Origin of the sequence: Providencia sp. PROV004 (genome assembly GCF_011045615.1) — a bacterium.
GTDB lineage: Bacteria > Pseudomonadota > Gammaproteobacteria > Enterobacterales > Enterobacteriaceae > Providencia > Providencia rettgeri.
Genome location: NZ_CP042859.1, coordinates 4,489,566 through 4,547,236 on the forward strand (window position 1 = coordinate 4,489,566; position 57,671 = coordinate 4,547,236).

Below are 57,671 nucleotides of genomic sequence, written 5' to 3' on the forward strand. Positions count from 1 at the left end.
CACAACTCTATGCCACAGGGCTTTGCCCAGAGTGAATATAGTGATATTCGCTATACCGTTTCAGGTAACTACAGCACTGACGACGTAGACTTAAACCTCACTGCAAATGGCGAACGTGCTTTACGCGTTGAAAATGGTTCTGACTACAACCTCAATGGCTCATATGGTGGTGTCAAAATTTGGAACCAGTGGGTATCCTTTGGTGAAATTCCACAATGGTGGGGACCGGGCCACGATGGTAGCTTAATTCGTACCGATGCGGCTCGCCCTGTTACTGGCTTCTTAATTCAACGTGCTGACCAAAGCCCATTTGAAACTCCATGGCTTTCTTGGATTGGTTCGTGGCAATACCAGCTCACCGCAGGGCAAATCAAACAATATTCTTCCCAACCCAACACTAAACTGATTGGTTTACGCATGACCATGAACCCAACTGACTTCTTCGAGCTCGGTGGTTCTCGTGTAGTCATGTGGGGAGGCGATGGCCGCCCTAATAACTGGAACTCTTTCTGGAACGCGATGGGCGGTAGGGATAATACTGGTGACTATAACGATGACCCAGGCAACCAACTGGCAGGTTTAGACTTTAAACTGAAACTTTACCCGTTAATCGACCTACCTGTCAGCCTATATGGCCAAATGGTCGGTGAAGATGAAGCCAACCTTTTCCCATCGAAAAACGCCTTTATGGGTGGTATCGAAGGTTATCACACACTATGGGGCCAACCATTAAATTGGTATATTGAAGGCGCGAACACCCATACTGAGTGGGACAAAGACGGCGTAATGTATCGCCACTTTATCTACAAAAATGGTTATTACCAACAAGGTGCATCACTAGGCCACGCGATGGGCGGCGACGGGCGCATGCTCACCACCAAAGTGGAATACACTCTCGATGATGACAACCGCGTCAGTTCTCGCTTGATGTACGCGAAAGTGAATAAATCTAACTTTGAAGGCAACAAGTTGTTCCCTAAATCAGAAACCATCAAAGGCGTTGATTTAGGTTGGTGGCATAACTTTGACAATGACGTCAGCACTGATGCGAAAGTTTGGGTATCTAAAACTGATTACGAAACACGCAATGATTTAGGAGCTGCCGTTACGGTAAACGTGCCGTTTAAGTGGTAGTTGCTGCAAATAAATAATGCATCAAATTCAGAGACTAGAGCGTTATTATATCTAGTCTCTGCGCTCTCTCCCATACAAAAGAACATTTCTCACAAACTCCCTTATTATTCAAAAATAATTATTTGATAAAAATCAAATAATTAAAGAAAATCAAACCCATAACTCATCATAGTCAGAGTTACCTATTAGTGCTAATATTATTTTATTGAGAATAAGCAGTTTAGAGTATTGAGAGATATGGCCCCAAAATATGCCATTAGGCGCTTCAATAGAGCGTCATTGCGGTAGCTATATCTAAAATTTTTATCAGAATTAAATATCAAGCATCTAGCTTTGGTTGGCTAATAATATCAGTTTGATTTACTCAAAACCTTGAGAAAACCAAAAATAGCTGCAAATATTTTAACAAATAAATGAGAGTCAATTTATGAATCAAATACTTCCATTAATTGGAAGAGACAAAGCATTATTACTTCAAGATGTAAATAATAATAGCGCTGAACTTTCTCACATTGTGTCTCAGTCCCGGTTTCTGGTTTTAGGTGGTGCTGGCTCAATTGGCCAAGCAGTGACAAAAGAAATTTTCAAACGTAACCCTAAAAAACTTCATGTTGTTGATATTAGTGAAAACAACATGGTTGAATTAGTGAGAGATATTCGCAGCTCCTTTGGTTATATCAATGGCGATTTCCAAACCTTTGCTTTAGATATTGGCTCCATCGAATATGATGCGTTTATTAAAGCTGATGGGCAGTACGATTATGTTTTAAATTTATCAGCACTAAAACATGTTCGTAGTGAGAAAGATCCATTTACCCTAATGCGCATGATTGACGTCAATATTTTTAATACTGATAAAACAATTCAACAATCAATTAATTCCGGTGTTAAAAAATATTTTTGTGTATCTACTGATAAGGCCGCTAACCCAGTCAATATGATGGGAGCATCAAAGCGTATTATGGAAATGTTCTTAATGCGTCGCAGCAAAGAAATAGAAATATCAACAGCCCGCTTTGCGAATGTCGCCTTTTCTGACGGCTCTCTCCTCCATGGGTTTGACCAAAGACTGAAAAAACAACAACCTATCGTTGCACCTAATGATATCAAACGCTACTTCGTGACACCTCAAGAATCGGGAGAGTTATGTTTAATGTCATGTATTTTTGGTGAAAATAGGGATATTTTCTTCCCTAAACTGAGTGAAACCCTTCACCTTATTACCTTTGCTGATATTGCAATTAAATACCTCAAACAACGTGGCTATGAACCGCATTTATGTAAAAATGAGGACGAAGCTAGAGAACTCGCTAAAACACTACCAGCCCAAGGGAAGTGGCCTTGCCTCTTTACATCAAGCGATACAACTGGGGAAAAAGATTTCGAAGAATTTTTCACAGATAAAGAAACACTGGACATAGCGCGTTTTGAAAATCTCGGCATCATTAAAAATAAAGCGAATTACCAGCCAGAACTATTATCGTTATTTGAAACTGAAGTCGCACAAATGAAAGCGCAAAAAGCGTGGGATAAAGAACAAATTGTTGCGCTATTTTTTAAAATGATCCCCGATTTCGGCCACCAAGAAACCGGCAAATATCTCGATAGTAAAATGTAAGGCCAGCCAATGAAACCACAAGCACTGATAGAATTTATTCGAGACACATACAAAACGAATGATTTCATTCCGCTACATGCCCCAACATTTACGGGTAATGAAAAAAATTATGTTGTAGAAACCATTGATAGTACTTTCGTCTCTAGTGTTGGAAAATTTGTCGACGAATTTGAACGAAAAATGGAAGAGTTTACGGGTAGCACTCGCGCTGTTGCCACTGTTAATGGGACTGCAGCATTGCATACCGCGCTTTATATGGCGGGCGTTCGAGCTAATGATTTAGTTATTACACAAGCATTAACCTTTGTTGCTACTTGTAATGCTCTCTATCATATGGGAGCTCAGCCTATTTTTGTTGATGTTTCCCCTATCAGTTTAAGTTTATGCCCTAAAGCCGTAGAACAATACCTCGAAGAACATGCAGAACTCACTGAGAGCGGCTGCTTTCATAAACAAACAAAGCAAGCAATTAAAGCCGTCGTCCCAATGCATACATTCGGCCACCCTGCAGAATTAGACGAATTACTTTCCGTATGTCAAAAATGGCAGCTTGCTTTAGTTGAAGACGCAGCAGAAAGCTTAGGGTCTTTTTATAAAGGCAAACACACTGGCACTATCGGTGAATTCTCTGCATTAAGCTTTAATGGTAATAAAATCATTACCACTGGCGGTGGTGGAATGGTTCTCTGCGCCACAGAAGAAACAGGTAAACACACAAAACATGTCACAACAACGGCAAAAATTCCTCACCCATATGAATTTTTCCACGATGAACCGGGCTTTAATTACCGTTTACCCAATTTAAATGCCGCGTTAGGCTGCGCCCAAATGGAACATTTACCCTTATTTTTAGAGCAAAAACGCAGACTCGCAAATCAATACCAAGATTTCTTCGCTGGTAGCGATTATCAATTTGTTGTTGAGCCATCTTATGCGAAATCTAATTATTGGCTAAATGCCGTCATCTGTTCCGATGCAAAATCACGAAATGAGCTGTTAAAACAGACGAATGAAGCAGGTGTAATGACTCGCCCTATTTGGAAACTGATGCACCGTTTACCAATGTTCAAAGACGCTTTATGTGGTGAACTTAATCAATCCGAGTTTATTGAAGCACACCTCATTAATCTACCTAGCACACCATTATGATTAGTTTTAATACAAATGACTTACTTTCAGATAGTTACTATCAGCGGGAATACAGTACGCTATATGAGAATGACTGTGAGTATTTTGAATTTCGCTATACTGAGCATCAACATTTTGTCTTATTTAGTGCGTTGAAAAGAAAAATTGAAGCTGTTGGCCAAACTAACATTGATGAAGAATTGTATGATTTAGAAACCGCATATGGTTATGGCGGGCCACTGAGTAACTCAGATGAACCTGAATTTCTCAAACGAGCTTTTTCTGCGTATCGAGAGTATTGTGTCAAACACAAAATTGTCTGTGAATTCATTCGTTTTCATCCATTTAATCCATTAAGTTCACAAAGCACATTGTTCGATATGCATTTTCAAGAGAGGCAAGTTGTTATTGTTGATCTTGAAAAGACGAGTGATGAGCGAAGAAGCAAGTATTCAAAAACTACACGAAATATCATCAAAAAAGCGCAAAACAAATTAACCTCTGATTTCAGTAATGTCGACTTATCATCATTTATCGAGCTTTACTACGAAACAATGCAGAAGAATTCAGCTAGTGATTTTTTTTACTTTCCAGCAGAATACTTCAAAGAATTGATGCAAATGAAAAATGTACATTTAATTGGTATTAAATCAAATGACCAATACGCATCAATAGGTTTCTTTATGATAGGAAATAAATTAGCGCACTACCATTTATCTGCAAATAACCAAGGTTTAAGTAAAGAGAATGGTAATTACCTTCTACTCGATTCTGCGTTCGAATTCGCAAAAGAAAAGGGTTGCCGTTATATGATGTTAGGTGGTGGAAGAACAGCTTCACCAGACGACAGCTTGTTTAAATTCAAACAAAAATTTTCGCCTATCACACTCCCTTTCTATATTGCAGGTATTGATTTCTTGCCTGAAAAAAGAAAATGGCTAAATTGTTTATGGCGTAAACAACAAGAAAACCCGCAAACTCCTTCATTATTTCAGTTATATCGAGCGAGCCTAAAATAAGATGAATGACAACGTATTTATTATTGCCGAAGCTGGCGTTAATCATAATGGTAATTTTGAACTTGCTAAAAAATTGATTGATGCAGCTGTTGATGCAGGTGTTGATGCCGTAAAGTTTCAAACTTGGAAAACTGAGCTTTTAGTAACAGAAGATGCTCAAATGGCTGAGTATCAGATAGAAAATACCAAGGTAAAAGAAACACAATTTGAAATGCTCAAGCGTTTAGAACTCAGTTACGAAGATTTTACTGAATTAAAAGAATACTGCGTAGAAAAAAACATCATATTTATGTCAACGCCTGATGAAGAGCAAAGTGCTAATTTTTTAAATAATTTACAAGATATTTTCAAAATTGGTTCTGGTGAATTAACCAATACCCCTTTCTTACGTCATATTGCTAATTTTGGTAAACCTGTCATTTTATCTACTGGGATGGGATATTTATCTGAAGTTGAACATGCTATTTTTACGCTACTAGATGCCGGTTTATTAATTCAACAAATCACAGTTCTTCACGCTACAACAGATTACCCAACCTCACCTGAAGATGTGAACTTACTAGCAATGACAACAATTAAAAATGCATTTCCAGGCATTACTGTTGGCTATTCAGACCATACTTTAGGCATTGAAATTCCTATTGCAGCGGTTGCATTGGGTGCTAAGGTCATTGAGAAACATTTTACGCTAGATAAAAATATGGATGGCCCAGACCATAAAGCCAGTTTAGAACCGACAGAGCTCTCAAATATGGTTAAAGCGATTCGCAATATTGAACAAGCTCTTGGGACGGGTTGGAAAGTACCCACAAAAACTGAAAAACTAAATCGTGATGTTGTCAGAAAAAGTATTATCGCGAAAAAAGCCATTCCTCTTGGAACTCCTATAACGGAAGATATGCTTGAAATAAAGCGGCCGGGCAATGGTATTCCTCCGACTCGATGGGATGAAGTGGTTGGTTCTATAGCTAAAAAAGATTATCAAACAGGAGAGTTAATTTAGTGCGTAAAATTTGTGTAGTAACTGCAACTCGAGCTGAATACGGGCTATTGCGATGCCTACTAGAAGATATACAGCATGATCCTCAGCTAGAACTGCAACTTATATCGACAGGCACGCATTTATCTCCTGAATTTGATTATACGCACCAACAAATTTTAGATGATGGGTTTACTGTTAATAAAAAAATTGAAATTTTACTATCATCAGACTCAGCTGTGGGCGTCAGTAAAAGTATGGGGCTAGCTCAGATTAGCTTTGCGGAAGCTTTTGATGAGCTAAAACCTGATATTGTTGTGGTACTCGGCGATAGATATGAATTAATCCCCATCGTTTCTGCTGCAAATATGGCAAAAATACCCATCGCTCACCTCAGCGGTGGTGAAATAACAGAAGGTGCCATTGATGAACTAGTCCGCCACGCAATAACTAAGTTATCACAATTGCATTTCACTGCGATGGAAGAATATACCAACCGTGTTATACAGATGGGAGAACCACCTGAACGAGTATTTACAGTGGGTGAAATAGGTTTAGATAACTTACTGCGCATGAAGTTAATGTCACGAGAAGAATTTGAATCTGCAATAAACTGCCAACTACAAGAAAAAAATATTCTTTTCACTTATCACCCAGAGACGACTCAGGATATAGAAGAAATAAAAGGGGACTTTACAGAGATCCTAAAAGGGTTAAGTCAATTAAATAATACGCTGATTATTTTTACAAAGGCAAATGCGGATGTAGGAGGACGGCTAATAAATAAAATGATTGATGAATTTGTTGTTGAAAACTCCAATAAGGCAATTGCATTCACTTCATTAGGGCAATTAAGATATTTATCAGCACTACAATATGTTGATGCCGTTATCGGTAACTCTTCAAGTGGCATAGTTGAAGCCCCTTCATTTAAATTAGCAACAATAAATATAGGTAATCGACAGAGAGGAAGAGTCAGGGCAAACAGTGTTATTGATATAAGTGCAGATACAGAACAGCTTCTCTTAGCAATAAATAAAGTGTATTCACCGGAATTCAAATCAATTTTGAATAGTACTCTTAATCCTTATGGACAGGGGAATAGCTCTAAACAAGTCGTTGAAATACTTAAACAGGCCAACTTAGAGTCATTAAAGACGAAACCATTCTATGACATCCCATTCTGCAAAAAATAAACCAATTGGTGGTGAACAAGAAATTTTTCATGATGGCTATTTTTATGGCACCACCAATAGTGGCCGCTCATCATTACGGTGGATAATCCAATCCATGCAACTGCAAGAAAAACGGATTCTTGTTCCTGATTTCATCTGCCAAGTAGTGATTGATGTCCTACATGAGTACAACATAGAAATCGCCTTCTACAAAATAAATGATAATTTTGAATTCATACTACCCTCAATATCAACACAAGTTGACGCCTTTTATCTTATTAGATATTTTGGGCACACCTCGGATTCCTTTAAATCAGCACTCGCGAGTTTGACTGTTCCCATCATTATTGATGATGTATTTGGTACCGAATTACCGCAATTCAAAAATTCAGTTAAATGGAGTTATTTTAATAGTTTACGAAAAATATCTTCTATTTCAGACTTTAGCCAGGTAATTTCAAATACTCCTTTAATTGAGATAAAAAAAGAACCGCTTCCCATATTTTCAAATTTAAAATATCAAGCCAAAGAAGCAAAAGCAAAATTCATTGAATCATCTGAAGGTGAAGAAAGTCATTACCTAACACTATTTTCAAAAGCAGAAAAATTATTAGATAATTCAAATGGAATATTTTCCGCTGACGATAAGAGCATTAACTTAACTAACCAGTTTTATCGTAAGTTAGATCAGACTAAAGCCATACATAAAAAAAATCTAATCACTGCGAAGCAACACTTAAATAGTCATCAATTTATTGATATCTCACCTGAATACCCCAGCTTTTTACCTTTAACGTTAAAAAATCGTGATAACGTTCGACTGACACTCATGGAACACTCCATTTTTTTAGCTGTTCATTGGCCTGAAATACAAGAAGCTTCAAATGAATTATCTCCAAAAATACTATCTTTGCCGTTAGATTCTCGTTACACCACTGAAGATATTCAACATATGTGTGAGTTAATTAAAAAACTTGACCGATAGCCAGAAAGAAACACCTAACTAATCAAATAGTTAAATATAAAAATTAGGGTAAAAAGAATGAGTTCTAAATGGAAAAATGTATTACTTCCTTCTTCTGCAACAATATTAGATGCATTAGATGTCATTAATAGAGAAGGCTTACGCATTGCATTAGTCACTGATAAAAATGATTATTTAATCGGGGTAGTCGCAGATGGCGATATCCGCAGAGGACTATTAAACAACCTTTCACTCTCTGATCCCATAACAATGGTGATGAATACCAATCCTACGACAGCGGAAATTGACACTCCGAAAGAAGAATTGGTCGAATTAATGAGAGTAAAAGAAATTCTTTCCATTCCTTTACTTCAGAATGGAAAAATTGCTGGTTTGGAAATATTACAAAACGTATTAAGCAAACCCAAATATCAAAATCCAGTTTTCATCATGGCGGGCGGCTTTGGTACTCGGTTAAAGCCATTAACCGACTCTTGCCCTAAACCTATGTTAAAAATTGGCAATAAGCCAATGCTAGAAACCATTATTCGCCATTTTATCAAAGCTGGCTTTTCAAATTTTTATATTTCAACGCATTACATGCCCGAAGTTATTCAGAATTACTTTGGTAATGGTGAAAAATTAGGTGTGAACATTCAATATGTTTATGAAGATAAACCATTAGGAACTGGCGGAGCACTGGGGCTATTACCTGCAGATCTTTCCCAAGAACATCCACTCATTATGATTAATGGCGATATTTTAACCACTATAGATTATCATAAACTACTAAAATTTCATAATGATAATCGGGCCGATGCCACTATGTGTGTAAGAGAATACTCATATCAAATACCTTATGGCGTGGTTAATAGCGAAGGACAAAAAATTACCTCAATGGTAGAAAAACCAAGTTATCAATATCATGTCAATGCAGGTATCTATGTTGTATCTCCACAAATGATTAATTCTGTAGTAAAAAATAGTTATATCGACATGCCTACATTATTAAGCCATCACATTGAAAATAATAAAAATATTCTTATGTATCCCATTTATGAGTATTGGCTCGATATAGGCCGTTTAGATGATTTCAATAAGGCACAAATTGATATCTATAATTTAGGTATAGAATCATGATAGATAATAAAAAAGTTATGGCGTTTATTCCTGCAAGAGGGGGAAGCAAACGCCTACCGCATAAAAACATATTGCCTTTAGCAGGGCAGCCTTTAATTTCATGGTCAATAGAAGCGGCACAAAATAGCCAATATATTGATGATATATTTGTTAGTACAGATGATGCAGATATTGCAGAAGTTAGTACTAGCTATGGTGTAAAAGTACCTGAATTAAGGCCTTCACATTTAGCCACTGACGAAGCATCAACAGAAAGTGTACTTACATATACTTTAGATAAATTCGGTAAAGATGTTGATATTATCGTCTTATTACAACCAACCTCTCCGCTTAGAAATGCACAACACATTGATAATGCCTTAGAAATGTACATAGAAAAAAATGCATTTTCTATTGTTTCAGTAACACCTTGCGAACACTCACCATTGTGGGCAAATACACTGCCAAAAAACCATTCAATGGGTGATTTTATTCGCCCAGAATCATTAAAGCGCTCACAAGATTTAAGCACTTTTTACCGCATCAACGGTGCCATCTACATTTTCGATGCCAAAAAACTAATGGAATATGGTGAAATACGTTATACCCCTGAGTCATATGCCTTTATTATGGACCCAATCCACTCAGTCGATATCGATCAATCAATTGATTTTAGTTTTGCTGAGCTATTGATGCATCAAGTTAAGAATTTAACTGAATAATACCGCGCAACAAGTTCGCTTCGAGCCCCTTCATCATGGACTGTTAAGTTTGACAGCATATTTTATCAAAAACGGGTTATGTTTTTAGCATAATCCGTTTTTTTATCCCTCAAACATTATTATTCTAGTCAAAAATACACCATTCATATAATCCCTTATGACAACCAAGTTAATTAATATAATCAATTAAGCATTTTATTAATCTATTCCTACACGGAATTCGGATAAATATAGAAATATTAGGATCTGGCTTTTATTGAACCCACACTAAAAGCAATGATATACAAGGAATAACTTAACTTAAATATTTAATCGCGTACAAAGCGTAAGAATAGGATTATAACCTAATAATTTAAAATAACTTATTCTATTGGTGATTGTGTTAGGACTATTCTCTAACGCTATCGCAGTGATAGTCAGTAACTAGCTTTAATGGTATTATTAATCGCTTTTTACTTGACCAAATAAATGCTGAGGCATACCCTTTGGCGGTAAAAAAACAATAAGCTTTGCTTATCAATTGAGCAAATTAGCAAAAAATGCAATGTTTTCAATTGATAAGTATGCATTTACAAATTCAATGGTGCTCTGGGACCCGACAACCCAGTGCGGTAGCTATGGTTGCTTTCAATTTTCAAGGCTATCTTCTTTAATTTTAGCTCTACGATACATTAATAGTATAGAACCTAAATAATTTATAAACTGGCATGAATTAATTATAAAATTTTAACTTAATATTAATAAAATATTTTAAATATAGATATTGTATTTACATATGGAAACTTTTCTTAAAAATGACATATAATACAAAATTATCTTTCTGTAATTATGGTAAATTTAAATATGAAAAAAATACTAACGTATGGCACTTTTGATTTATTTCATGTCGGTCATGTTAGACTGTTGAAAAGGTTAAGTGAAATGGGAGAGCAATTGATTGTAGGGATATCTACTGATGAATTTAATAAAATAAAAGGCAAAGAATCAATTTTTTCATATGAAGAACGCAGTGAAATAGTTAGTGCTTGTAAATATGTAGATCTAGTAATACCTGAGCATAATTGGGAACAGAAGGTAAATGATATACAAAAATATGATATCACAACATTTGCTATTGGAAATGATTGGGAAGGAAAATTTGATTTTTTATCCGATTATTGTAATGTAAAATATTTAGAAAGAACAGAAAACATTTCAACAACCGACATAAAAAAATCAATTACTAAAATTAGAAATGAAGGTTTAGTCAAATTAGAAGAAACCGTATCAGAAATTAAAAACATACTTGATGCTTTAAAGTACTAATAGAGAATATTTTGGTAAAGAAAAACACTCTTATAAACAATATAATTTTATTGTTTATATTACAATTTTTTAATTATTTAGCACCATTTCTAGTTCTTCCTTACCTCACTAGAATTTTATCTAGCGATAGTTTTGGTGAATATATATATTTTATTACTATCGGGCAATTACTTGTAATATTTTTAGGCCTAGGCTTTGATTTATCTGCTCCAAGAAAAATATCTCGGCGAACAGATAACAAATACAAAAATTACTTTACAAGCGTTTGTTTATTAAAGCTAATTTTTTTATCCCTTTCAATCATAGGACTTTTTTTCGCTTCGCTAGCTATACCAAATATAACTTTTTTTTCTATATTTTGTTTATTTTTTACTGGACTAGGCTTGATATTCACACCACAATGGTTTTTTGTAAGTATACAAAAAATGAAAATGGTTACTTTTTCAGGCATTATAACAAAAGTTATTTTCATTGTTTTCATCTTGGTTTTTATTAAAAATGATAATGATTTAAATTATATATATTTTCTCTATGCCATATCTTATGCTATTCCTGCGATTATCTGCATGTATGTCTTAAACAAGAGTTACAGTTTATTCACTGTTCCTTCAAAAAAATACACTTGGCTTGTATTTCTCGATACACTACCGTTTTTCATATCAAGAGTGGCAGTTTCAACATATACAGTAAGCTGTGGGCTAGTAGTTGGAACTGTATTAGGAGCAGTTGCTTTATCCACCTATGCTATATCTGAAAAACTGTATGTTGCAGCTCAATCTTTAATCTACCCTATAACAAATGCCTTGTACCCATACATGGCAAAAGAAAGAAATCTATCGATTGCTAAAAAAATATTGTTAATTTCTTTTATAATATCAATTATAGGTGTAATTATCGGTTATAATATATCAGAAGCATTAATCATTCTTATATTTGGTGATTTTTATAGTACAAGCTATACTGTATTAAATATATTTATAATAACACTTGGATTTGTATTTCCATCAATTATCATTGGTTATCCAATACTTTCATCTTTTGGAAAATCTAATATCACAAACCGCAGCGTATTTTGTGGAGTTATAGTTTTTACAGTATTAACACCTATTATTATTATTACTGGTAACTTAACACCAAAATCAATGGCTATTATTGTATTGCTATCAGAAATATCTGTTTTTCTAATTCGTTTTATATTTTTTATAAAGTATTTTATACTAGGTAAACATGAAAAATCTTATTAAAATATTAATCCTCTGGCCATTATATTATATAAGTGGTTTTTTTTCTCGTGATAATAAAATATGGCTATTCGGTAGTTACAGAAATAAATTTAATGATAATGCAAAGTACTCTTATCTGAAATGTCATCATACATATAAAAACATTAAATGTTATTGGATAAGCGATGATGAAAACATAATAGCTGAACTTAAAAACAAAGGATATCATGCAGTAAAAAGAAGAAGTATAAAAGGCATGATAATTATGCTTAAAGCAGGCGTATACTTCGTATCTTCCTATACGACAGATATTTGTTTTTGGACATCCAGAAATGTGTTTTATGTAAACTTATGGCATGGGCTACCGTTAAAAAAAATAGAATATGATATACGGACTGGCCCTTTATTTAAAAAATATAATAGTGAAAACTTATTTGACAAAATAAAATATAGAACTTTAGAACCTGAGTGTTTCAAAAAACCAAATCTAATGTTTGCTCCTAGTGATTTTTGGTGCTCAATACTTAGTAGTGCTTTCAAAGTTCATAAAGAAAATTTTATTATTTGTAGCTTTCCACGAACTGATATTTTCTTTGATAAAATCGGTCTTCAAAAGATATATTTAGAGTTTGAGAAAGAAGCACAAAAAATTATATTTAAACCAACTAAAAGAAAAAAAATACTATTAATGCCCACATTTAGAGATAATGGTACAGACTACTTTAAAGCATCCGGAATTCAGTTAGATGACTTATCTAGATTTGCAGAGAGTAACAACCTATTATTTTATATAAAGTTACACCCTAGTGACCACTTTAGTTCAACAAAGTCTGATCTCAAAGGTGTAAAAATTATAACTAACGTTGTTTCTGATATCTATCCTTACTTAAATACTTTTGATTTATTAGTTACAGACTATTCATCTATTTACTTAGATTACGTACTCTTAAATAAGCCTCTACTATTTTATCCATTCGATATCATTGAATACAAGCAAGAATCCAGAGAAATGTATTTTGATTATGATGAGTTTACCCCCGGAGATAAAGCTTATACATACTCGGAACTAAAAAACATGATTATAAAAAACTTAGTTCACAGTGATAAAACACAAGTGCAACATAATTTTCTAAAGAAATATTATTCTAATGCAACTCTTAAAAACTCTGATGATATTTACAAGAGGATTATGGAAAGATTAAATATAGGTGATGATAATGTTATCTAGGTATTTTTTATTTTCATCTTCATTACTTTCATTTTCATATGCTTTTATCTCAGATTTGACTAGCCAATATGATTATAATTTAATTACTTTTTTTTTCCTACTTTCATTCTCTATTTTTTTAATCACTAATTTAAAAAAAGGGTTTAGCTGCCTATCAACCTTCTCATTTTGGTTCTTGTTCTTTAATTTTATGTATATGTTTATCGGTCCGATCTATATATATTATTTTTCTTATGACTTTTTCCCTAAAAACCATGATTATGATAGCGACATTTTTGTCTTTAATTCGGCACTAATATCATATTCATTATTAACACTCTTATTTTCTCTATTTATACATGAGCCTAAAAATAAACAATTTAATTTTTACTTCATAAGAAACGAATTACTATCTAATAATAAAATTATAAAATTATATATAATATCATCGGCTTTATTTTTATTTACTTTATTGTTGTTTTTCTCTAGTGGATTGTATCAACTCTCATTTAGTGGAGAAGATAGAGTAACTATAAAAGATTATATTGACGTTGATATTTGGTATCTATTAGGGAGTATTGTATCTGTATTTACATGTTTTATTTTCACTAATTATATCAATATAAAGAACAATAGATTTAATTTATTTATCATATTTTTATTATCATCTACATATTACTTTATTGACCTATCTATTGGAGGAAGGAAGTTTTTAATATACTTTTCGATAGTAGCACTCTTTACTCTAAGCAAAACAAATAAATTAAATGTAAAAAAAATGCTCATGATTATAATCCCTATTATATTGGCGATGCTATCAAGGGGCTTAATGGATAAGGTAAACTGGGGTGAACGTGATATCATTGATATTATTGTAGGATATGTTGGGGAATTTATTTTTACAAACCTTACATCCACTATTACAGTATATTCTAATTACGCTTCATGTGATATTTACCCTTCGCCAATTAATCCTTATCTATCTTGGATATTTTATTACATTCCACGAGCTTTTTTTGAACTAAAACCTTACTCTGTTGCTTATAATTTTTCAGCTTACATGGATGTAGGAATGGGTTTTGCTTTGACACCATTGACAGAGTCGTTATGCGCATTTAGAGGATTAGGTCCATATATATTCCCTTTGATATTTACAATTATAATTTATATTATATATAAATTATCAAAAAAATATCCATACATTTACATATTATTAATTAGTATGGTTATGGATATCAACCGTGGTGAAATATCATATTTCATTAATAATATCATATTTATGTTTTTTATCTGGTATTGTCTGGAAAGGGTTAATAAATCGAAATGAATTCTATAGTTAAAAATATTTTTATACTTACTAGTGATGGTACTAGAACAACTGATATGAATAAGTTAATATCTTCAATTGATAATATCAAAAATAAATTTATTGTTTTTGTGAATCAATCGCCTATTCCATCAAATTATTCAGGTTTATTTGAACAATATACTATCGACTATCATATAATTGATATTTGTCATATCGCTCCTTTAGCCGCAGTCCGTAATTTAGCTCTTGATTATATTGAAAATTATCTATCTCCCAGTGATATTGATCGTATAATATACTCAGATGACGATTGCTACTATAGTCAGGACTACTGTAATTTTTTAAATCATGAAAATAGTAATGATGTTATAAATGTTTTTCCTGTTGTCGATGAAAATAATAATTTTTTCACATCTAAAGGTGTACCCAAGATTAAGTCTATAAAAAAGATAAAAAAACAAGATATAATGTTTTATACCTGTTCGATCTCTTTTGTTTTGCCATATAAAATATCAAAAGGATATAGATTCAATGAAAAAATAGGATTAGGAAATGTAATTAATCAGGGTGAGGAAACTGACTATTTAGAAAGGTTAATATCTGGAAAAAAAATAAATTTTATATTTCAACCGAATATTAAAATTTTTCATCCAAGAAAAACTAATTACCCTAATAAAGTTTTTTATTCTTTAGCGTATTTTTTATCGTATAAGTGTGTATACTCATCAAACAAATCTCTGTATTTTAAGTACTCTATTCTCTTTTTCTCCAAATATATTTTATTCTCACTTTTTCTTGTTTGGAAAAAAAAATATAGAGGGCTACTTTTCCATACTCTACATGGAGTAAAGGATGGAATTAGAGATAAACATTTATGTTTTAACTAAGGAAAATAATGAAAGTTTTATTATTGACACCTAGATACCCTTATAAGGTTGATGGAGGAGGGTTACTGAAAACAAAGAAAATTATTGATTTTTTGTCTCGGTATGTTGATTTGAAGATTGTATCATTAAATACTGATTTAAATAATTTGGCCTGTTCCGATGCTCATGTAGAATATCCATTAAAAGAGCAAGTTTATAACCCCAACGCTTTAAATCTAATAAAAAGCTATTTTAAAAACACTCCATTATCAATAGCTAGGAATAATAGCCCTCCGTTATATAATGATATTAACTCATTAATAAATGATGCTGATGTTATATTTGTTGACCATTTTATCATGTATCAATACATTCCAAAGAGTACAAATAAGAAAATAATTCTTCATCAACATAATGCGGAATATAAAATATGGTCTCGAAGAGCTAATAATGAAGATAATATAATAAAAAGAATAATTTTGTCTTTTGAAGCATTACGAGTTAAAAAATTTGAAAAAAAAATATGTGGTAATGCTAATTTGATTTATTCCTCCCCTAATGATAAGGATGCATTAATTAATATAGGCATTCCTCCTGAAAAAATAAAAATAACTTACCATTTAGGTGATGATTCATTATTGCAATACCCTATATCAAAATTTGATGAATTAAATAATGACATTGTTTTCTTAGGTAATTTGTTTTGGGAACCTAATTTGGATGGCCTAACTTGGTTTTTAGCTCACATATGGCCCCTTATTTTAGATAAAACTGGAAATAGCAAAATTTATATTATTGGAAACATTTCAGATAATATAAAAAACCTATTATTAGAGTCAAAGAATGTCGTCGTATGTGGCTTTGTTGATGATTTAAATACCATACTTAGTAAATGTAAGGTGTTTATATCCCCACTGCGTTTTGGTAGTGGAATGAAAGTTAAAAATATAACTGCATTATATAAAGGCATGCCCATAGTTACGACAAGTATTGGTGCTGAGGGTATAGATCTAGTAAATGGAGTTAATGCATTTATTCATGATGATCCAGATAGCTTCTCAAAAGCTATTATCAAATTATTGGATGACCCAAAGTTATGCCAATCAATGGCAACTAACGCAAGAAATTTAGCGGAAAAAAAATATTCTTGGGATAAAAATTTAACTAAGCTACTTGAGGGCATTCAAAAATGACAGTTGAAGTTTTCGGGTTAAAATTTAAGGGAACAGACCTTAAAAAATTACTTTCTCCTTCAGATACTCTCAAATTTGTAGTAACTGTAAATTCTGAATTCATTATTGATGCCCATAAAGACTCTTCATTTATGGAAATAATAAATTCAAATTATTCAACTTTTGATGGACAAATACCTTATTTTTTCGCTAAAAGACTTGTTAAAGAAAAAATTGATAAAATAAGTGGCTCTGACTTAATTTATGATATTTTAAAAATCTCAAGTAACAATAAAGAAAAAGTATTTTTACTCGGCGATAATCTTACTGTTAACGAACAAGCAGTAAAAATAGCAAGAGAATGTTTTGGTTCAGATTGTTATGGTTATTCCCCCCCTTTTGAACCTTACCCTTTTTCAGAAAAATCAAATATTGAAATACTTGAAAAAATTAAAGATATAAAACCTTATTATTTATTCGTTGCTTTTGGAGCAAAAAAACAAGAGTTTTGGATTGAGGAAAATAAAGTTTTACTAGAAAAATATGGGGTTAGATTCGTTGTAGGTTGTGGTGGTTCAATATCATTTTTAGCACAAAAAATAAATCGAGCACCAAAGTTTATACAAAGTCTCGGGCTCGAAAGTGTATACCGCCTAATGCAAGAACCAAAGTTATTCAGATTAAAGCGTTTAATTAAAAGTTTTTTATTTTTTAGATATATAGGTAAATAATTATGATAGTTCCTGTAATTTTAGCCGGGGGCTCAGGTTCTCGTTTATGGCCTCTTTCTCGAACTCAATATCCTAAGCAATTTATCCCATTAGTTAATAAAGATTCTATGCTTCAAAATACATTACATAGAATCAATGAGCTATCAAATAGTTCGCCTATTGTTATCTGTAATAATGACCATCGCTTTATGGTTGCTGAGCAATTGCGTGATATTAACATTACGTCTGCATCTATAATTTTAGAGCCAGTCAGTCGAAATACTGCACCAGCTATCGCTTTAGCAGCGTTAAAAGCCATGGAAGAGGGGAATGACCCTTTGTTGCTAGTTTTGGCTGCTGATCATGTAATTACGAATATTGAAGCTTTTAACAAAATAGTATTAAGTGCCCAAAATGCTGCTGAAGAAAACATGCTTATAACGTTTGGAGTAATTCCAACACATGCAGAAACGGGATATGGGTACATAAAGCAAGGTAAAAAATTATCTTCTAATTTATTTGAAGTCGATGAGTTTGTTGAAAAACCGGATATTGAAACAGCAAATTCATATTTAACATCCGGCTCTTTTAGCTGGAATAGCGGTATCTTTTTATTTAAAGCATCTACTTATTTGAATGAGTTAAAAAAGTATAGTCCCAAAATTTTTCATTGCTGTTGTAATGCGATTAATTCTGCATATGATGATCTTGACTTTATTAGAATCTCTAAAGATATATTTTCCGATTGCCCTAATGACTCTATTGATTATGCCGTTATGGAAAAAACGCGAAAAGCGGCAGTCATACCAATGAGTGTAGGTTGGAGCGATGTAGGCTCTTGGTCAGCCTTATGGGATGTACAAAATAAAGATTCTAATGGGAATGTTATTAGAGGCGATACTCTAATAGAAAATAGTACTAATAGTTATATTTATGCAAAAAACAAGCTTGTTGCAGCTATAGGAGTTAATGATTTAATTATTGTTGAAACAAAGGATGCCGTACTCGTCGTCAACAAGAACCATGTTCAAGATGTTAAAAACATAGTTAATATACTTAAACAGCAAAATCGTACTGAATATTTAAGACACCTAGAGATCTTTCGACCTTGGGGAAAGCATGAACACATAGCTGATGGAGAGCGCTATCACGTTAAAAAAGTTATTGTTCGGCCAGGTGAAAAAACAGCCACTCAAATTCATTATCATCGAGCAGAGCATTGGGTTGTCGTATCGGGTACTGCAAAAGTTAAAAATGGAAGTTCTGAATATTTTATAACTGAGAATGAATCAACTTATATTCCTATTGGTTCACCTCATTCTTTTGAAAACCCAGGAAAAATAGATTTAGAGATAATAGAAGTTCGTACCGGTCAATATCTTTCAGAAGATGATATTAAGCGCATAGGAACTGAAGGCGAAGGTTACTAATAATGAGTATATTAAAATGTAATAAAATAATCAAAGAATCAGGGATACAATTTGGTACTAGTGGCGCTCGAGGATTAGTCACTCAATTTACCAATGAATCCTGCTCTGCATTTACCCATGCATTTATTAATAGCTTAAAAAATGAATTCGATTTCAAGCAAATAGCAATCGCCATAGATAACCGCCCAAGCAGTGAATTTATTGCTACCGCCTGTGTAACAGCGATAAAGCAACAAGGTATAGAACCTCTATATTACGGTGTGATTCCAACACCTGCGCTTGCATATACCGCAATGAAAAATAATATTCCTTGTATCATGGTGACGGGGAGTCATATTCCATTCGATAGAAATGGTCTAAAATTTTATCGACCAGATGGTGAAATCACTAAAATTGATGAAGTCGCTATTTTAAATAATAACTCGCAATTTGAGATACCAGATGTTACTCCACAAATATTATCAATAAATACACTAGCTACAGAAGAGTATCTCAATCGGTATTTGTCTATTTTTAATGAAGATTTATTAGCTGGTAAGCGTATTGGTATTTATGAGCATTCTAGTGCTGGGCGTGATATATACCCAGTTTTATTCAAAAAGCTTGGCGCTGAAGTTATTTCTCTAGACCGTAGCGACATGTTTGTTCCAATTGATACTGAAGCTGTGTCTGAAGAGGACAAGATAAAAGCAAGGAATTGGTCAAAATTACACAAACTTGATGCTATTTTTTCTACTGATGGGGATGGCGATCGTTCGCTTGTTGCAGATGAAAACGGCGAATGGCTACGCGGGGATATATTAGGTTTGTTATGTGCATTAGAGATGAATATTGAAGCGCTAGCAATCCCTGTTAGTTGCAATACTATCATTTCATCACATAAAGATTTTAAGTGTGTAAAACAAACTAAAATTGGTTCTCCTTATGTTATTGAAGCATTTTCTGATTTAGCTAAAAATTATATGAAAATAGCGGGTTTTGAAGCTAATGGTGGTTTTCTTTTAGGTTCTAATATTGAAATTAATGGTAAGAAATTATCTGCACTACCAACCAGAGATGCGGTGTTACCCTTTTTGATGTTGCTATCTGCCGCAAAAGAAAAAGGAATTGCTGAATTAGTTGATTCATTGCCACAGCGCATTACCTTTAGTGATAGAATACAAAATTTCGCAACAGAGAAAAGTAAATCTATCATTAAAAAAGCTCAAGAAAACCCAAAACACTTATTGCAACATTTAGGCTTTAGTGATGAGCAACTACTAGATTTGAATGCAATTGATGGGCTAAGAATAACATTATCAAATGGTAATATTATTCATCTAAGGCCATCAGGTAATGCACCGGAATTAAGGTGCTATGCCGAAGCGAATGATCACCAAACCGCACAGTCCATTGTGCAGCAATCACTAAAAAATATTCAAACTTTCTCTGAAAGTTAACTTTTTGGCTTTGTCATACTGATCACTTTAGTAATTATTATTTCGATAAACAGCATAATAATTATCACAACTTTGGTAAATTACGAGCATCAATATAAATTACTTCCGTTGTCACATTATGTATAAGTGGGAATGATGATATCCATCGTCACTTATACCTTATCTAATCATTTTTTATCATAGGATGGTACCGTGTTTAGGAAGCCTTTCCCACTTACACTACTAACAATCAGTATTTTATTAACAGGCTGCACCGTCACCCCCGGTGCCTATATATCAACCTCAGGCAAAAATGTGGTTGATACTGGTGACCGTGACATTACTAAATTGGTTGATATCTACCCAATTTCGCCAAAATTATTGGATGATATGTACACTGCCCCCACCATTGCTAAACCGAATGCGCAGTTAGAAAAGCAACTGACTCACTATGAATACCGTGTAGGTGCAGGTGATGTATTAACTATCACGGTTTGGGATCACCCTGAACTGACTATCCCTGCGGGTTCATACCGTAGTGCGCAAGACTCCGGTAACTGGGTACATTCCGATGGGACTATCTACTACCCGTATATTGGTAAAGTCAAAGTGATCGGTAAAACCGTCACTGAAATCCGTACTCTGATCAGCAACCGTTTAGCCACCTATATCGAATCCCCACAAGTGGATGTGAGTATTGCCGCCTTCCGCTCACAAAAAATGTATGTTTCGGGTGAAGTGGCGAAACCAGGTACCTTGCCAATTACCAACGTGCCACTGACTATCTTAGAAGCCTTTAATAATGCCGGTGGTTTAACCGAAAAAGCCGATTGGGATAATGTGGTGCTCACCCGTAATGGCAAAGAAATCAAAGTGTCATTACAAGATTTAGTTCAGTACGGCGATTTAACCCAAAACTACCTGATGCTACCGGGTGATGTGCTATATGTGCCACGTAATGATAGCCAAAAAGTGTTTGTAATGGGTGAAGTGGGTCAACCAACGACCTTAACCATTGACCGTGCGGGTATGAGTATTACTGAAGCCTTAAGCAAAGCGAGTGGGATAGACCAAACAACAGCTAATGCAACAGGGGTATTTGTTATTCGCCCAATTAAAAACCAACCAGCAGAAGACAAAGAACTCGAAGCTCTATTACCGAAAAAAATGGCCGCTGTTTATCAGTTAGACCTATCAGATGCGACATCGCTTGTAATGGGTACTGAATTTAAACTGCAGCCTTATGACTTAGTGTATGTTACCGCTGCGCCTGTGGTGCGTTGGAACCGTTTGATTACCCAACTGTTACCAACTATCGCTTCATATAATCAGTTAACCGAAGGTACCAAGCGTATTCACGACTGGTAATCGATATGTTTAATAATATTCTCGTTGTTTGTATGGGAAATATCTGCCGCTCTCCTACGGGGGAGCGTTTATTACAACAGTATTTTCCCGAAAAAACTGTTCATTCGGCAGGTATTATCGCTAAAAATGATATGCCTGCTTATGACAGTGCCATCCGGATTGCCGAGCAACATAGCCTTTCCCTTGAAAACCATCAATCACGTCGATTAACCAGCGAAATATGCCATAAAGCAGACTTAATCCTAGTGATGGAAAACGATCATATTGCTAAAATCCACCAGCAGTTTCCTGAAACTCGCGGTAAGGTGATGTTATTTGGGCAATGGATCAATAAAACCGAAATTCCTGACCCGCACAAACGCAGCGATGAAATGTTTGAACATGTTTACCAGTTGATGGAAAAAGCCGCGATTGCTTGGCAAGGCAAAATTTAATTTTATTTATTGGATGACTTAACATTTAACCTATTATGAACACAACAAAAAATAGCTCCCCTGCCTCAGATGAAATCGATCTGCTCGCTCTGTTTAAAGTTTTGAAATCCAACACCATTAAAATTGGGTTTTTTACTGTTATTTTTGCGGCTATCGCCATTGCATACAGTTTATTAGCAACCCCCATATACCAAGCGAATGCTACCTTACAGTATGACAAATTAGGTCAGGTCTCATTACTCGACCAAATGAGTGATGTCATGCCATTTGGTAACAGCAATAACCAAGTCGACTCTGAAATTGAAGTCATCAAGTCCCGCATGGTGTTAGGTAAAACCGTTGCAGACTTGAACTTAGACACTCAAGCAGCCCCTGAAGGCTTTGTCAGTAAGTTACTTGGTGAAGTGGCTCCCGTCCATATTGCCCTATTTCAATTACCTGAAAACTTAATTGGCCAGCCATTGACCCTGACGTATTTGGGGGATAATAATTATTCCCTCAATGTGGATGGCCAAGTCTTGCAAGGTAAAGTGGGTGAAGTGCTCAAACAAGGGGAAATTAACTTATTAATTTCCAGTTTCGCGGCTGAAACTGGCGAAGAGTTTTCATTAATCAAAAATGCCCGTTACTCCACCATTGAAGACTTACGCAATACCCTAACCATCGCGGAAGTGGGCAAAGGTACCGGTATTATCAGTTTAGCCATTAAAGGTGCGGATCAAGTTGAGAATGTTAACATTCTCAACAGTGTTATCCAAAACTATGTAGACCAAAATACCGAACGTAAAAAAGAAGTCACCAACAATACACTCGTGTTCTTAGATGGCTATTTACCGACTATTAAAAAGAAATTAGATAACTACGAAAACCAGCTCAATGCCTTTCGCAAAAAGAATGAATCGATTGACCTTTCTTTAGAAGCCAAAGCCGCTTTAGATACTGCTTTGCAGGTCGAAGAAAAGCTCAATGAATTGACCTTCAAAGAAGTGGAGATTCAACAGTTATATACTCGTAACCACCCAGCTTATCAGTCCCTATTAGACAAGCGCCAACAGTTGTTACGCGAAAAAGAAAAAATCAGCAAAAACATTCAAAAATTACCGAATACCCAACAAGAAATCGTCCGTTTAACCCGTGATGTTGAAGCAGAACAAGCGATTTACGCTCAGTTAGTTGCGAAACAACAAGAGCTCAGTGTACTGAACTCCGGTATTACCGCGGATGTGCGTATTATTGATTCTGCGGAGTCCCAACCAAAGCCTGTGGCACCAAAAAAATCACTGATTGTTGCTCTTGCCACTATCCTTGGCTTTATTGTCGGCTGTGCGTATGTGATTGCTCGCGAGTTCTTTAATAATAAAATTAAGAGCACGGAAGATATCGATGCATTGGGTGTCAACGTCTACGCCACCATTCCTTTCTCAGCCCATGAGAAAAAACTGATTGAGGCTGGCAATAAGAGCCCATTAGCGATAGAAAACCCAGCAGATACCGCGGTTGAAGCTATCCGTTCATTACGTACCAGCGTGTACTTCTCGGTTATGAACCAAGGTAACAACCTCGTTATGGTGACTAGTGCGTCACCTGGAGTCGGGAAAAGTTTTGTTACCTCCAATATGGCGGTGGTACTGGCTAACGCAGGTAAGAAAGTGTTATTAATCGATACCGACTTACGTAAAGGTCGTTTGCACAAAGCCTTTGGGTTAAACAATAAAGCGGGCTTATCTGAATATCTGTCACAGCAAAACATAGAATCACCCACTATTCATGCCAACGTGATTGAAAATCTTGATGTGATTTGCCGTGGTAAAAATGTCACTCACTCGTCTGAATTATTAATGGGTGAGCGCTTTAAGCAGTTGCTGGATAAAGTCAAAAACCAATACGACATTGTGGTGATCGATACCGCACCAATCTTAGCAATTACTGACTCAGCAATTATTGGTAAATATGTCGGTACTTCATTACTGATTGCTTTCTACGGGGTGAATACCGTGAAAGATGTCGATTTATCACTGAAACGCTTTAAGCAAAATGATATCGAAATTACGGGTGTGATCTTGAATGGTATTGATGCAAGATCTGACGATTATAACTACCATTACGAATATTAAGACTCAGGAATATTGAGATGAATAATCAACACGTTCTCGTTACTGGTGGTCTTGGCTACATTGGTAGCCATACCTGTGTACAGATGATCCAGCAAGGGATGCAGCCGGTTATTTTAGATAACTTGCATAATGCTAACCTTGAAGTGCTTAACCGTATTGAAGCTATCACAGGTGTTAAGCCGGTCTTTTACCAAGGTGATGTGCGTGATCGCCAAATTTTAGCGTCCATTTTTGCTAATCATCAAATTCATTCCGTCATTCACTTTGCTGGGTTAAAAGCCGTTGGTGAGTCAGTGCAGAAACCGATTGAATACTATGATGTTAACGTCAATGGCACACTGGTATTAGTGGAAAGCATGAAAAAAGCCGGTGTTAAAAGCCTGATTTTTAGTTCATCGGCAACCGTTTATGGCGACCCTGAAGAAGTACCATTAACAGAAAATTCCAAAGTCGGTGGGACCACCAACCCATATGGAACCAGTAAGTATATGGTTGAGCGTATCCTTTCGGATTTATATACTGCGGAAGATGATTGGTCACTAACATTGCTGCGTTACTTTAACCCTGTTGGCGCACACCCATCCGGAACCATGGGGGAAGACCCGCAAGGTATTCCAAATAATTTGGCACCGTTTGTTTCACAAGTCGCTGTAGGCCGCCGCCCACAAGTCATGGTATTTGGTAATGATTACCCAACACCGGATGGCACTGGCGTTCGTGATTATATTCACGTGATGGATTTGGCCGATGGCCATATTGCCGCACTGAATAAAGTTAGCCAACAAGCAGGATTACATGTTTACAATCTTGGTACAGGAACTGGCACAAGTGTGCTGGAAATTATTACTGCTTTTGAAAAAGCAGCAGGCAAGCCAATTAAATATGAGATTGTAGCAAGACGCCCCGGTGATATTGCGGAATGCTGGTCTAGCCCAGAAAAAGCGTTGAAAGATTTAAACTGGAAGGCGCAGTATTCTATTCAAGATATGGTGAATGATAGCTGGCGTTGGCAGTCCATGAACCCTAATGGTTATAATAGCTAACCTCAACGAGTTATTTCAGAGACGAGCCTTTATGGCTCGTTTTTTGTTTTCAGGGTTCAAATAATTTTTACAGTACAAATAAAAGTTCCACATGAAAACAAACCCATTTGCGCGTAAACTCTTCCCATCATTTCTTATCAAAAATATCAGCTTAACGTTATGCCACACATTGTTTTATTCGAACCAGAAATACCGCCAAATACTGGCAATATCATTCGTCTTTGTGCCAATACTGGCTTTGATTTGCATCTTATTCACCCTCTTGGGTTTACATGGGATGATAAACGCTTACGCCGTGCAGGGTTGGACTATAGCGAATTTGCCGATATCAAGCACCACCATGATTATTTTACTTTTTTAAAAAGTGAAGGGCTAAACCCGGATAATAACCAATCTGAAAGTGGGGCTCGCGTGTTTGCCTTAACCACTAAAGGTAAACCAAGCCACAGCAATGTCAGCTACCAACAAAATGACTATTTGATGTTTGGCCCTGAAACTCGCGGCTTACCGCCTTATGTGCTAGATAACATGCCAATGGAGCAGAAAATTCGTATTCCTATGTTGGCAGACAGCCGCAGTATGAATTTATCCAACTCTGTGGCAGTGGTTGTGTTTGAAGCATGGAGGCAATTGGGGTATTCAGGGGCGCTGCTAAAGGACTAGACTATAAAAGGAGCTCAGTTTGAGTTCCTTTAGTTTGAATCAATAAAAAAATGCTCTCCACCAATTAATGGGATCAACCTTGCGAGCACACTATCAAGAACCCCCTCATCAGCAACTACCCCAAACTTCATACTTCTATCTTTCCAAGATAGTGTTTGAATAAGGTTTGCCGCAGCAACACACGGAGTATCAAGATTATTTATCCCTACTTCTGTTATGTGCCCTCTAATGCTTGTGCTAATAGGACAACAAATTACCAAGCCTGATTTTTTATTATATTCCACACTGGATAAAACGAGTGCAGGCCGATATTTTCCTATTTCTTTTCCTTTCGTTGGGTCAAAATCTAACCAAATAATATCATTTCGCCTTGGTATGTAACTTTTACTCATTCACCAATTTCCATATCATTAATTTGAGCAAGTTCATCTGAATGACTATTATATTCATTCATATTGTCAAGCAAATAAGCTTCAGAAAACATCCTTATCTTCTTTTTGGGAGAAAGAACCAAATTACCGTTATTAACAGAAATATCAAGACGTTGACCAACCTCAATACCTAATTGTTTTAAGATAGCTGATGGGATAACAATGCCTTGGCTATTTCCCCATTTTTTTATAGCAACGCTCATTTCTCTTACCCCATACTTATTTTTGAGTATATTAGTTTCTCAATGTATAAACATTGTATAACTTCATTGAGGTTAAAGCAAATTTTTGGTCGATTTATATACAAATGAAGGAAATCAAAAATGAAAACGATCGAACTAGAACCCTCACAACTCAAATCCCATCCCCATCTTCAAAACCCCAAATACTGCCATTAAAGTTTTGATCCATTTCTAAGGACGGTTTATCACTGGTGGGTTTGCCGACAATACGTGCGGGAACCCCTGCCACTGTGGTGTGCGGTGGAACGGGATGAAGCACAACTGAACCTGCACCAATTTTTGCGCCGCGGCCAATTTCAATATTGCCTAGAATTTTTGCCCCTGCACCAATCATCACCCCTTCCCTCACTTTCGGGTGGCGGTCACCACAGGTTTTCCCGGTACCACCGAGTGTGACGGATTGTAGGATTGATACATCATTTTCGACAATGGCAGTTTCCCCAATCACGATGCCAGTTGCGTGATCAAGCATGATGCCACAACCAATACGGGCGGCTGGGTGGATGTCGACCCCAAATGAAACGGAAATTTGATTTTGCAGGTAAACCGCCAGCGCTTGGCGGCCTTCTTTCCACAGCCAATTACCGATGCGATAGGCTTGCAAGGCATGGAAACCTTTCAAATACAATAATGGAGTGGAATATTTATCAACGGCAGGGTCACGTAGGCGAACCGCGGCTAAGTCCATTGCTGCAGAGAAAATCATGCCTTCGTCATTGCGATAAGCTTCTTCAACAATTTCACGCACTTCAAGCGCTGGCATAATCGGCGAGCTCAGTTTATTGGCTAGCATATAGCTGAGCGCACTGCCTAAATTGTCGTGCTTTAACAATGTCGCGTTAAAAAAGCTGGCGAGGAGTGGTTCGCAGTCCGCAAGAGACTTCGCTTCATCTTTAATGAAACCCCAAATTCTATCCAGTTCTTCACGCGACATAATCACTCACCTATCTATTTTTATTAATCATGCAGCTTTGGCATATCGGCAATTTCATCTTTCGTCGCACGCCCTAGTAGTGCTTGCGCCGCCTCTAACACATTTTTATGGCGGTAAAGGATTTGATAAATTTGCTCAGTAATTGGCATTTCAACACCTGCCCGCTCAGCTAGTGCGCGAACTTCCTTGGTATTACGATAGCCTTCAACGACTTGGCCAATCTCTTTTTCTGCATCTTCAACGCTAACGCCATCACCTAGCATCATGCCAAAACGGCGGTTACGGGATTGGTTATCTGTACACGTTAACACAAGGTCACCTAAGCCTGCCATACCCATAAAAGTTGCAGGGTCTGCTCCCAAAGCTGCACCTAAACGGCTCATTTCAGCTAAACCGCGGGTAATCAATGCAGTACGTGCATTCGCACCAAAGCCCATGCCATCAGAAATACCTGCACCAATAGCAATCACGTTTTTTACTGCACCGCCCAGTTGCACCCCAACCATATCCGGGTTCTTATAGACGCGAAAGCTCTTGCCGCAATGGAATAACTTTTGTAAGTCATCACCAAATTGGCTATCGCTTGCGGCAACAGAAATTGCTGTTGGTAAACCTGCGGCGAGCTCTTTTGCAAACGTTGGACCGGACAACACAGCCAGAGGAATTTCATTACCTAATACCTCACGTGCCACTTCTTGCAACAAACGGCCAGTATCCCTTTCTAAGCCTTTAGTCGCCCAAATAATACGGGAGTCTGCGCGTAAGTATGGCTGGATTTGCTTTAGTACATCACCAAAAACATGGCTCGGTACCACAATCAAGATATTAGGGCTCGCCTCAACGGCGCATTTTAAGTCCGTTTCGAGAGATAAACTATCAGGAAAAGAAACGCCAGGCAAAAACGCCTGATTGCTGCGATCTTGTTCTAATTGATGAATGTGTTTTGGGTCATGGCCCCATAACACAACCTGATGTGCATTACGTGCAAGCGTAATGGCTAAAGCGGTGCCGTACGAGCCGGCACCGATCACTGTCATTGAAGCAGTATTCATTAAGCGTCCTGTTGAGCTTCTGAGTTCTGCGCTTGTTCACCTTGTTGCTGCTGTAAATAGTTCATGAACAGTGCATCAAAGTTAACTGGCGCTAAGTTCAATTGTGGGAATGTACCACGGCCCACTAAGCTAGTGATTGCTTCACGTGCATATGGGAACAGGATGTTCGGGCAATATGCACCTAAGCAATGTGCCATTTGAGTACCTTCAATACCTTCGATAGAGAAAACACCCGCTTGCTGGACTTCACACAGGAAAGCGGTTTCTTCACCTAAAGTTGCAGTCGTTGTGACGCGTAAAACAACTTCATAAACACCTTCAGACAGCTGAGTTGAAGAAGTATCTAAATCTAATTTAATTTCTGGCTGCCACTCGTGTTGAAAGATGTGTGGTGCATTAGGTGCTTCAAATGAAACGTCTTTTGCATAAATGCGTTGAATTTGAAAAACCATTTCTGAGTTGTTTTGTTCTGACATAGTTTATGTACCTTTAACTTCCATATGAATTTTCCCTGTCATTCTTTGAGCTACAGGGGTGTTCGCTGCATTGCGCTACCCAAGTCACATAATGCGAATATAACTTGGGAGCAAATACATGCTGGATAACTACTTCTTACCACGAGCTAGCGGAAGGTTTTCACCTGCCCAGCCAGAGATCCCTTCTTTCAGGACAAAGACTTTTTCAAAACCGTGTTGTGCCAGCTGTTCAGCAGGTTTACCTGATTCCATACCACTCGCAGAAACGATAATCACTGGTTTCTGTTTGTGTTTTTCTAATTCACCTAAATTATTCTCTTTAATTTCAGACGGTGTTAAGTTAATAGAATCAATAATGTGCCCTTTACGGAAATCATCGCGAGAACGTAAATCGACAACAACCGCCTCTTCTTTATTAATCAGTGTAATCGCTTGTGAACGAGCAATCACTTTCGTTTTAGAGAAAAGGCCTTTAAAGGTCATAACAACCACAGCAACTAATAGCGCTATCCAAACCAGACTCAATAACATGTTCCGGCTTACAAATTGCATGATTTCTTGGATCATGGGGGGCAATCACTCCCGTTAGTTAAAAACGAATATCAAAGGGTTCTGAGTATACCTTTGTGTTGAGCTAATTACAGCCAATTCCCGCAAACTAGCTTATTTTTTTTGCGCTAAGGCACGCAAAATTAACACCGTTCAGTGAAAAATCGCTTTTCTGTTTCGAAGCGGTACGCAAATATTTTATCATAAACGTGCGAAACAGGTCTAAATCGTGCTTCAAATAGGCAGTGAATAAGAAAAAAGTATTGAATACTGGCTATACAAAATAAATCAGTGATAATAAAACTGTGTTATTTGACTTAATATAGTTCTGATTCAGGGCAAAAGTCCGAATTTATAAATGTTTTCAATACTATTTGTTAGACAGTGCTGGAAACCATCACTTGCAGATGAAATAATCAGTTATTGCATTTAATTGAGGTGATTTATCACGATGGCCAATACACATCATCGAATGAAAATTTCATTTATTCGTCAGGCTATTAGCGCTCTCTTTGGGTTAGGGTTGCTTGCGCTCGCCCCAACACAAACTGTGTTTGCCAACCAGATCACTGAAAATAAAGGGCAATTACATGATTTACTCAAAAGTATTGCTGAAAAAGAAAAAAGCGTAAAAGAACAACAAGCCAAGCGCTCAGCACTGCTTGAACAACTTAAACAACAAGAGCAAAGCATTTCCGCCGCAGGGCGTAGCCTGCATGAAACTCAAAATCAGCTAAAACAATTAGATAAAGAAATTGTTTCCTTAAATAGCAATATCAAGCAGCTACAAACCAAAAAACAACAACAAGAAAAATTATTAGCTGACCAACTAGACGCTGCCTTCCGGTTAGGTAAACACCAAGGGTTAACCCTCATGTTCAAAGGTGAAGAAGGCCAGCGAGAAGAACGTATTTTGGCCTATTACAGCTATTTAAATCAAGCGCGTGAAAAAAACATTGCCGCATTAGAAGAAACCACTAAAGAGCTACAAGAACAAAAACAACTCGAACAAAAAAAACAAGCCGAACAAAAAACAACGCTGGCTCGCCAGCAACAAGAAAAACGAAAGTTGGATAATGCACGTGCTTCACGGCAAAAAACCTTAAATGCCCTTGAAAGTACATTAAAAGAAGACCAAAAAAATCTTGCTGTTCTAAAACAAAACGAAGCGAGATTACGCGACAAAATTGCTCGCGCCGAACGTGAAGCTAAGGCCAGAGCAGAGCGAGAGGCCAAAGAAGCCGCACGTATTCGCGCACAAGTCGCTGAAAAAGAGCGCCAAGCCAAACAAAAAGGCTCAACCTATAAACCGTCAGAGAGTGAACGTTCTCTGATGTCCCGTACTGGCGGTTTAGGGCGCCCTGCTGGGCAAGCTATTTGGCCAGTTCGCGGCTCATTGCTTCATAACTACGGTGATGTCATTTCCAGCGAACTGCGTTGGAAAGGCATGGTTATCGCCGCTAATGAAGGAACGCAAGTCAAAGCCATCGCTGATGGGCGTGTGTTACTGGCTGACTGGTTGCAAGGCTATGGGCTCGTTGTCGTCGTTGAACACGGTAAAGGGGATATGAGCCTGTATGGTTATAACCAAAGTGCCTTAGTGAATGTTGGCCAAGAGGTTAGAGCGGGCCAACCTATCGCCTTAGTGGGTAGCAGTGGCGGCCAAGAACGTCCTGCCCTCTATTTTGAAATTCGCAGACAAGGTAAAACCGTGAACCCTCGTCCATGGTTAGGACGATAAATTTTAAATTCAATTAATTAGGATAACATTATGTTGAAGCACTTTCCCTTTCGGCCACTCATTCTCTTCTCATTATTGATGATGTGTCTACCGGTGAGTGCTGCAAAATTAGCGATTGTGATTGACGATTTCGGATATCGCGTCAAGGAAGATAACCAAATTTTAGCCTTATCCCCAGCGGTGACTATTGCCATTTTGCCAAGCTCACCTCATGGCCGTGAAGTCGCAGAAAAAGCGCATCAGCAAGGACGTGATATTCTCATTCACATGCCAATGAAACCATTGAGCAAGCAACCATTAGAGAAAGACACATTGGCCCCATCGATGAGTGCAGAGGAAATTGACCGTATTATTAAAAATGCGATAAGCCGGGTTCCCTATGCAAAAGGTATGAATAACCATATGGGAAGTGAGATGACGTCTAACTTGGCAGGAATGCGCCATGTGATGCACAGCCTGTCAAAGTCAAACTTGTTTTTCCTCGATAGCGTGACTATTGGCAATACTCAAGCAGGTAATGCTGCCAAAGAGTACAGCGTTCCCACGTTACGTCGCCATATTTTTATTGATAACCACCAATCGGAAGAAGAAACCCGCACTCAGTTGAATAAAGCCGTTGCTTACGCGCGTAAACACGGCAGTGCAGTTGCCATTGGCCATCCGCACCCATCTACCGTTCGAGCCTTGCAAAAATACCTTGCCCAACTTCCTGCTGATGTTGAATTAGTTGCCGTTAGTACTCTGCTGAGCCCTCAATCTAAAACTAAACAACCAACATCATTAAGAATGTTATCTGAAGAAGCGAAGAAGGCACAGCCTCAGTCCGAACAACCAATGCAAAATGAAATAAAAACAGCGCCAACCGAAGAAGCTGTCATCGGGCAACCTGAGACCGTTAGCCAACCAGAAAATGTGATTATTCCGCAAGAGCTCGGTATATGTGAGTTTACATTACCAACCTCTAAGCGACAGGGAATTGATTTTATTATGTTTGTTGTTGAGAGTATTTATAACGATAAGGCTTTACAACCCCTGCTGGTTTCGGGCGATAAAGCGCAAAAACGCCCGCTTTTCAAGCAACAGCAGTAAGCCATTTGTATTCCCCCTTCTTAGTGCAAAAGCCAAGAAGGGGACTGGATATGATAAAAATTTAATCCCAGTTTAAAATCACTTTACCAGATTGGCCTGAACGCATGATATCAAAGCCTTTTTGGAACTCATCAATGGGGAATTGATGAGTGATAATTGGTGATAAATCTAAACCAGATTGAATGAGTGTCGCCATTTTGTACCATGTTTCGAACATTTCTCGGCCGTAGATCCCTTTAATAAATAACCCTTTAAAGATCACTTGGCTCCAATCCGTTGCCATTGAGGCAGGAGGAATCCCTAATAGGGCGATTCTGCCACCGTGGTTCATGGTGTCTAACATGGTCTGAAAAGCGGCTGGAGCACCAGAAACTTCTAATGCAACATCAAAACCTTCTTTCATTCCCAATTCGTTCATCACGTCTTTTAAATTTTCACGACTGACGTTCACGGCACGGGAAACCCCCATTTTTTTCGCGAGTTCAAGTCGATAATCATTCACATCCGTGATAACAACATGTCGTGCTCCCACATGTCGGCACACTGCGGCTGCCATGATGCCAATAGGCCCAGCGCCGGAAACCAGCACATCTTCCCCCACTAAATCAAAGGAAAGTGCCGTATGAACTGCGTTACCAAATGGGTCAAAAATCGCCGCTATTTCATCAGGAATGTTATCGGGAATTTTAAAAGCATTAAATGCGGGGATCACCAAATATTCAGCAAAACACCCTTCTCGGTTAACCCCAACTCCAATTGTATTGCGGCAAAGATGGGTACGCCCGCCGCGACAATTTCGACAATGGCCACAAGTAATATGCCCTTCCCCTGACACTCGGTCACCAATTTTAAAGCCTTTGACTTCCTGCCCAATTGCAACAATTTCCCCTATATACTCATGACCGACAACCATTGGAACAGGAATAGTTTTTTGTGACCATTCATCCCAGTTATAGATATGTACATCCGTACCACAAATCGCAGTTTTACGAATTTTGATCATCACATCATTGTGCCCGAGTTCCGGTTTCGGAACATCCGTCATCCATATACCTGGTTCAGCTTTCAGTTTGGACAGTGCTTTCATAAAAGACCTTTTATTTGATTATTTTTAATTTTCTACCAATGCGGGTGAATGCATCAACAGCGTGTAAAATATCCTCCTCACTATGCGCTGCAGACATCTGAGTGCGAATACGTGCCAGACCTTGCGGTACAACAGGATAGAAAAAGCCCGTGACATAAATACCTTCATCAAGTAACTCTTCTGCAAAAATTTGGGCAAGTTTAGCTTCACCTAACATGACTGGGATGATGGCATGGTCTGCTCCAGCCAAGGTGAAACCCGCTGCTGTCATTTTTTCCCTAAATAACACAGCATTACGCCATAACTTCTCACGTAATGAATGACCTTCTTTCATCATATCGATCACTTTGATAGATGCGGCTACAATTGCAGGAGCGAGTGAGTTCGAAAATAAATAAGGGCGAGAACGCTGACGCAGCCATTCAACGACCTCTTTTTTCGCTGCCGTATAACCACCGGATGCACCGCCGAGGGCTTTACCTAATGTCCCCGTGATAATATCGATACGCCCCATTACATCGCAATACTCATGGCTACCACGGCCATTTTCCCCAACAAAACCAACAGCATGTGAATCATCCACCATCACCAATGCTTGGTATTCGTCGGCAAGGTCACAAATGGATTTTAAATCCGCGATAACACCATCCATCGAGAACACACCATCTGTGGCAATCAAAATATGGCGAGCCCCTGCTGTTTTGGCTTCCTCTAAACGTGCTTTTAATTCCACCATATTGTTATTGCTGTAACGGTAGCGTTTAGCCTTACTTAACCTAACCCCATCAATAATTGATGCATGATTTAATGCATCTGAAATAATGGCATCTTCCGGCCCTAATAAGGTTTCAAACAGCCCACCATTTGCATCAAAACAGGATGAGTAAAGGATCGCATCTTCCATACCCAGAAAATCCGCCAATTTGCGCTCTAAAATTTTGTGGCTGTCTTGCGTTCCACAAATAAAGCGCACAGACGCCATCCCAAAACCATGGCTATCCATTCCTTGTTTAGCGGCCTCGATGAGTTCGGGGTGGTTTGCAAGACCAAGATAATTGTTAGCACAGAAATTAATAACTCGCTGGCCACCTGCAATTTCAATGTCAGCATCTTGTGAAGTCGTAATAATGCGTTCGTTTTTAAATAACCCGTCGGCTTCAATTTGTACCAATTGCTCTTGAATCTGCTGATAAAATCTTTCTGACATGATTTCTTCCTGTAAAGTGACTATTAATTGAGTTTAATAATAGTCTCTACACGTAGCGATATTCACAGCATAAATAAGTTAAGTTTGTAGCCAAGATCACGATATTTCCCTTGTTCTCATTTAAGTGTTAGCTCAATTCTCTTCTATCAATGCTACCGTCAGCGCCAAGAGATGTTATTATAGTCACCAATTACGATCCTATTTTCTTAACCCATTTGAGGTATACCCAATGATCATAGTCACTGGCGGAGCTGGTTTTATTGGCAGCAATATTATTAAAGCCCTAAATGCAATCGGCCGTACAGATATCCTAGTCGTTGATAATCTGAAAGACGGGACTAAATTCGCTAACCTTGTTGACCTTGATATTGCGGATTATGCAGATAAAGAAGATTTTATTGGCAGTATCATTGCGGGTGATGATTTCGGCGATGTCGATGCGGTATTCCATGAAGGTGCTTGCTCGTCAACCACGGAGTGGGATGGCAAGTATATGATGGACAATAACTATCAGTATTCGAAAGAGTTACTGCACTATTGTTTGGATCGCGAAATCCCATTCTTGTACGCTTCTTCCGCAGCAACCTATGGTGGTCGTAGCGATAATTTTATTGAAGAACGCCAATTTGAAAAACCATTAAATGTCTATGGTTATTCGAAATTCCAATTTGACCAATATGTGCGTGAAATCCTGCCTGAAGCTAACTCACAAATCTGTGGTTTCCGCTATTTCAATGTCTATGGGCCGAATGAAGACCATAAAGGCAGCATGGCAAGCGTTGCTTATCACTTAAATAAACAAATCAATGAAGGGCAAAGTCCAAAACTGTTCGAGGGGAGCGATACTTTCCGCCGTGACTTTATTTATGTGGGTGATGTGGCTGCGGTAAACTTATGGTTCTGGGAAAATAATGTTTCAGGTATTTTTAACTGCGGAACAGGACGTGCGGAATCTTTCCAAGCTGTTGCTGATGCAGTCACTGAATTCCACAAAGATAAAAATGTGGCTATCGAATACATTGAATTCCCTGAAAAATTAAAAGGTCGCTACCAAAGCTTCACACAAGCTGACCTCACTAAGCTACGTGCCGCCGGTTATACCGCACCATTTAAAACGGTTGCAGAAGGTGTCACCGAATATATGCATTTGCTCAATAAAGACGCGTAACGCTTATTTCTGAAAAATTATTTATGAAAATATTGGTGATCGGCCCTTCATGGGTAGGGGATATGATGATGTCACAAAGCCTTTATCGTACGATCAAGGCGTTGCATCCCCATGCACAGATTGATGTGATGGCACCACAATGGTGTCGTCCTTTACTCGCCAAAATGCCCGAGGTTAACGAAGCCATTCCTATGCCTCTCGGACATGGTGCTTTGGAAATTGGGGAACGTCGTCGATTAGGTAAGAGTTTGCGGGTAAATGGCTATGATCAAGCTATTGTGTTACCAAATTCCTTAAAGTCTGCATTTGTGCCTTTCTTTGCAAACATCCCCAAAAGAACAGGGTGGCGTGGAGAAATGCGCTATGGCCTACTCAATGATATTCGTCCACTAAATAAAGAAGCTTTTCCTTTAATGGTGCAAAGATATGTTGCTCTTGCTTATGATAAGCAAACTATTAAATCAGCTTCCGATATTCCGACACCCATTTTACCGCCTAAACTAGTGACGGTGCCGCAAGAAGTTACTGAAACCCTGCAAACCTTTGGGGTTGATGGTTCTCGCCCTATTATTGGTTTTTGCCCTGGCGCAGAGTTCGGCCCCGCCAAACGTTGGCCCCATTATCACTACGCCTCTCTTGCTCAAACACTGATTAGCCAAAAAGGCTATCAAGTACTGCTATTTGGTTCACAAAAAGACCACGAGGCAGGTGAAGCCATTCGTCTAGAGCTGGCCGATGATGCGAAATTACATTGCCATAATTTTTCAGGTAAAACATCTTTAGAACAAGCCGTTAATCTAATCGATGCCTGTAATGCAGTTGTCAGTAATGACTCTGGTTTGATGCATGTCGCGGCAGCGCTAGGTAAACCTCTTGTCGCCTTGTATGGCCCAAGTAGCCCTGATTTTACCCCACCATTATCAGATAAAGCAGAAGTGATCCGCCTAATTACGGGGTATCACAAAGTGCGTAAAGGTGACGGTGAAAGTGGTTATCACCAAAGTTTGATTGATATCCAACCTCAATTAGTTATCGATGCGTTAGCTCGGTTAAATATAGGTATTGAATGATGCGAGTATTATTAGTCAAGACATCTTCAATGGGGGATGTTTTACACTCATTACCTGCACTGACCGATGCACAGCAAGCCATATCGGGTATTCAATTCGATTGGGTCGTTGAGGAAGGCTTCGCGCAAATTCCAACATGGCACAGTGCCGTTAACCAAGTGATCCCTGTGGCCATTCGCCGCTGGCGAAAAAGTTGGTTTTCTGCGCCGATCAGAGCCGAACGTGCCGAATTTCGCAAGAAATTACAAGCAACTCATTATGACGCAATCATTGATGCGCAAGGGTTATTGAAGAGTGCCTTTCTTGTCACCCGCTTAGCGCATGGTGATAAACATGGCTATGACCGCCATAGTATTCGCGAACCATTAGCCAGCTTCTTTTATGACCATCGTTACGCAATCAGCAAGCAACAACACGCCGTTGAACGTATTCGCCAGTTATTTGCCAAAAGTCTTGGTTACACCTGCCCAACACAACAAGGCGATTACGCGATTGCTCGACACTTTTTGCAGTCTGCAGAAGAGCATCAAAGCCCTTATGTCATTTTTTTGCATTCAACTACCCGTGATGACAAACATTGGCCTGAAGAAAATTGGCGAGAACTTATTGGACTGATGGCTGAAAGTGGTATCAAAATCAAATTGCCCTGGGGAGCACCTCATGAGCAGCAACGTGCAGAACGATTAGCAAAAGGCTTTGATTTTGTTGAGGTCTTACCTAAACTCACGTTAGCTGAAGTTGCACAGCAAATTGCAAACGCTAAAGCGGTGGTTTCTGTCGATACTGGGCTTAGCCATTTAACAGCGGCACTTGATAAACCTAATTTTACCCTGTTTGGCCCCACCGACCCCGGCTTGATTGGGGGATATGGGCAAAGGCAGCATGAATTAATATCAGCAAATAAAATAATGGCCGATATCAATCCAAAAGAAGTTTATTCACAACTAGTCAGTTTATTTTGAGATATCTACTGTTATAAAATTCACGGCATGTTGAGCAAGCGCCGACTCAAGCCGCTGATAACCGTTATCCATACTAGCGAAGCGTAAAGTATAGTTTTTTACCGCATCACTTGAACTTAAAATAAATTGAGTAGTACTAAAAAAACCATAAATTTCAACGAAATACCCACGTTCAATCAGATCTATTATGATATCTTCCGCTGATTGACGTGAATTTATATATTCAATATCTGAAAAGTAATTAGTTAAATCTCTGGGATGAGGGATATAATATTGTATCTCTCTATTTATTATGAAGTTATCTAACTGAGACAATAGTGCCGGGACATCATTGCTAATCTCACCATAAACTGTACCTAAAAGAATAGATACCTTATTGCGTTGTTCTACCTTTTGAGGGCAATTAATAAAGGGAATATACTCCGTATTATCTCTTTGCTGTTTAAAAATTGTATAGTGTAACTCAGCATTTTTAATTAAATCATATTCATGAAGATGCCTACCCTGAAAATAATGCGTCAATTTTTTATATAATGAAGGTTTTGCCACTCGTCTTTCGTTAAGCAAGTTAAAGGCACCATCATCAAATGTACGAATTCTTTGGTAGGCTATTTTAGAAAGGATATGATGTACTAGCGTAACATCAACATTTGCTAGGTAGACACAATCATAATTTTTAGTCGGAAGAATTTTTACAACATCTTTAGCGTGCAAGTCTCTTTTAAATGTTTTAAAAGGCTTTTGTGGATTAAATTCATTCAAATCGTATAAACAAACAACACACTTATTGTTGATGTACTTCTCTAAAAAAAACTGATTTTTTGTATTATTCAAATCACCTAAAAATAAGACAACTGAATCTTTATTTTCTTTTTTTTCTAATAGCTTGCCTACTATTCTTAGCTGTAAAATAGTCATACAAATGAATAACTGCATCATTTTCCCCTACCTATTATTTTGTGACATTTTAACATAGAACCTTTGATGCAAGTAGAGAGGTCTATACATTCTAATGCTGTTCAGCTAGTACTATAGAAAATAAAACAAAATTAAAGCATTTAAAATAAAAGTAGGTACATACAAAATATATACCTACTTATTCAATTACTGAGGCGCAATAAACCCAAAGCACATGGTTTCAGGGGCGGCATCCGGTTCAGAACGATAAATCACATCTTCTTTTTCTATCGTAAATTGTGGCCAGAACTTACGTACCTTGGCAAAGTTTTCATGGGCACAATCATCATATTTCTTGCCCAGCAATAATGCACCATGTTGACGAATTTCGGCTTCAGTAATATCACGGTTGTACACATTTGGCGGCATATGTTTTTCCATTGACCAGGGTTGGATCACATGCGGTCTATCCTTGCCATAAATAATAAACCATTGATATTGGTTATCTTCTCCACCAACATATTTAACTGGCGTGCCATATCGCTGATACCAACGCTGTTCCCCGTCTGCTATCAAGGTTTTTACGCCAATAAATTTTTGCCCTGCTCCACGGATATTCGCTGCCTGAACCGTGATATAACCAACCACGACTAAAACACCAAAAATGGCAAAACCAACCAATGACTTCTTAAACGGTTTTCTTGGCATCACGGTTATTGAGCCAACAAATAAAGGCGCACTAATAGCCATAAATGGCTGCAACCATTCAGTTATTCGACCACCATCGTGGAAAGAGAACCAGCCGTATATCACAACCAGTGGAAAAAGAAGGATAAAGTTAGCCATGCGGTTAGGCAACGCTTTAGGCCACCCTAACTTTCCGCCACTGCAATAAACAATAATCGCAGCAATCACTAACGGATAAAACACGCTAAGTGCGGCTTGTGTGGTATGAAGATTAAACCCAGGGTCGATTTGTGAATCTACCCATTTGAACGCCGAAAAGTCCGTTGCCATCAACCAAAAGAAATTTGGCAATACCAAAGCAAACCATAAAGCAATCGCAAGGTAAAAAACAGGATGACGATAACTTTGACGAACTTGTTTTACGAATAGGGTCAATAAGAAAACAGACCCAACTAGCGCCAAGGTTGAGTATTTACCCATAGTTGCAAGACCCGCAAATAAGGCAAACGGTAACCACCATGCAGGGTTATCATCAACAGCACGTAAAAAGAAATAGATAACCCAAGGCCATAATGTCACTAAAATATAGTTATCATTATAAGGAATGATATCGAAATTAATGACACCAGATAAATTCAACATTAGCATTGCAAACCAAGCGAAATCACGACGCCCAGTCAAACGAAAGGTTAGCTTCCACACCCCAAGTAAACCAAATGCAATACCGACAAAATGGCTAAAATACCAATAAAAGCTGTAGGAGATATCAAGGTAAATTGCAGGCCACATCATGACGCCAACAAACCATGGGTTTTTAGGTGATCCCCACTCCCCATTCATTCCCCAGTTCACTGCTTCTACTGTGTCATAAGGTACGGTTGGGTCGAAATAAAAACTCGCTAAGATCCAAACTATGGCATAGCTTATGACCCATAAATAAACATATTTATTTGAAATTGATTGATTAGTGGCTGGCATATAGTCTTAAAAAGATAAGCAAAAGTTCCAACATTCCATTTGGATACTACCCTAATAGTAATAAACCAAATCGAATGACTCTATAATAAACGAGGCAGTCTACTATAGTTTAAATGCAATACTAGGATGTGCCATAAAATATTCGCAATTCATTGCTGTAATGTTCAAGTTAATACTCAAAAAAAGACATTACTTAGCTTTATTGCTCTCTCGGGGGTAAATAGGGTTGTAACAGTTTTAATAATCGTTGAAGAGCGCCTTGGTTCTCATGAAGAACCTCAGCGGCATGGCGCCCATAATATAACCGGTAATCTTCATCAGAAAGTAAACTTGTCACGGCTTGAGCCATTGATTCACTGTCTGTCACCGTAATTAAGCCATCTGCTTGAGTTAGTTTTCCACAAATATCTTTGAAATTAAATGTGTGAGGCCCCATTAACACAGGTAGCGCATGAGCTGCCGCTTCGAGCGGGTTATGCCCTCCAGTTTCTACCAAGCTTCCCCCGACAAAAGCAATGTCTGCAATTCCATATAACAGCATCAGTTCACCCATGGTATCACCAATCACCACTTGAACCTCTGCGGAAGGAATCGTATTCGCACTGCGACGAATAAAGGTTAAACCGGCTTTTTGAGTTAGTTCTTCTGCTTTGGCAAAGCGTTCTGGGTGACGAGGGACTAAAATTAACAATAAATCAGGAAAACGAGATAATAATTTTTGATGTGTTTCTAAGACAATCGCTTCTTCACCCTCGTGAGTGCTGGTCGCTATCCAGACTGGGCGATGCGCCGCCCATTGTCGGCGTAAAGTTATTGCCCTGACAGCTAATTCAGGCGTCACAGAGATATCAAACTTCAGGCTCCCCGTGACACTCAATTGCATTCGCCGCAACCCTAATTGAACGAAACGTTCACCATCTTCCTGATGCTGTGCTGCGACCATGGTGACATTACGAAGCATTCGTTTCACAAAGCTGCCTAGCTTTTGATACCCTGCAGCAGAGCGCTCAGAAAGTCTTGCATTTGCAATAACCAATGGAATTTTACGTTTATGCAACTGGTTAATCATATTTGGCCATAGCTCAGTTTCCATAATGATCACAAGTTTTGGGTCGACTTGTTTCAGGAAGCGGTGCATAGAGCCAGGAAGGTCATAAGGTAAATAAACGTGGTCGACATCATCACCAAATGCAGAAAGAACACGCTCTGAGCCCGTTGGTGTCATCGTGGTTACTGTAATTGGCAAAGACGGATAATGATGGCGAAGTGCGCGGACTAGTGGAACGGCTGCGAGGGTTTCCCCGACAGAAACTGAATGTAATAAAATACCTTGAGGTTTTACTTTTCCCGCACAAAAGCCATATCGTTCACCCCAGCGTTTACGATAGGCAGGCGCTTTACGGCTGCGCAGCAATAGGCGAACCCATATAAATGGTTGGATAAGATAAAGAAGTACCTGATATAGACGCAGCAATAACATTCGATCTGATTCACTTACCAAAATTGGCGCTATCTTACCATAAAGCTCAAATAAAAGTGTGTAGAATATGCACCTAAAAATAGCAGTAAAATCTCATCTACAGTTGCAACCCTACTAGATAGCCGATAATGTTAACGCTTATTCATGCTATTTTTTCGAATAGATAATACAAACAACGAGATACTATCATCATGATACACAAGGCTATTTACCCTGGTACGTTCGACCCAGTAACATCAGGACATGTTGATATTGTTACCCGAGCAGCAGCAATGTTTGACCATGTCCTGTTGGCTATTGCTAATAGCCAACGAAAAAACCCGATGTTTTCCCTTGATGAGCGCGTAGCCCTTGCTAAAGAAGTAACTTCTCACCTTGATAATGTTGAAGTTGTTGGGTTTTCTGAGCTTATGGCTAATTTTGCGCAAAAAAATGGCGCAAATATTCTTATTCGGGGCGTTCGTTCTGTGGCTGATTTCGAATATGAGTGGCAATTAGCGAATATGAACCGCCATTTTGTTCCTGACTTGGAAACCGTATTTTTATTACCATCGCAGAGTTTATCCTTTGTTTCCTCTTCTTTAATCAAGGATGTTGCACTTCACGATGGTGATATTTCGTCTTTCCTACCCCCAGTGGTTGCTGAGGCAATGCTAAAGAAACTCAATAAAAAATAGCAAGGTTTCGCTATTTTTGACATTGCGGACAAAAGAAGGTGCTACGTTGCCCCTGTTTAATGCTTTCGATTGGCGTACCACACATTGAGCAGGGTTCACCTTTTTTTCCATAGACAAACAATTCTTGGGCAAAGTAACCCGGTTTACCATCCGACTGTAAAAAATCTTTCAGTGTCGTACCGCCTTGTTCAATAGAGCGCTGTAACACCTTTTTGATCTGCAACACTAGTTCAGTAATTTCAGCTAACGTTAAGGTATTTGTGATTTTTTCAGGTGATATTTTTGTTGCAAATAATGCTTCGTTAGCATAAATATTGCCTACACCAACAACGACTTTGTTATCCATTAACCATGGCTTAATTGCCACTTTTTTCTTTTGCGCTAATTCATAAAGATATTGCGGGTTAAAGGCGTCTGATAATGGCTCAGGCCCTAAGTGTGCAAGTACCGAACTGTTTTCTAAATCATCACACCAGAGCCAAGCGCCAAACCGGCGAGGATCCGTATAGCGTAATACCTTGCCATCTCGCATGACTAAATCCACGTGGTCATGTTTTTCTTCAGGCAATTCTTCGGTCAGAATACGCACACTACCAGACATTCCCAAGTGAACAATAATCCAGCCTTTTTGTAGCTCAATCAGCAAATACTTAGCGCGACGTTGAACACTCAAAACCGCTTCATCTGATAAACTTTTAATTTGTTCACTAACTGGCCAACGTAAACGACCGTTACGTACAATGGCGTAAGAGATTGTATTACCGACTAAATGTGGCTCTATTCCACGACGACTGGTCTCAACTTCTGGTAGTTCTGGCATTTTTTGTATCCATATTTCTCCAATACGACACACAGTATGATATATCTACTCCAACAAGCAACTGGTTATGGTATAAAATGAACCTATTAGATGAATGAACGAATGGATTTCTTTTATAAACAAAAGTTATTCTGGAGTGTTTACATTTAAACGGCTTTCCCGCATGATAAATGGATCATGCTTTATGTATGCTTATTTATAATGTGTAGACATAAATAATGTAATAAATAAAAAGGCCAATTTGTGAGTATAAACAATAAAATAACCCAACAACTTCCTTTTATATTATTGTTTTTTGTAACTTTAGGGATGTTCACCAATGATACCCAGGGTGTATTAAACATTTCTGTTGTTTTACTTTTTTTATATACTATTTACTACATCTTTAAATATAAAATAAATATTAAAGATGACCTTTTTACGTTAATTAAAAAAAGAAAAATACTTTTTTTATTTGGTGGTTGGGGCTTATTCTGCGCCGTATTTTTTACCTATTCTAGCTTCACTCTAGAAGCCATAAAAGCATTCTTTGATGACTGGCGTTATATTATAATTATCTCCCTATTTTTAATCGTTTTCAAAAGTGAAATACCAAAATCAAGAAAAACCATTATTTATGCTTTGATAAGCACCCTTGCTTTTACTATATTTATCATTCCAATATTAAAACAATTTAAAAACAGTGAGTTACCTCTTTATCTGCAACTGAGATATGGGTTTGCTCACTACATGGCATTACTATTTCCATTTACCTTTAGTGCTGTTTTTTTCTTTAAACAAAATACGCTTAAATTACTAATGCTATTCCTCTGCGCCTGTGCATTTTTATTCTTACTCTATACTGGAAGCCGTGGTGCTGTACTCGCGGTTTTCGTTGAATCTACCATTATTTTGTTTTTATTTTCAAATAATTACAAAAAATTCCTGATTAACATTGTTAGCTTTGGTGCATTAGCCGCTGCTATTATGTTTACTTCTTATCATTATATTCCACAAGTTAAAAATAAAATAAACCAGTCATTATATTCTCAAAATTTAACATCTCACCGTGATAAGATTATTGAGACGCGTTTCCCCATTTTTACCCAAAGCGTTTCTTATCAGCTAACTGGCGTTGGCTACGGCTCTGTCGCATATAACCAATTTTTGCTTGATAATAAAGCACCTACAAACCAAGGCGGCATGGGCTATTCAAAGAAAAAAAAGGAATCCTTCTACAATAATGATGAACCATTTTTCTTAAATATTACTTATAACATCGGTTTTATAGGCTTAGCCTTATTTCTAATAGCATTTTTCGTTAATATGAGAGATCTATTAAGAGATATCAAAAAGGAAAAAAATATCCTCAATATTGGGATTTTCGTATCATCAATTGGGTATTTTTTAGTTTATTGCTTATTTGAATTTATCTTTATAGATATATTTATTTTATACAATATATTAACAGCTATTTTAATAAAAAAAGTACTATCTAAATAGCTTATTTAGGTAGAAGCTTTTTTATTAAATATCTAATACTGGTTAGTAAAAACCCCAGATAATCTCCATTTTTTCTCAAGTGTGCTTTTTTCCTAGACAGTTGTTTATAGCCCGCAGGTTTTAGTAATGGGACGTTTTTCCATGGAGAATTCCCCCTAGCACGCTCAAAATAAACACATTCTTTATAAAATTTTGCCCACTCATGAAATGGCTTAGTTAAGCCAACAAAATGAACAAATACAACCTCATCCTGAATTTTCGGGATTTGTGTTTTATTTGCGATATGCCAATCTAAAGAGAACATAAAGTTAAAATTTTCACTAATATTAACAACTTTATCATTTAATAATATATTTAATGCATCTTGGTCAGGATGTGTAAAATCATTTTCACCTACTAATTCAATAACTTGGTTGGGAATATCACATGTAACTAAATGCTTAATAGACATATATAAAAAACCAGAATTAAAATACTTTGACATATCCATTGGTAATGAATTTTTATGACTTCTAAATTTATCGTTAACTGCATACAGGTAGGTACTTTCATTAAATTCTAATGAGTCTAAATAAGATAAATTACCTTTACAAATAATATCCGCATCTAAATACAATAATTTATCAATTCCCTTAGTGGATAAGTAAGAAATAATAATTAATCTGAAATAAATGGCTGAACTCCACCCTTTTGATGGAAGTGGTAAGGAATTAAATTTTTTATTATCAATAAGATATATGGTTAGCCTATGTTGTGTACACTCAATAAGCTCATAAAACAGTTTTTCATCCTTCAAATTATCGACAAAAAGATGAAAATGGAAATAGCCTTCATGATTATTCACTATAACAGAGGAAATCGATGTACCTACACCGTATAGAAAATTTTCATCGACCCCATATGAAATATGAAAAAACTGTTCATCAGCAATGTTAGTATTTGAGTTTATTTCTATTTTTGATTTTACCATCTCATTACTTAACATTTTATGGTTCCTATCCCTAACGTTTTAATTGTTACAGACTCACTAATCTTTATTAATATTTTAGCATTATATCAATAGTATAAACTATTCTTTGTTTGATTTAAGATAATTCACTCACTTTTACACTTTAACTTTCAGTCACAAGAAATTTATTCATTAACAATGAGTTGTGAATTTTAGTAACGGATATTTTTTGCAATTGAGTCATTCAGGTGCCTCTGTTAGAGGTAAATGTCGTACATTTTCACTAAAAAAGAATAACCTTATGATTTATCAATGTTTTTAGTAAAAAAATATTTCTAACGATGAATTCTACTGAGATAATTATTTAATTTTATTAAGCAAACTTGCATCTTCTCTTATGTTTTCATTATACTCCCTGATAGATTTATAGATAAAAAACAAAAAATTGCACTAATCAGAATCAATACAAATAATTTCAATTTTTCACTACACGACACTTTAATGAAAACAAAATTTGAATCAAAAAAAGTACTGCTAATAGCCATTACATTGGTTATTTTAGCTACATTATCCAAGATTATGTTACTTGGTTCCGGCAATAGTCACCCAACAGTTAGGGAGATCACATTAGTTTGCTTTTTAATTATCATGTTAAGCTCATCAAATAAAGCTTATTGGTATATTGGTTTCCCTATTATTATTATTAATGCATGTTATACACCGTTTGGGCTCAACTTTGGCGAACCAAGTTACCAATACCTTTCATCTGTCATCGCAACTGATGCCTTAGAATCAAAAGAATTTTTCACTCAAATACCTATTAAAAATTATTTTTTTGCCATATTAATTATTATTGGTTTTGTTTATTACAGAAAAATAACCATAAAATATAATATTCAATTTTATAAAAATAAAACTTTACTTGTATGCCTAGCTATTCTTGCCCTAATTAACCAATCTCCTTTTAAGCTTTTTGATAATTTTTACCACTCTATAGCGAATGTGAAAAATGAAGTTGAACGCTTAAGTGAATTTAATAAAAAAAGTGAATGGGGAAATTCAGAATTAAAGCAAGATAGCCAACAATATAATGACTATGTTTTAATCATTGGTGAAAGTGTGAGGCGTGATTATATGAGTGCCTACGGTTATCCCATCAAGAATACACCTTTTGCCAGCCAAACGAATGGAATTATTGTTGAAGGCCTGGCTTCCGGTGGCACAAATACCATATCTTCATTAAGAATGATGCTAACCCAATCTGATAAAAATAATTGGGAACCTAATTATGGTTTAAACTTTGTCGATTTAGCCAAATCAGCAGGATACAAAGTTTATTGGATATCAAATCAAGGATTTATTGGTGAATTTGACACCCCAATTACCTTTATTGCCAAGCGAAGTGATGTCAAAAAATTTAATAAAATGGGAGCCTTTAACTCGCAAGACACAAGTGACTTCAGTTTAGTTGATATTTTCAAACAAGAATTAGATGAAAAAACCAGTCCGAAACAAAAAAGACTTTTTGTCATCCATTTATATGGCTCACACCCTGATGCCTGTGCTCGCATTGAAGATTTTAAAAATAAATACATACCAAAAAATAAAAACTTAAACAATGTTTCCTGTTACATAGCGAGTATCGAAAAAACAGATAAAATACTTAACTCAATTTATGATTTATTAACTGAGCAACAAAAGAAAACTGACCGTAGTTTTTCCATGCTCTGTTTTTCTGATCACGGAGTATCCCACTCATCTACTGATGATGAAATTAAATTAAATTTAAGTAATGTATCAACTAAAGTATTAAATATACCACTAATGGTGTTCAACTCAGACAGTCATACAAAAGAATATATCAAAGTTTATAAATCAGGAAAATTTTTTACTACAGGTTTAGCAAATTGGTTAAATATCAAAAATAATAAAATAGATTCTAATTACAACCTATTTTCTGAAAAAGAAGATGAGCTCATATTGAAAGACCATTTCAGGGAATTAAGAAATGGTGAAGAAGATGATATGCCTATAGATATACAGAACAAATAAAATATAAGGTTAGCAAATATCTATTTGCTAACCTTAATTCTTATTTAAAAAGCCTATATGAAACTAAACTTTTTAACCCTTTTAAAATTTTACCTTGATGGAATTCATTTTTATATCTTTCTTGATATTCAGGTTTCTTTCTTGCCAACACTAATGATTGACCTTTCCATGGTGAGCTATCAAAAGCCGTTTTAAATGTTTGGCTTGCCGGATAATCAACAGCCCAATAATGCCACGGTTTAGTTGCACTAGTATAGTGAATTAACTTAGTTGAATCCGCAATATAGTCTCTATAATTTACTTTTTCTAGTTCATTTCTTAATGTATAAATACAGTTATAATCCCTAGAAAGATAAATATTATTACATTTAAACAAAATATTTAATGCGTCTTGATCTAAATATTTTAATGGTTTTCTGTAATTAATTGGAATGCGTTTTTTGTGAACTGTTCGCTATCCCACTTTTTCAAGTTTAAGAAAATTACGCCAGCATTAAAATATTTGTTTTTTAGCCCTGTAATTTTTAACCTTGACTCACAAGATTCCTGCATACTAGAAACATCCGGAATTACTGCTGCATGTTCATCTTGAAAAACAAGATGTGTATATTCAGATAGGCTTCCCTTACAAAACACATCCTCATCTAAATAAAGAATAGATGGAATTGTATTACATAAGTGATCAAAAATAAAAAACCGGAAATAAGTAGCATACGACCACACATGGGATGTTGGTAGTTTTTTAAGTTCATCCGAGTTTAAAATATATACATCAATACTCACATTATCATTTGATGCAAGCTCTTTAAGCTTAATTAAAAAGTCATCATCAATAAAGTCAGTAAACAAATAAAACTTCAGTTTAATATCCCTATTATTTATGATAATAGAATTCATTGAAATACCAGAACCAAATAGAAATCCTTTATCTACACCATACGCTATATTTAAATCAGCTTCAGATTCTCTATTTCCTAACTCAATAATTTCTTTTATCAATTTCACTTGAATACCTACTATCACATTACTTTTCGAACAAAGTATTGAATATAATTAGCAATTCCCTGGGAATATTTCCTCTGCTGAATTAAATGCTTAGCACAATAGCGCAAATGATTACTGCTGTTAGCCTTCAGTAACGGAATGTCTTTCCAAGGTGATGCATTTTTTGCATTAATAAAGGGCTGAGCTGTTGGGTAATTAGCCCACTCATGCCAAGGCTTAGTTGGGCCAATATAATGAATCAATACAGTTTCAGACGTTATTGGGTTCTCTTTTTTACCTTTTTGCAGCTCATAATTAATACTATATTGAGTGTTGTATTTGCCATCAAGGTAAATGACTTTCCCTGTTAATAGCATATTTAAGATATCTTGATCTAAATAAGATAATTTTGCTTTAACAACATCTTGAGAAAGTAAGTCCATTGCTTTCGTTGAGATATCAAATTTTGACCAATTCACTAAATTTAAGACTAAAAAACCTGCATTAAAATACCCCGAAGCGATGCTCGGGATCCCTAACGCATCAGCTCTTTTTTGCCACCAAATACTATCCCTTTCAGGCACAACTGCAGCTATTTCATCATCTTTAAACGGAATATTTAACAGTGGCTGCAGCGTTCCTTGACACATAATATCTGCATCCATATAGATCATTCTATCTAGCTGATTTGAAAAGTAATCCGCAATAATAAACCTGAAATAAGTTGCATATGACCAATTTTTGGTACTTGGTAGCAATTTAAGCTGTTCACAGTCAACTAAATAAACTTTAATACTCGTCTTATATTGCTCTGCGAGCTGTTTAAATAATTTACTTTGCTCATCATCAAAGTAGTCAGTAAACACATGAAATGAAAAAGAGATATCAGGATTTGTTTTTAATAGAGAAGCAATCGAGATCCCACAACCATATAGAAAATTACGGTCAATCCCATAGGAAATATGTAAGCTATCATTATTAACAATAGCGTCTGGTGACGATAAATCAATTTGCTGTGTAACCGCATTTTCTTTATTGAAGAACATTTATATCTCTCTTCTCTCTTTGACTCACAATGACTTTCTAATTGTGCGTTCTTTAATTTGTGCAGCTTTGCTTTCCGCTTTAGCTATCAATGATGCTTCTTGTTGCAAAATAACTCGCAGCGATAAGCCAAAATAGATTTTCATAAAACGAAGAATATCACGCTGAGTTAGCCCAATATTTAATGATGAGTAATATAAACCAATTAAATCTTTATTGCGCCAACGGGTTGGAACAGAATTTCTGAGTTGTGCCCGATGTAAATCAATTACTGATATTTTTAACTGTTCTTCATTTTCCGTAAATGGCAAGTGCAGTAAAAAATGGCAAATATAACAATCACGATGGTTAATACCGGTCGCGTGCATTTTACGCACCATCTTCGCAACACGACGAATAATCATTTGTTTGGTACTAAAAGTTGGCGGGTTATCTAGCCAATTTGCACAATAATCTTCCAAACTCACCGTCGGGGTCAAATCTTCAGTAATAATAAAGGAGTGACGACGAAGAGGGTTAATCCCTTTTTGCCCAAAAGCTCGACCATTCATCGTGTCAACTCCCACTTGAGTCAGTTGATGAATAGCATTCCACTCTCGATCAGCGCCTAATACCGGCAACCGAAAAGAAAATAGATTTTTAAGAACTTCCTTTAGTGTAGTCCCATAATGAATTTTTATAAAATAGCTGCGTCCCTCAAGTTCAAAACGCAGAGTTTTACGCGATTCTAACGCACGAAAAACTTCACCTTGTAGCTTATCCGCCTCGATAAATGGATCTTTATTCTTCCACAATTCACTAAAAGGGGGTTTTAACTCAATCATTCGCTTCCCCTAAAATAATATCTGCGGCTTTTTCTGGTAAACTATATAAATCTTCTGTATCGGCAAAATATCGCGCATTACTTGCCCATTGTGCTAATTGAACCGGATTTTTTAAACTATCTTCTAGAGCCAAGTTCAGAACCGTTTGCTCAAAGGGCTCATTTACCACAATACCGCATTTGGCTTGGCTAATAAATGAAGCATATCCACACACTTCTGTGACAATAATCGGTAAACCCGCGGTAATTGCCTCTAATAACACAATACCAGCAGCTTCTTGGTAAGCCGGATGCATTAATATATCGGCTGCAGCCATTAATTCTGCAATATCATTACGTCCACTAAAGAAAGAGACTTGCGAACCAATGCCTAACGTTTTTGCTAACTGCTGGTATTTCGCCGGCTTATCTTGGCCAACTACCATCAATAACGTGTTTTTCTTAATCTCTTCGGGTAATGCCGCAATGGCTTTTATGGTGCGATCGACGCCTTTACGTTTGAAGTCAGAACCCACCTGCAATACTAAAAATGCAGATTCAGGTATTTGATTTTTTTCACGATAAACTTTTTTAGCTTCCGCAACTTGCTTATCATACTTTCTATCTTGGGCAATACCGGGTGGCAGCATATGGAAACGCTCATTTTCTGTCCCATAATGCTTTTTAAAATGACTAATTTGATGCGGTGTTAACATGAGTAATTGCGTCGGTTTCCCCACTGCAAAAACAGCTTTTTCAAATACAGCATAGTGTTTATAGCGAGGCGTCAGCTTATAAAAAAAACCTTTTTCTTCAGCGACTTTTTGTGCATAACAAACATCTGCTGCATAATAAATATCTAGTCCTGGCATTTTATTGAAACCAACTACCCGCTCAGCAGGATGCTGCTTTAAATGCGCCAACACCCAGTCACAATATTGTGCGTTTCGTCCATGATTCGTTTTTGATGTCACCGGCACGATAATAATTTCAAAGCCGCTAGGCTTATCACCATCCCATGATTGGGTATAGACACGTACGTGATGCCCACGTGATTGGCATTCCGTTGCAATACGTAGAAAATCCCGCTGTAACCCACCAAACGGAAAGTATTTATATAAGCAAAATGCCAGATTCATGTTAATACCTTGTCATCATAGAGCGAATATTCATCGGCAATATTTTCTCTGTGGCTTTAATTACATCGGATGCAGGGACAATAGATAAATACTTTTTACTGCGGTCAAGTTCATCTCGCGGAGGCATAGGTTCATAGTCTCCGGCCCAGAATTGCACACTATTATCGCTCCAAGGCCGCCAAAAAATATGATTTGTCGCACCGAAAAGACACACAATTGGTGTTTTGACTGCAGCAGCAATGTGCATCGGTGCAGAATCAACACCGATGAATAGAGCGGCATGAGCAATCAGTGCGCCTAACTCTGGAAATGAAGTCTTTCCTGCAAGCTCAGTAACAGGCGTTGTTTGGCAACCATTTGCAATATCACTGATACATTCTAAATCTTCTTTACTCGGTCCCGATGTTAAAACCACTTGATAACCACGAGACTGCAATGCATCAATGACGGCTGAAAACTTTTCATTATCCCAACACTTAAAAGCTTGGCGCGCTGTTGGTTGAATAACGACATAGCTGCTATGGACACCTAAGCTTAGTAACCTTTCATCAATATTTTTCCAATCCTGCTCTGAATAAGACATCGTTAGATGCGTTTTTAATTCTTTTATTTCTAACGGCTTGAGCACTGATAGGTTATTCAGAACAACGTGTTCGCCTTCAGGTTCTATCAAATGCGTAAAACTATTACGCCAGTATTTAGAATCTCGATGGGTAAATTGATGGGAAATTTTTGTGTCAGCAGGAATAGCCCGAACTAATACACTCACCATCCACTGATCTGCAAGGTTAACAACTAAATCGTATTTATTTTTACGCAGCTTTAGCAGTAGCTTAATAAAATTACATGCTTTACTCAGCCCACTACTTTTTTTCCCCGCCATGCCGTACAAAGCGTTAATTTCAGCATTTTCAGAGAGAATGGGGATAGTATCCTGATAAAGCAAAACGTCAATTTCAGCATCAGGATATCGGTGTTTTAATGAGCTGATAACGGGTGTTGTCAGCAACATGTCCCCATGAAACCTCATCTTGATCACAAGAATTTTTTTAAACTGTTTTTTCACCAGGCACTCTTAATCAAGTCTATATGTAAAAGACAATAGTCATTCGACAACAAATATCATTATTAATTCAATGAATACTCACTATGTTACTACTTTCATAATAATGGTCATAGCTTCGAATGCACATATCCGCGACAACCCAAATTTTAGGTAAAAAAAAACTCAGCCGAAGCTGAGTTTTTAACGCAGAAAGCAAAATTATTTGATTTTTGCTTCTTTGTAGATCACATGCTTACGAACAACTGGATCGAATTTTTTCAGTTCCAGTTTTTCTGGCATTGTGCGCTTGTTCTTCGTAGTGGTATAGAAATGACCTGTACCTTCAGAAGAGACTAGCTTGATTTTCTCGCGAATACCTTTAGCCATTTTTTAGCTCCTTAGTACTTCTCACCACGGGTACGCAGTTCAGCAAGAACAGCATCAATACCCTTTTTATCGATAACACGCATACCTTTAGCAGATACACGCAGTGTTACGAAACGTTTCTCAGACTCAACCCAGAAACGGTGAGAGTGCAGGTTTGGCAAAAAACGACGTTTGGTCGCGTTTAATGCGTGTGAACGGTTGTTACCGCTCATTGGACGCTTGCCAGTAACTTGGCAGACTCGTGACATGTCTATTCTCCAAAAATCTAATCAGCTCGAGCTTTTTTGTTCTGGGTATGGCCGCCTCGTCAGGCTTAGGAGCCCATCTCAGCAAACTTTCATTGACTGAAAAAACCGTTGATACCTAAATAAAGATTTACTTTACTAAAACGTAAAAATTTACTGAGATAGGCCCTTCTCGCCAAACCCAAGATCCTTAAAGGTGGCGTAGTATACGCTTTCCATCGTTTTCACTCAAGCCCAACACAAAGAAAGTTGTCATTTTTTAGGCAAAAAAATAATTTTATAACCATCCTCGCTCCACAAATGACACACATTGCTTATGCCCAACGACAAAATGGTCAAGCAATTTAATCCCCATAATAGTACAAGCACGTTGGATACGCTCTGTCACTTGCCTGTCTGCTACGCTTGGTTCCGGATTACCTGATGGATGGTTATGGGCGAGTATAATCCCGTTTGCATTCATTTTTATGGCAAAGCGAATGATTTCTCTGGGGTGAACTTCAACTTTGTTTAAAGTACCTTTAAACAACTCTTCATGACAAATAATTTGATTTTTATTATTTAAAAATATCACGACAAAAACTTCACGCTCTTGCCCTGCGAACAAATCCAACAACTTTGCTTTCAACTGTTCAGGCCCAGTCATCACATCTTCATGTAAAAATTGTTCAGAGAAAAAACGGCGAGCTAATTCACTCACAGCCTGTAATTGGGTAAATTTACAACTCCCCATTCCTTTACATTGCTTGAGTTTTTCGTAGTCTGCTTGTAGAAGCAAATATACTGAACCAAACTCCTGTATTAAACGCTTCGCAAGCTGTAAAACGGGTTCGCCTTGGCTCCCTGTACGTAGAAAAATAGCGAGTAGTTCAGCATCAGATAACGCAGCTGCCCCGTATGCGAGTAGCTTTTCCCTTGGTGGTAGGTCTAGATGTTCACTCATCATATTTTTTGTCCCTAAATCCCTTGCTTCCTTTTTATCTAGTCTAAAAAACATTCACAATCACTCTCATAAGGGTTTGCGTAGCGCTTCGCAAAAATAGTACTGTGATGAAAAATCGAGCGCGCCACCTCGCGCTTCTCTGTGGTAATATGCCTCCCATGTTGACCGAATTGGATAAAAATAATGAATCAACTGTCACTATTAGGTAAGCAGATAGTTATTGGTATTAGTGGGGGCATTGCTGCGTACAAAATCCCTGAACTCACCCGCCGTTTGCGCGATAAAGGTGCGATAGTACGCGTTGTGATGACTCAAGGTGCTAAAGCCTTTATTACACCTTTAACCTTGCAAGCCGTTTCAGGGCATCCCGTTTCTGATGACCTGCTAGACCCTGCTGCTGAGGCTGCTATGGGCCATATTGAACTGGCTAAATGGGCAGATCTCATTATTCTAGCACCGGCTACTGCGGATTTAATTGCTCGCCTCAATGCAGGAATGGCAAATGACTTACTCACAACAGTTTGCCTTGCTTCCGCAGCACCGATTGCACTTGTGCCAGCAATGAACCAACAAATGTACCGAGCAAAAGCAACCCAAGAAAATTTAATCAAATTGCAACAACGTCAATGTATGATTTGGGGGCCAGATGCAGGTAGCCAAGCCTGTGGTGATATTGGCCCTGGTCGCATGATTGACCCACTAGAAGTTGTTCGTCTAGCCAATGAGTTTTTTACCCCTAAACTCGACTTACAAGGCATCAAATTAATGATCACTGCGGGCCCAACACGGGAAGCGCTAGACCCAGTTCGCTTTATTAGTAACCATAGTTCGGGGAAAATGGGTTTTGCCATTGCTAAAGCAGCCAGTCAACGTGGTGCCGATGTCACTTTAATTGCGGGCCCTGTAAATATTGAAACACCAGAAGGCGTTAACCGAATTGATGTCATGAGTGGCTTAGAGATGTATGAACAAGTGCATCAAACCATTGCTGAACAAAATATTTTTATTGGTTGCGCTGCAGTTGCAGATTATCGCGCAAAAAACATTGCTGAAAATAAAATAAAAAAACAAGGTGATGAAGTTTCGATTACACTTATCAAAAATCCAGATATCGTGGCTAGTGTCGGAAACCTAAAACACAATAGGCCATATGTTGTTGGATTTGCAGCTGAAACCCAAAATGTGGAAGAATATGCACGCCAAAAACGACAACAAAAGCAACTCGACCTCATTTGTGCCAATGACGTCTCACTAGCAGACAACGGGTTTAATAGCGATAACAACGCGTTACATCTTTTTGATGCAAACGGTGATACCCGTTTGCCTCACTGTAATAAAAACGAATTAAGCCACTATTTACTTGACGAGATACTTCAACGTTATGAAAAAAATTGACCTAAAAATCATCGATAGCCGTATCGGTAATGAATTTCCTCTACCAGCCTATGCCACCACAGGTTCTGCTGGTTTAGACCTACGTGCATGCCTTGATGCACCAATCGATTTGGCACCAGGTCAAACAGAACTTATTCCAACAGGTTTAGCCATTCACATTGCAGATGAAAGTCTTGCTGCAGTCATCTTACCTCGTTCCGGTTTAGGTCATAAACATGGCGTTGTACTGGGCAACCTCGTTGGCCTCATTGATTCTGATTATCAAGGCCAGCTCATGGTGTCTGTCTGGAACCGCAGTGACAAAGCTTTTACCATTGAACCTGGTGAACGTATGGCACAAATGGCGTTTGTCCCGGTTGTTCAGGCGGAATTTAATATTGTTGATGATTTTGACACAACCGAGCGTGGAACTGGCGGTTTCGGTCATTCTGGCCGTCAATAAATAGAACATCCTGATAACTAATATGCTAGATAGAACCTAAATTAGGTTCTATCTTTATGAATAAAAACAATCAGCCGCATATTTTCTTTCAGGAAGCTTGCTCAACATTACTTATATTTTAAACATTTTTTAAATCCATTTTGCTTCGAAACTCTCTTTACTAAGAGCAAAATTTTGGATAGTTTGTTTTGCTGTTTTAGCAGGGGTCTTATTAGACATGGCAGAAAAAGCGATAACACAAAAACGTAACAGACGTGATGAGATTTTACAGGCTCTTGCGTTAATGTTAGAAAGTAGTGATGGCAGCCAACGTATTACAACAGCAAAACTTGCTGCTACGGTTGGTGTATCAGAAGCTGCGCTATATCGTCATTTTCCGAGTAAAATGAAAATGTTCGATAGCCTTATTGGGTTTATTGAAGACTCATTAGTTTCACGCATTAATCTGATTTTAACTGATGAAAAAGATACGATAATTAGAATTAAACTAATACTTGCCCTAATACTTGGGTTTTCCGAGAAAAATCCTGGGCTTACGCGTATAATGACTGGCCATGCTCTGATGTTTGAGCAAGATAGGCTGCAAGATCGTATTAACCAATTATTTGAACGTATAGAATCACAATTACGGCAGGTGTTAAAAGAGAAAAAAATACGTGATGGCCATGGGTTTATTCATGATGAGTCATTACTTGCTTCTCAGTTACTAGCCTTTTGTGAAGGGATGCTCTCTCGTTTTGTGCGTTCTGAGTTTCGTTATCGGCCAACCGTCGAGTTTGAATCGCGCTGGCCTTTAATTCTAGCTCAGTTACAATAACCGATTATTTATACTACTCACCCCGCCCATCATTGGGCGAGGGCTTTTTTTATTCAATTCCGTATTGTTCGCGATAAGCCTTCATAGCCGCTAAATGTTCCTGCATACCTTCCTTTTCAGCAAGATAGGTGATTAAATCGCTCATGGTAATAATTGAGTAAACTTTACAACCATAATCACGCTCAACCTCTTGTACTGCTGAAATTTCACCTTTGCCTTTTTCTTGGCGATCAAGGCATAACAGAACACCATTCAACGTAGCTTGTTGTTGTTTAATA

56 protein-coding genes and 1 pseudogene (2 of these 57 cut by a window edge) are annotated in these 57,671 nt (G+C 37.3%); 34 read left to right on the forward strand and 23 right to left on the reverse strand.

What is annotated here, in order from left to right; all coding sequences use genetic code 11:
- The 23 genes from FVA69_RS20810 to trmL all read left to right on the forward strand — a co-directional run.
- Positions 1–1,134, forward strand: the 3' portion of a protein-coding gene (locus FVA69_RS20810; RefSeq protein ID WP_164529274.1) for a capsule assembly Wzi family protein. The gene continues 306 nt to the left of window position 1, outside the view; the window shows 1,134 of its 1,440 coding nt (coding positions 307–1,440); its start codon lies beyond the left edge, outside the window; it ends in the stop codon at positions 1,132–1,134.
- A gap of 427 nt (positions 1,135–1,561) precedes the next feature.
- Positions 1,562–2,752, forward strand: coding sequence for a UDP-N-acetylglucosamine 4,6-dehydratase (locus FVA69_RS20815; protein WP_164529275.1), 1,191 nt, complete (start codon positions 1,562–1,564; stop codon positions 2,750–2,752).
- Between the two features lie 9 nt (positions 2,753–2,761).
- Entirely contained in the window at positions 2,762–3,901 is a 1,140-nt protein-coding gene (locus FVA69_RS20820; RefSeq protein WP_164529276.1) for a LegC family aminotransferase, read from the forward strand.
- Positions 3,898–4,899 (forward strand): GNAT family N-acetyltransferase, encoded by a 1,002-nt coding sequence (locus FVA69_RS20825; RefSeq protein WP_164529277.1) that lies wholly within the window; start codon positions 3,898–3,900, stop codon positions 4,897–4,899. Before FVA69_RS20820 ends, FVA69_RS20825 begins: the two co-directional genes overlap by 4 nt.
- A 1-nt stretch (position 4,900) precedes the next feature.
- The gene (gene neuB, locus FVA69_RS20830) at positions 4,901–5,902 is read left to right on the forward strand and encodes an N-acetylneuraminate synthase (protein ID WP_164529278.1); all 1,002 of its coding nucleotides are present in this window, start codon (positions 4,901–4,903) and stop codon (positions 5,900–5,902) included.
- A complete protein-coding gene (gene neuC, locus FVA69_RS20835; protein ID WP_164529279.1) occupies positions 5,902–7,074 on the forward strand; it encodes a UDP-N-acetylglucosamine 2-epimerase in 1,173 nt (390 codons plus the stop codon). The genes neuB and neuC overlap by 1 nt, the downstream gene beginning before the upstream one ends.
- Positions 7,075–7,168: 94 nt before the next feature.
- Positions 7,169–8,038, forward strand: a complete 870-nt coding sequence (locus tag FVA69_RS20840) for a hypothetical protein (RefSeq protein ID WP_202983389.1) — start codon at positions 7,169–7,171, stop codon at positions 8,036–8,038.
- Positions 8,039–8,095: 57 nt separating this feature from the next.
- Positions 8,096–9,157: a nucleotidyltransferase family protein gene (locus FVA69_RS20845; RefSeq protein ID WP_164529281.1), complete on the forward strand. Its 1,062-nt coding sequence runs from the start codon at positions 8,096–8,098 to the stop codon at positions 9,155–9,157.
- The gene (locus FVA69_RS20850) at positions 9,154–9,858 is read left to right on the forward strand and encodes a cytidylyltransferase domain-containing protein (RefSeq protein WP_164529282.1); all 705 of its coding nucleotides are present in this window, start codon (positions 9,154–9,156) and stop codon (positions 9,856–9,858) included. Before FVA69_RS20845 ends, FVA69_RS20850 begins: the two co-directional genes overlap by 4 nt.
- A gap of 843 nt (positions 9,859–10,701) precedes the next feature.
- Positions 10,702–11,163 carry an adenylyltransferase/cytidyltransferase family protein gene (locus tag FVA69_RS20855; protein ID WP_164529283.1) on the forward strand — a complete coding sequence of 154 codons (462 nt, stop codon included), beginning with the start codon at positions 10,702–10,704 and terminating at the stop codon, positions 11,161–11,163.
- A gap of 11 nt (positions 11,164–11,174) precedes the next feature.
- Positions 11,175–12,407 carry an oligosaccharide flippase family protein gene (locus FVA69_RS20860; protein WP_164529284.1) on the forward strand — a complete coding sequence of 411 codons (1,233 nt, stop codon included), beginning with the start codon at positions 11,175–11,177 and terminating at the stop codon, positions 12,405–12,407.
- Positions 12,391–13,614 carry a CDP-glycerol glycerophosphotransferase family protein gene (locus FVA69_RS20865; protein ID WP_164529285.1) on the forward strand — a complete coding sequence of 408 codons (1,224 nt, stop codon included), beginning with the start codon at positions 12,391–12,393 and terminating at the stop codon, positions 13,612–13,614. Before FVA69_RS20860 ends, FVA69_RS20865 begins: the two co-directional genes overlap by 17 nt.
- 808 nt (positions 13,615–14,422) lie before the next feature.
- Positions 14,423–14,920, forward strand: coding sequence for a hypothetical protein (locus FVA69_RS20870; RefSeq protein WP_164529286.1), 498 nt, complete (start codon positions 14,423–14,425; stop codon positions 14,918–14,920).
- Positions 14,917–15,789, forward strand: a complete 873-nt coding sequence (locus FVA69_RS20875; protein ID WP_164529287.1) for a hypothetical protein — start codon at positions 14,917–14,919, stop codon at positions 15,787–15,789. The genes FVA69_RS20870 and FVA69_RS20875 overlap by 4 nt, the downstream gene beginning before the upstream one ends.
- 8 nt (positions 15,790–15,797) lie before the next feature.
- Positions 15,798–16,961, forward strand: a complete 1,164-nt coding sequence (locus tag FVA69_RS20880) for a glycosyltransferase family 4 protein (RefSeq protein ID WP_164529288.1) — start codon at positions 15,798–15,800, stop codon at positions 16,959–16,961.
- A complete protein-coding gene (locus FVA69_RS20885; protein WP_164529289.1) occupies positions 16,958–17,671 on the forward strand; it encodes a WecB/TagA/CpsF family glycosyltransferase in 714 nt (237 codons plus the stop codon). The genes FVA69_RS20880 and FVA69_RS20885 overlap by 4 nt, the downstream gene beginning before the upstream one ends.
- A gap of 2 nt (positions 17,672–17,673) precedes the next feature.
- On the forward strand, positions 17,674–19,080 hold the full coding sequence (locus FVA69_RS20890; protein WP_164529290.1) for a mannose-1-phosphate guanylyltransferase/mannose-6-phosphate isomerase: 1,407 nt from the start codon (positions 17,674–17,676) through the stop codon (positions 19,078–19,080).
- A gap of 2 nt (positions 19,081–19,082) precedes the next feature.
- Positions 19,083–20,519: a phosphomannomutase gene (locus FVA69_RS20895; protein ID WP_164529291.1), complete on the forward strand. Its 1,437-nt coding sequence runs from the start codon at positions 19,083–19,085 to the stop codon at positions 20,517–20,519.
- 192 nt (positions 20,520–20,711) lie between these two features.
- Positions 20,712–21,866, forward strand: coding sequence for a polysaccharide export protein (locus FVA69_RS20900; RefSeq protein ID WP_164529292.1), 1,155 nt, complete (start codon positions 20,712–20,714; stop codon positions 21,864–21,866).
- A 5-nt stretch (positions 21,867–21,871) separates the two neighbouring features.
- Positions 21,872–22,300, forward strand: a complete 429-nt coding sequence (locus FVA69_RS20905; protein WP_004906960.1) for a tyrosine phosphatase — start codon at positions 21,872–21,874, stop codon at positions 22,298–22,300.
- Positions 22,301–22,335: 35 nt separating this feature from the next.
- Positions 22,336–24,414, forward strand: coding sequence for a polysaccharide biosynthesis tyrosine autokinase (locus FVA69_RS20910; protein WP_202983390.1), 2,079 nt, complete (start codon positions 22,336–22,338; stop codon positions 24,412–24,414).
- Positions 24,415–24,431: 17 nt separating this feature from the next.
- Entirely contained in the window at positions 24,432–25,457 is a 1,026-nt protein-coding gene (gene galE, locus FVA69_RS20915) for a UDP-glucose 4-epimerase GalE (protein ID WP_109912517.1), read from the forward strand.
- Positions 25,458–25,616: 159 nt separating this feature from the next.
- Positions 25,617–26,120 (forward strand): tRNA (uridine(34)/cytosine(34)/5-carboxymethylaminomethyluridine(34)-2'-O)-methyltransferase TrmL, encoded by a 504-nt coding sequence (gene trmL, locus FVA69_RS20920; protein WP_109912518.1) that lies wholly within the window; start codon positions 25,617–25,619, stop codon positions 26,118–26,120.
- Between the two features lie 29 nt (positions 26,121–26,149).
- Here the strand turns inward: trmL and FVA69_RS20925 are convergent, their stop codons facing one another.
- From FVA69_RS20925 to FVA69_RS20950, 6 genes are all read right to left on the reverse strand, one after another.
- The gene (locus FVA69_RS20925; RefSeq protein ID WP_004906953.1) at positions 26,150–26,512 is read right to left on the reverse strand and encodes a type II toxin-antitoxin system PemK/MazF family toxin; all 363 of its coding nucleotides are present in this window, start codon (positions 26,510–26,512) and stop codon (positions 26,150–26,152) included.
- Entirely contained in the window at positions 26,509–26,754 is a 246-nt protein-coding gene (locus FVA69_RS20930; RefSeq protein WP_004906951.1) for an AbrB/MazE/SpoVT family DNA-binding domain-containing protein, read from the reverse strand. Before FVA69_RS20930 ends, FVA69_RS20925 begins: the two co-directional genes overlap by 4 nt.
- A 151-nt stretch (positions 26,755–26,905) precedes the next feature.
- Complete coding sequence (gene cysE, locus FVA69_RS20935) at positions 26,906–27,727, reverse strand: serine O-acetyltransferase (RefSeq protein ID WP_004906950.1); 822 nt, start codon at positions 27,725–27,727, stop codon at positions 26,906–26,908.
- Positions 27,728–27,750: 23 nt separating this feature from the next.
- Positions 27,751–28,779 carry an NAD(P)H-dependent glycerol-3-phosphate dehydrogenase gene (gene gpsA / locus FVA69_RS20940; protein ID WP_004906948.1) on the reverse strand — a complete coding sequence of 343 codons (1,029 nt, stop codon included), beginning with the start codon at positions 28,777–28,779 and terminating at the stop codon, positions 27,751–27,753.
- Positions 28,779–29,255 (reverse strand): protein-export chaperone SecB, encoded by a 477-nt coding sequence (secB, locus tag FVA69_RS20945; protein ID WP_004906947.1) that lies wholly within the window; start codon positions 29,253–29,255, stop codon positions 28,779–28,781. Before secB ends, gpsA begins: the two co-directional genes overlap by 1 nt.
- A gap of 129 nt (positions 29,256–29,384) precedes the next feature.
- The gene (locus FVA69_RS20950; protein ID WP_004265159.1) at positions 29,385–29,822 is read right to left on the reverse strand and encodes a rhodanese-like domain-containing protein; all 438 of its coding nucleotides are present in this window, start codon (positions 29,820–29,822) and stop codon (positions 29,385–29,387) included.
- Between the two features lie 433 nt (positions 29,823–30,255).
- On the opposite strand from FVA69_RS20950, the gene envC reads away from it, so the two are divergent.
- Both envC and FVA69_RS20960 read left to right on the forward strand, forming a co-directional pair.
- Entirely contained in the window at positions 30,256–31,545 is a 1,290-nt protein-coding gene (gene envC, locus FVA69_RS20955; protein WP_115168198.1) for a murein hydrolase activator EnvC, read from the forward strand.
- 30 nt (positions 31,546–31,575) lie between these two features.
- A complete protein-coding gene (locus tag FVA69_RS20960; protein ID WP_004906939.1) occupies positions 31,576–32,634 on the forward strand; it encodes a divergent polysaccharide deacetylase family protein in 1,059 nt (352 codons plus the stop codon).
- A 61-nt stretch (positions 32,635–32,695) separates the two neighbouring features.
- Here FVA69_RS20960 and tdh read toward each other — a convergent pair whose 3' ends face one another.
- Together tdh and FVA69_RS20970 are read right to left on the reverse strand one after the other, a co-directional pair.
- Positions 32,696–33,721, reverse strand: coding sequence for an L-threonine 3-dehydrogenase (gene tdh / locus FVA69_RS20965; RefSeq protein ID WP_004906937.1), 1,026 nt, complete (start codon positions 33,719–33,721; stop codon positions 32,696–32,698).
- 10 nt (positions 33,722–33,731) lie between these two features.
- Positions 33,732–34,928, reverse strand: a complete 1,197-nt coding sequence (locus tag FVA69_RS20970) for a glycine C-acetyltransferase (RefSeq protein ID WP_109912521.1) — start codon at positions 34,926–34,928, stop codon at positions 33,732–33,734.
- 229 nt (positions 34,929–35,157) lie between these two features.
- On the opposite strand from FVA69_RS20970, the gene rfaD reads away from it, so the two are divergent.
- Genes rfaD through rfaC form a run of 3 tightly spaced genes read left to right on the forward strand, consistent with a single transcriptional unit; the run spans position 35,158 to position 38,128 of the window.
- Positions 35,158–36,096 carry an ADP-glyceromanno-heptose 6-epimerase gene (gene rfaD, locus FVA69_RS20975; RefSeq protein WP_004906933.1) on the forward strand — a complete coding sequence of 313 codons (939 nt, stop codon included), beginning with the start codon at positions 35,158–35,160 and terminating at the stop codon, positions 36,094–36,096.
- Positions 36,097–36,119: 23 nt separating this feature from the next.
- Entirely contained in the window at positions 36,120–37,166 is a 1,047-nt protein-coding gene (gene rfaF / locus FVA69_RS20980; RefSeq protein WP_109912522.1) for an ADP-heptose--LPS heptosyltransferase RfaF, read from the forward strand.
- Positions 37,166–38,128 (forward strand): lipopolysaccharide heptosyltransferase RfaC, encoded by a 963-nt coding sequence (gene rfaC / locus FVA69_RS20985; protein ID WP_164529384.1) that lies wholly within the window; start codon positions 37,166–37,168, stop codon positions 38,126–38,128. The genes rfaF and rfaC overlap by 1 nt, the downstream gene beginning before the upstream one ends.
- Here rfaC and FVA69_RS20990 read toward each other — a convergent pair.
- From FVA69_RS20990 to waaA, 3 genes are all read right to left on the reverse strand, one after another.
- A complete protein-coding gene (locus FVA69_RS20990; protein WP_164529293.1) occupies positions 38,120–39,067 on the reverse strand; it encodes a glycosyltransferase family 52 in 948 nt (315 codons plus the stop codon). The genes rfaC and FVA69_RS20990 overlap by 9 nt on opposite strands.
- A gap of 165 nt (positions 39,068–39,232) precedes the next feature.
- Positions 39,233–40,690, reverse strand: a complete 1,458-nt coding sequence (locus FVA69_RS20995; protein ID WP_164529294.1) for a glycosyltransferase family 39 protein — start codon at positions 40,688–40,690, stop codon at positions 39,233–39,235.
- A 199-nt stretch (positions 40,691–40,889) separates the two neighbouring features.
- On the reverse strand, positions 40,890–42,170 hold the full coding sequence (waaA, locus tag FVA69_RS21000; RefSeq protein WP_004906923.1) for a lipid IV(A) 3-deoxy-D-manno-octulosonic acid transferase: 1,281 nt from the start codon (positions 42,168–42,170) through the stop codon (positions 40,890–40,892).
- Between the two features lie 191 nt (positions 42,171–42,361).
- Here waaA and coaD point away from each other — a divergent pair, with 191 nt between their 5' ends.
- The gene (coaD, locus tag FVA69_RS21005) at positions 42,362–42,847 is read left to right on the forward strand and encodes a pantetheine-phosphate adenylyltransferase (protein WP_004906920.1); all 486 of its coding nucleotides are present in this window, start codon (positions 42,362–42,364) and stop codon (positions 42,845–42,847) included.
- Between the two features lie 10 nt (positions 42,848–42,857).
- Here the strand turns inward: coaD and mutM are convergent, their stop codons facing one another.
- Entirely contained in the window at positions 42,858–43,667 is an 810-nt protein-coding gene (gene mutM, locus FVA69_RS21010) for a bifunctional DNA-formamidopyrimidine glycosylase/DNA-(apurinic or apyrimidinic site) lyase (RefSeq protein ID WP_004906918.1), read from the reverse strand.
- 243 nt (positions 43,668–43,910) lie between these two features.
- Here mutM and FVA69_RS21015 point away from each other — a divergent pair, with 243 nt between their 5' ends.
- On the forward strand, positions 43,911–45,149 hold the full coding sequence (locus FVA69_RS21015) for an O-antigen ligase family protein (protein WP_164529295.1): 1,239 nt from the start codon (positions 43,911–43,913) through the stop codon (positions 45,147–45,149).
- A gap of 1 nt (position 45,150) precedes the next feature.
- Here FVA69_RS21015 and FVA69_RS21020 read toward each other — a convergent pair whose 3' ends face one another.
- Positions 45,151–46,134: a glycosyltransferase gene (locus FVA69_RS21020; protein WP_164529296.1), complete on the reverse strand. Its 984-nt coding sequence runs from the start codon at positions 46,132–46,134 to the stop codon at positions 45,151–45,153.
- A 465-nt stretch (positions 46,135–46,599) separates the two neighbouring features.
- On the opposite strand from FVA69_RS21020, the gene FVA69_RS21025 reads away from it, so the two are divergent.
- Entirely contained in the window at positions 46,600–48,150 is a 1,551-nt protein-coding gene (locus FVA69_RS21025) for a phosphoethanolamine transferase (protein ID WP_164529297.1), read from the forward strand.
- A gap of 40 nt (positions 48,151–48,190) precedes the next feature.
- On the opposite strand, the gene FVA69_RS21450 is transcribed toward FVA69_RS21025, so the two are convergent.
- From FVA69_RS21450 to radC, 9 genes and pseudogenes are all read right to left on the reverse strand, one after another.
- Positions 48,191–48,433 carry a glycosyltransferase family 8 C-terminal domain-containing protein gene (locus FVA69_RS21450; RefSeq protein WP_238789317.1) on the reverse strand — a complete coding sequence of 81 codons (243 nt, stop codon included), beginning with the start codon at positions 48,431–48,433 and terminating at the stop codon, positions 48,191–48,193.
- Positions 48,431–49,047 (reverse strand): annotated as a pseudogene (locus tag FVA69_RS21030) (glycosyltransferase family 8 protein); the annotation flags it as partial. The pseudogene FVA69_RS21030 and the gene FVA69_RS21450, both read right to left, overlap by 3 nt.
- 122 nt (positions 49,048–49,169) lie before the next feature.
- A complete protein-coding gene (gene waaO / locus FVA69_RS21035) occupies positions 49,170–50,180 on the reverse strand; it encodes a lipopolysaccharide 3-alpha-galactosyltransferase (RefSeq protein WP_164529298.1) in 1,011 nt (336 codons plus the stop codon).
- A 24-nt stretch (positions 50,181–50,204) separates the two neighbouring features.
- Complete coding sequence (rfaP, locus tag FVA69_RS21040; RefSeq protein ID WP_123382699.1) at positions 50,205–51,002, reverse strand: lipopolysaccharide core heptose(I) kinase RfaP; 798 nt, start codon at positions 51,000–51,002, stop codon at positions 50,205–50,207.
- On the reverse strand, positions 50,995–52,119 hold the full coding sequence (locus tag FVA69_RS21045) for a glycosyltransferase family 4 protein (protein WP_164529299.1): 1,125 nt from the start codon (positions 52,117–52,119) through the stop codon (positions 50,995–50,997). Before FVA69_RS21045 ends, rfaP begins: the two co-directional genes overlap by 8 nt.
- A gap of 1 nt (position 52,120) precedes the next feature.
- Positions 52,121–53,185 (reverse strand): lipopolysaccharide core heptosyltransferase RfaQ, encoded by a 1,065-nt coding sequence (gene rfaQ, locus FVA69_RS21050; protein ID WP_042851478.1) that lies wholly within the window; start codon positions 53,183–53,185, stop codon positions 52,121–52,123.
- A 198-nt stretch (positions 53,186–53,383) separates the two neighbouring features.
- A complete protein-coding gene (gene rpmG / locus FVA69_RS21055) occupies positions 53,384–53,551 on the reverse strand; it encodes a 50S ribosomal protein L33 (protein WP_004265124.1) in 168 nt (55 codons plus the stop codon).
- An 11-nt stretch (positions 53,552–53,562) separates the two neighbouring features.
- The gene (rpmB, locus tag FVA69_RS21060) at positions 53,563–53,799 is read right to left on the reverse strand and encodes a 50S ribosomal protein L28 (protein ID WP_004265123.1); all 237 of its coding nucleotides are present in this window, start codon (positions 53,797–53,799) and stop codon (positions 53,563–53,565) included.
- Positions 53,800–54,073: 274 nt separating this feature from the next.
- Positions 54,074–54,742 carry a RadC family protein gene (gene radC, locus FVA69_RS21070; RefSeq protein WP_004906900.1) on the reverse strand — a complete coding sequence of 223 codons (669 nt, stop codon included), beginning with the start codon at positions 54,740–54,742 and terminating at the stop codon, positions 54,074–54,076.
- Between the two features lie 180 nt (positions 54,743–54,922).
- On the opposite strand from radC, the gene coaBC reads away from it, so the two are divergent.
- From coaBC to slmA, 3 genes are all read left to right on the forward strand, one after another.
- The gene (gene coaBC / locus FVA69_RS21075; protein ID WP_164529300.1) at positions 54,923–56,134 is read left to right on the forward strand and encodes a bifunctional phosphopantothenoylcysteine decarboxylase/phosphopantothenate--cysteine ligase CoaBC; all 1,212 of its coding nucleotides are present in this window, start codon (positions 54,923–54,925) and stop codon (positions 56,132–56,134) included.
- Positions 56,121–56,576: a dUTP diphosphatase gene (gene dut, locus FVA69_RS21080; protein WP_164529301.1), complete on the forward strand. Its 456-nt coding sequence runs from the start codon at positions 56,121–56,123 to the stop codon at positions 56,574–56,576. Before coaBC ends, dut begins: the two co-directional genes overlap by 14 nt.
- A 217-nt stretch (positions 56,577–56,793) precedes the next feature.
- Positions 56,794–57,393 (forward strand): nucleoid occlusion factor SlmA, encoded by a 600-nt coding sequence (slmA, locus tag FVA69_RS21085; protein ID WP_004906897.1) that lies wholly within the window; start codon positions 56,794–56,796, stop codon positions 57,391–57,393.
- Positions 57,394–57,442: 49 nt separating this feature from the next.
- Here the strand turns inward: slmA and pyrE are convergent, their stop codons facing one another.
- A protein-coding gene (gene pyrE, locus FVA69_RS21090; protein ID WP_004906896.1) for an orotate phosphoribosyltransferase crosses the window boundary here: on the reverse strand, positions 57,443–57,671 show its end. The gene runs 416 nt beyond the window's last position; only the last 229 of its 645 coding nucleotides appear in the window; its start codon lies beyond the right edge, outside the window — the gene reads right to left on this strand; it ends in the stop codon at positions 57,443–57,445.

What these genes read in the sequence shown, in the direction of transcription:
- FVA69_RS20815 (WP_164529275.1), top strand. Translation starts at nt 1,562, where the DNA reads ATGAATCAAATACTTCCATTAATTGGAAGAGACAAAGCATTATTACTT.
- FVA69_RS20820 (WP_164529276.1), top strand. Translation starts at nt 2,762, where the DNA reads ATGAAACCACAAGCACTGATAGAATTTATTCGAGACACATACAAAACG.
- FVA69_RS20825 (WP_164529277.1), top strand. Translation starts at nt 3,898, where the DNA reads ATGATTAGTTTTAATACAAATGACTTACTTTCAGATAGTTACTATCAG.
- neuB (WP_164529278.1), top strand. Translation starts at nt 4,901, where the DNA reads ATGAATGACAACGTATTTATTATTGCCGAAGCTGGCGTTAATCATAAT.
- FVA69_RS20840 (WP_202983389.1), top strand. Translation starts at nt 7,169, where the DNA reads ATGCAACTGCAAGAAAAACGGATTCTTGTTCCTGATTTCATCTGCCAA.
- FVA69_RS20845 (WP_164529281.1), top strand. Translation starts at nt 8,096, where the DNA reads ATGAGTTCTAAATGGAAAAATGTATTACTTCCTTCTTCTGCAACAATA.
- FVA69_RS20850 (WP_164529282.1), top strand. Translation starts at nt 9,154, where the DNA reads ATGATAGATAATAAAAAAGTTATGGCGTTTATTCCTGCAAGAGGGGGA.
- FVA69_RS20855 (WP_164529283.1), top strand. Translation starts at nt 10,702, where the DNA reads ATGAAAAAAATACTAACGTATGGCACTTTTGATTTATTTCATGTCGGT.
- FVA69_RS20865 (WP_164529285.1), top strand. Translation starts at nt 12,391, where the DNA reads ATGAAAAATCTTATTAAAATATTAATCCTCTGGCCATTATATTATATA.
- FVA69_RS20870 (WP_164529286.1), top strand. Translation starts at nt 14,423, where the DNA reads ATGGATAAGGTAAACTGGGGTGAACGTGATATCATTGATATTATTGTA.
- FVA69_RS20875 (WP_164529287.1), top strand. Translation starts at nt 14,917, where the DNA reads ATGAATTCTATAGTTAAAAATATTTTTATACTTACTAGTGATGGTACT.
- FVA69_RS20880 (WP_164529288.1), top strand. Translation starts at nt 15,798, where the DNA reads ATGAAAGTTTTATTATTGACACCTAGATACCCTTATAAGGTTGATGGA.
- FVA69_RS20885 (WP_164529289.1), top strand. Translation starts at nt 16,958, where the DNA reads ATGACAGTTGAAGTTTTCGGGTTAAAATTTAAGGGAACAGACCTTAAA.
- FVA69_RS20890 (WP_164529290.1), top strand. Translation starts at nt 17,674, where the DNA reads ATGATAGTTCCTGTAATTTTAGCCGGGGGCTCAGGTTCTCGTTTATGG.
- FVA69_RS20895 (WP_164529291.1), top strand. Translation starts at nt 19,083, where the DNA reads ATGAGTATATTAAAATGTAATAAAATAATCAAAGAATCAGGGATACAA.
- FVA69_RS20905 (WP_004906960.1), top strand. Translation starts at nt 21,872, where the DNA reads ATGTTTAATAATATTCTCGTTGTTTGTATGGGAAATATCTGCCGCTCT.
- FVA69_RS20910 (WP_202983390.1), top strand. Translation starts at nt 22,336, where the DNA reads ATGAACACAACAAAAAATAGCTCCCCTGCCTCAGATGAAATCGATCTG.
- galE (WP_109912517.1), top strand. Translation starts at nt 24,432, where the DNA reads ATGAATAATCAACACGTTCTCGTTACTGGTGGTCTTGGCTACATTGGT.
- trmL (WP_109912518.1), top strand. Translation starts at nt 25,617, where the DNA reads ATGCCACACATTGTTTTATTCGAACCAGAAATACCGCCAAATACTGGC.
- FVA69_RS20925 (WP_004906953.1), bottom strand. Translation starts at nt 26,512, where the DNA reads ATGAGTAAAAGTTACATACCAAGGCGAAATGATATTATTTGGTTAGAT.
- FVA69_RS20930 (WP_004906951.1), bottom strand. Translation starts at nt 26,754, where the DNA reads ATGAGCGTTGCTATAAAAAAATGGGGAAATAGCCAAGGCATTGTTATC.
- cysE (WP_004906950.1), bottom strand. Translation starts at nt 27,727, where the DNA reads ATGTCGCGTGAAGAACTGGATAGAATTTGGGGTTTCATTAAAGATGAA.
- gpsA (WP_004906948.1), bottom strand. Translation starts at nt 28,779, where the DNA reads ATGAATACTGCTTCAATGACAGTGATCGGTGCCGGCTCGTACGGCACC.
- secB (WP_004906947.1), bottom strand. Translation starts at nt 29,255, where the DNA reads ATGTCAGAACAAAACAACTCAGAAATGGTTTTTCAAATTCAACGCATT.
- FVA69_RS20950 (WP_004265159.1), bottom strand. Translation starts at nt 29,822, where the DNA reads ATGATCCAAGAAATCATGCAATTTGTAAGCCGGAACATGTTATTGAGT.
- envC (WP_115168198.1), top strand. Translation starts at nt 30,256, where the DNA reads ATGGCCAATACACATCATCGAATGAAAATTTCATTTATTCGTCAGGCT.
- FVA69_RS20960 (WP_004906939.1), top strand. Translation starts at nt 31,576, where the DNA reads ATGTTGAAGCACTTTCCCTTTCGGCCACTCATTCTCTTCTCATTATTG.
- tdh (WP_004906937.1), bottom strand. Translation starts at nt 33,721, where the DNA reads ATGAAAGCACTGTCCAAACTGAAAGCTGAACCAGGTATATGGATGACG.
- FVA69_RS20970 (WP_109912521.1), bottom strand. Translation starts at nt 34,928, where the DNA reads ATGTCAGAAAGATTTTATCAGCAGATTCAAGAGCAATTGGTACAAATT.
- rfaD (WP_004906933.1), top strand. Translation starts at nt 35,158, where the DNA reads ATGATCATAGTCACTGGCGGAGCTGGTTTTATTGGCAGCAATATTATT.
- rfaF (WP_109912522.1), top strand. Translation starts at nt 36,120, where the DNA reads ATGAAAATATTGGTGATCGGCCCTTCATGGGTAGGGGATATGATGATG.
- rfaC (WP_164529384.1), top strand. Translation starts at nt 37,166, where the DNA reads ATGCGAGTATTATTAGTCAAGACATCTTCAATGGGGGATGTTTTACAC.
- FVA69_RS20990 (WP_164529293.1), bottom strand. Translation starts at nt 39,067, where the DNA reads ATGATGCAGTTATTCATTTGTATGACTATTTTACAGCTAAGAATAGTA.
- FVA69_RS20995 (WP_164529294.1), bottom strand. Translation starts at nt 40,690, where the DNA reads ATGCCAGCCACTAATCAATCAATTTCAAATAAATATGTTTATTTATGG.
- waaA (WP_004906923.1), bottom strand. Translation starts at nt 42,170, where the DNA reads ATGTTATTGCTGCGTCTATATCAGGTACTTCTTTATCTTATCCAACCA.
- coaD (WP_004906920.1), top strand. Translation starts at nt 42,362, where the DNA reads ATGATACACAAGGCTATTTACCCTGGTACGTTCGACCCAGTAACATCA.
- mutM (WP_004906918.1), bottom strand. Translation starts at nt 43,667, where the DNA reads ATGCCAGAACTACCAGAAGTTGAGACCAGTCGTCGTGGAATAGAGCCA.
- FVA69_RS21020 (WP_164529296.1), bottom strand. Translation starts at nt 46,134, where the DNA reads ATGTTAAGTAATGAGATGGTAAAATCAAAAATAGAAATAAACTCAAAT.
- FVA69_RS21025 (WP_164529297.1), top strand. Translation starts at nt 46,600, where the DNA reads ATGAAAACAAAATTTGAATCAAAAAAAGTACTGCTAATAGCCATTACA.
- waaO (WP_164529298.1), bottom strand. Translation starts at nt 50,180, where the DNA reads ATGTTCTTCAATAAAGAAAATGCGGTTACACAGCAAATTGATTTATCG.
- rfaP (WP_123382699.1), bottom strand. Translation starts at nt 51,002, where the DNA reads ATGATTGAGTTAAAACCCCCTTTTAGTGAATTGTGGAAGAATAAAGAT.
- FVA69_RS21045 (WP_164529299.1), bottom strand. Translation starts at nt 52,119, where the DNA reads ATGAATCTGGCATTTTGCTTATATAAATACTTTCCGTTTGGTGGGTTA.
- rpmG (WP_004265124.1), bottom strand. Translation starts at nt 53,551, where the DNA reads ATGGCTAAAGGTATTCGCGAGAAAATCAAGCTAGTCTCTTCTGAAGGT.
- rpmB (WP_004265123.1), bottom strand. Translation starts at nt 53,799, where the DNA reads ATGTCACGAGTCTGCCAAGTTACTGGCAAGCGTCCAATGAGCGGTAAC.
- radC (WP_004906900.1), bottom strand. Translation starts at nt 54,742, where the DNA reads ATGATGAGTGAACATCTAGACCTACCACCAAGGGAAAAGCTACTCGCA.
- coaBC (WP_164529300.1), top strand. Translation starts at nt 54,923, where the DNA reads ATGAATCAACTGTCACTATTAGGTAAGCAGATAGTTATTGGTATTAGT.
- dut (WP_164529301.1), top strand. Translation starts at nt 56,121, where the DNA reads ATGAAAAAAATTGACCTAAAAATCATCGATAGCCGTATCGGTAATGAA.
- slmA (WP_004906897.1), top strand. Translation starts at nt 56,794, where the DNA reads ATGGCAGAAAAAGCGATAACACAAAAACGTAACAGACGTGATGAGATT.